Source organism: Mesorhizobium sp. ANAO-SY3R2, from assembly GCF_042466635.1.
GTDB lineage: Bacteria > Pseudomonadota > Alphaproteobacteria > Rhizobiales > Rhizobiaceae > Aminobacter.
The window spans coordinates 167,357-220,537 of the sequence record NZ_CP159955.1 but is presented as its reverse complement, the minus strand read 5'-3'; the positions used below and the strand labels follow the sequence as shown (position 1 = coordinate 220,537).

64 protein-coding genes and 2 tRNA genes (1 of these 66 running past the window's edge) are annotated in these 53,181 nt (G+C 62.3%); 38 read left to right on the top strand and 28 right to left on the bottom strand.

What is annotated here, in order from left to right:
* Nucleotides 1–324 precede the first annotated feature (324 nt).
* Nucleotides 325–1,773: a sensor histidine kinase gene (locus ABSY17_RS05850; protein WP_378947887.1), complete on the top strand. Its 1,449-nt coding sequence runs from the start codon at nucleotides 325–327 to the stop codon at nucleotides 1,771–1,773.
* Between the two features lie 3 nt (nucleotides 1,774–1,776).
* Here ABSY17_RS05850 and ABSY17_RS05845 read toward each other — a convergent pair whose 3' ends face one another.
* Together ABSY17_RS05845 and ABSY17_RS05840 are read right to left on the bottom strand one after the other, a co-directional pair.
* Entirely contained in the window at nucleotides 1,777–2,241 is a 465-nt protein-coding gene (locus tag ABSY17_RS05845) for a hypothetical protein (RefSeq protein WP_378947884.1), read from the bottom strand.
* Between the two features lie 22 nt (nucleotides 2,242–2,263).
* The gene (locus ABSY17_RS05840) at nucleotides 2,264–2,593 is read right to left on the bottom strand and encodes a YqjD family protein (protein WP_378947881.1); all 330 of its coding nucleotides are present in this window, start codon (nucleotides 2,591–2,593) and stop codon (nucleotides 2,264–2,266) included.
* A gap of 25 nt (nucleotides 2,594–2,618) precedes the next feature.
* On the opposite strand from ABSY17_RS05840, the gene ABSY17_RS05835 reads away from it, so the two are divergent.
* Nucleotides 2,619–3,275, top strand: a complete 657-nt coding sequence (locus ABSY17_RS05835; RefSeq protein WP_378947878.1) for a hypothetical protein — start codon at nucleotides 2,619–2,621, stop codon at nucleotides 3,273–3,275.
* Here ABSY17_RS05835 and ABSY17_RS05830 read toward each other — a convergent pair.
* Both ABSY17_RS05830 and ABSY17_RS05825 read right to left on the bottom strand, forming a co-directional pair.
* Entirely contained in the window at nucleotides 3,261–3,809 is a 549-nt protein-coding gene (locus ABSY17_RS05830) for a sigma-70 family RNA polymerase sigma factor (protein ID WP_378947875.1), read from the bottom strand. The two genes, ABSY17_RS05835 and ABSY17_RS05830, sit on opposite strands and share 15 nt — an antisense overlap.
* 6 nt (nucleotides 3,810–3,815) lie before the next feature.
* A complete protein-coding gene (locus tag ABSY17_RS05825) occupies nucleotides 3,816–4,013 on the bottom strand; it encodes a NepR family anti-sigma factor (RefSeq protein ID WP_378947872.1) in 198 nt (65 codons plus the stop codon).
* A gap of 218 nt (nucleotides 4,014–4,231) precedes the next feature.
* Here ABSY17_RS05825 and ABSY17_RS05820 point away from each other — a divergent pair, with 218 nt between their 5' ends.
* The 5 genes from ABSY17_RS05820 (at nucleotide 4,232) to ABSY17_RS05800 (ending at nucleotide 7,291) form a co-directional block, all read left to right on the top strand.
* Nucleotides 4,232–5,026, top strand: coding sequence for a response regulator (locus ABSY17_RS05820; RefSeq protein ID WP_378947870.1), 795 nt, complete (start codon nucleotides 4,232–4,234; stop codon nucleotides 5,024–5,026).
* Between the two features lie 76 nt (nucleotides 5,027–5,102).
* The gene (locus tag ABSY17_RS05815) at nucleotides 5,103–5,270 is read left to right on the top strand and encodes a DUF1328 domain-containing protein (protein ID WP_378947867.1); all 168 of its coding nucleotides are present in this window, start codon (nucleotides 5,103–5,105) and stop codon (nucleotides 5,268–5,270) included.
* 249 nt (nucleotides 5,271–5,519) lie between these two features.
* The gene (locus tag ABSY17_RS05810) at nucleotides 5,520–6,482 is read left to right on the top strand and encodes a sensor histidine kinase (protein ID WP_378947865.1); all 963 of its coding nucleotides are present in this window, start codon (nucleotides 5,520–5,522) and stop codon (nucleotides 6,480–6,482) included.
* 122 nt (nucleotides 6,483–6,604) lie between these two features.
* A complete protein-coding gene (locus tag ABSY17_RS05805; protein ID WP_378947862.1) occupies nucleotides 6,605–6,943 on the top strand; it encodes a hypothetical protein in 339 nt (112 codons plus the stop codon).
* Between the two features lie 102 nt (nucleotides 6,944–7,045).
* Entirely contained in the window at nucleotides 7,046–7,291 is a 246-nt protein-coding gene (locus tag ABSY17_RS05800; protein ID WP_378947859.1) for a YMGG-like glycine zipper-containing protein, read from the top strand.
* 62 nt (nucleotides 7,292–7,353) lie between these two features.
* On the opposite strand, the gene ABSY17_RS05795 is transcribed toward ABSY17_RS05800, so the two are convergent.
* The 4 genes from ABSY17_RS05795 to xylF form a co-directional block, all read right to left on the bottom strand.
* Entirely contained in the window at nucleotides 7,354–8,961 is a 1,608-nt protein-coding gene (locus tag ABSY17_RS05795; protein WP_378947856.1) for a CHASE domain-containing protein, read from the bottom strand.
* A gap of 123 nt (nucleotides 8,962–9,084) precedes the next feature.
* Nucleotides 9,085–9,873 (bottom strand): ATP-binding cassette domain-containing protein, encoded by a 789-nt coding sequence (locus tag ABSY17_RS05790; RefSeq protein WP_378947853.1) that lies wholly within the window; start codon nucleotides 9,871–9,873, stop codon nucleotides 9,085–9,087.
* 20 nt (nucleotides 9,874–9,893) lie between these two features.
* On the bottom strand, nucleotides 9,894–11,210 hold the full coding sequence (locus tag ABSY17_RS05785; RefSeq protein WP_378947850.1) for a sugar ABC transporter permease: 1,317 nt from the start codon (nucleotides 11,208–11,210) through the stop codon (nucleotides 9,894–9,896).
* Between the two features lie 147 nt (nucleotides 11,211–11,357).
* Nucleotides 11,358–12,398: a D-xylose ABC transporter substrate-binding protein gene (gene xylF / locus ABSY17_RS05780; protein ID WP_378947847.1), complete on the bottom strand. Its 1,041-nt coding sequence runs from the start codon at nucleotides 12,396–12,398 to the stop codon at nucleotides 11,358–11,360.
* A 345-nt stretch (nucleotides 12,399–12,743) separates the two neighbouring features.
* Here xylF and ABSY17_RS05775 point away from each other — a divergent pair, with 345 nt between their 5' ends.
* Nucleotides 12,744–13,985, top strand: coding sequence for an ROK family protein (locus tag ABSY17_RS05775; protein ID WP_378947845.1), 1,242 nt, complete (start codon nucleotides 12,744–12,746; stop codon nucleotides 13,983–13,985).
* Here the strand turns inward: ABSY17_RS05775 and phoB are convergent.
* The 8 genes from phoB to ABSY17_RS05735 form a co-directional block, all read right to left on the bottom strand.
* The gene (phoB, locus tag ABSY17_RS05770; RefSeq protein WP_378947842.1) at nucleotides 13,982–14,671 is read right to left on the bottom strand and encodes a phosphate regulon transcriptional regulator PhoB; all 690 of its coding nucleotides are present in this window, start codon (nucleotides 14,669–14,671) and stop codon (nucleotides 13,982–13,984) included. The two genes, ABSY17_RS05775 and phoB, sit on opposite strands and share 4 nt — an antisense overlap.
* Nucleotides 14,672–14,771: 100 nt before the next feature.
* Nucleotides 14,772–15,479: a phosphate signaling complex protein PhoU gene (gene phoU / locus ABSY17_RS05765; RefSeq protein WP_378947839.1), complete on the bottom strand. Its 708-nt coding sequence runs from the start codon at nucleotides 15,477–15,479 to the stop codon at nucleotides 14,772–14,774.
* A 40-nt stretch (nucleotides 15,480–15,519) separates the two neighbouring features.
* A complete protein-coding gene (pstB, locus tag ABSY17_RS05760; RefSeq protein ID WP_378947836.1) occupies nucleotides 15,520–16,341 on the bottom strand; it encodes a phosphate ABC transporter ATP-binding protein PstB in 822 nt (273 codons plus the stop codon).
* Between the two features lie 23 nt (nucleotides 16,342–16,364).
* The gene (gene pstA, locus ABSY17_RS05755) at nucleotides 16,365–17,681 is read right to left on the bottom strand and encodes a phosphate ABC transporter permease PstA (protein WP_378947833.1); all 1,317 of its coding nucleotides are present in this window, start codon (nucleotides 17,679–17,681) and stop codon (nucleotides 16,365–16,367) included.
* Nucleotides 17,678–19,144: a phosphate ABC transporter permease subunit PstC gene (gene pstC, locus ABSY17_RS05750; protein ID WP_378947830.1), complete on the bottom strand. Its 1,467-nt coding sequence runs from the start codon at nucleotides 19,142–19,144 to the stop codon at nucleotides 17,678–17,680. The genes pstA and pstC overlap by 4 nt, the downstream gene beginning before the upstream one ends.
* A gap of 98 nt (nucleotides 19,145–19,242) precedes the next feature.
* Complete coding sequence (locus ABSY17_RS05745; protein WP_378947828.1) at nucleotides 19,243–20,280, bottom strand: PstS family phosphate ABC transporter substrate-binding protein; 1,038 nt, start codon at nucleotides 20,278–20,280, stop codon at nucleotides 19,243–19,245.
* Between the two features lie 267 nt (nucleotides 20,281–20,547).
* Nucleotides 20,548–23,877: a response regulator gene (locus ABSY17_RS05740; RefSeq protein WP_378947825.1), complete on the bottom strand. Its 3,330-nt coding sequence runs from the start codon at nucleotides 23,875–23,877 to the stop codon at nucleotides 20,548–20,550.
* Between the two features lie 115 nt (nucleotides 23,878–23,992).
* Nucleotides 23,993–24,349, bottom strand: coding sequence for a putative quinol monooxygenase (locus tag ABSY17_RS05735; protein WP_378952447.1), 357 nt, complete (start codon nucleotides 24,347–24,349; stop codon nucleotides 23,993–23,995).
* Between the two features lie 683 nt (nucleotides 24,350–25,032).
* On the opposite strand from ABSY17_RS05735, the gene ABSY17_RS05730 reads away from it, so the two are divergent.
* Entirely contained in the window at nucleotides 25,033–25,263 is a 231-nt protein-coding gene (locus ABSY17_RS05730; protein ID WP_378947822.1) for a hypothetical protein, read from the top strand.
* 191 nt (nucleotides 25,264–25,454) lie between these two features.
* Nucleotides 25,455–25,961 (top strand): hypothetical protein, encoded by a 507-nt coding sequence (locus ABSY17_RS05725; protein ID WP_378947820.1) that lies wholly within the window; start codon nucleotides 25,455–25,457, stop codon nucleotides 25,959–25,961.
* A gap of 87 nt (nucleotides 25,962–26,048) precedes the next feature.
* Here ABSY17_RS05725 and ABSY17_RS05720 read toward each other — a convergent pair whose 3' ends face one another.
* The 3 genes from ABSY17_RS05720 to ABSY17_RS05710 all read right to left on the bottom strand — a co-directional run bounded on the left by ABSY17_RS05720 (nucleotide 26,049) and on the right by ABSY17_RS05710 (nucleotide 26,919).
* Nucleotides 26,049–26,180 carry a hypothetical protein gene (locus ABSY17_RS05720; protein ID WP_378947817.1) on the bottom strand — a complete coding sequence of 44 codons (132 nt, stop codon included), beginning with the start codon at nucleotides 26,178–26,180 and terminating at the stop codon, nucleotides 26,049–26,051.
* Between the two features lie 105 nt (nucleotides 26,181–26,285).
* Nucleotides 26,286–26,642: a hypothetical protein gene (locus ABSY17_RS05715; protein ID WP_378947815.1), complete on the bottom strand. Its 357-nt coding sequence runs from the start codon at nucleotides 26,640–26,642 to the stop codon at nucleotides 26,286–26,288.
* Nucleotides 26,643–26,839: 197 nt separating this feature from the next.
* Nucleotides 26,840–26,919, bottom strand: a tRNA-Glu gene (locus ABSY17_RS05710).
* 130 nt (nucleotides 26,920–27,049) lie between these two features.
* Between ABSY17_RS05710 and ABSY17_RS05705 the strand changes: the two genes are divergently transcribed.
* The 6 genes from ABSY17_RS05705 (at nucleotide 27,050) to ABSY17_RS05680 (ending at nucleotide 31,609) form a co-directional block, all read left to right on the top strand.
* Nucleotides 27,050–28,387, top strand: a complete 1,338-nt coding sequence (locus ABSY17_RS05705; protein ID WP_378947812.1) for a tyrosine-type recombinase/integrase — start codon at nucleotides 27,050–27,052, stop codon at nucleotides 28,385–28,387.
* 196 nt (nucleotides 28,388–28,583) lie between these two features.
* Nucleotides 28,584–29,594: a hypothetical protein gene (locus ABSY17_RS05700; RefSeq protein WP_378947809.1), complete on the top strand. Its 1,011-nt coding sequence runs from the start codon at nucleotides 28,584–28,586 to the stop codon at nucleotides 29,592–29,594.
* Between the two features lie 142 nt (nucleotides 29,595–29,736).
* Nucleotides 29,737–29,919, top strand: coding sequence for a helix-turn-helix domain-containing protein (locus ABSY17_RS05695; protein ID WP_378947806.1), 183 nt, complete (start codon nucleotides 29,737–29,739; stop codon nucleotides 29,917–29,919).
* A gap of 212 nt (nucleotides 29,920–30,131) precedes the next feature.
* Nucleotides 30,132–30,425 (top strand): hypothetical protein, encoded by a 294-nt coding sequence (locus ABSY17_RS05690; protein ID WP_378947803.1) that lies wholly within the window; start codon nucleotides 30,132–30,134, stop codon nucleotides 30,423–30,425.
* Nucleotides 30,425–31,117, top strand: a complete 693-nt coding sequence (locus ABSY17_RS05685; RefSeq protein WP_378947800.1) for a hypothetical protein — start codon at nucleotides 30,425–30,427, stop codon at nucleotides 31,115–31,117. The genes ABSY17_RS05690 and ABSY17_RS05685 overlap by 1 nt, the downstream gene beginning before the upstream one ends.
* 6 nt (nucleotides 31,118–31,123) lie before the next feature.
* Nucleotides 31,124–31,609 (top strand): hypothetical protein, encoded by a 486-nt coding sequence (locus ABSY17_RS05680; RefSeq protein ID WP_378947797.1) that lies wholly within the window; start codon nucleotides 31,124–31,126, stop codon nucleotides 31,607–31,609.
* 606 nt (nucleotides 31,610–32,215) lie between these two features.
* Here the strand turns inward: ABSY17_RS05680 and ABSY17_RS05675 are convergent.
* On the bottom strand, nucleotides 32,216–32,374 hold the full coding sequence (locus tag ABSY17_RS05675) for a hypothetical protein (protein WP_378947795.1): 159 nt from the start codon (nucleotides 32,372–32,374) through the stop codon (nucleotides 32,216–32,218).
* A gap of 379 nt (nucleotides 32,375–32,753) precedes the next feature.
* Between ABSY17_RS05675 and ABSY17_RS05670 the strand changes: the two genes are divergently transcribed.
* From ABSY17_RS05670 to ABSY17_RS05600, 15 genes are all read left to right on the top strand, one after another.
* On the top strand, nucleotides 32,754–33,431 hold the full coding sequence (locus ABSY17_RS05670; RefSeq protein WP_378947792.1) for an outer membrane protein: 678 nt from the start codon (nucleotides 32,754–32,756) through the stop codon (nucleotides 33,429–33,431).
* A gap of 94 nt (nucleotides 33,432–33,525) precedes the next feature.
* Complete coding sequence (locus tag ABSY17_RS05665; protein WP_378947789.1) at nucleotides 33,526–34,176, top strand: SOS response-associated peptidase; 651 nt, start codon at nucleotides 33,526–33,528, stop codon at nucleotides 34,174–34,176.
* A complete protein-coding gene (locus tag ABSY17_RS05660) occupies nucleotides 34,173–34,343 on the top strand; it encodes a hypothetical protein (RefSeq protein WP_378947786.1) in 171 nt (56 codons plus the stop codon). The genes ABSY17_RS05665 and ABSY17_RS05660 overlap by 4 nt, the downstream gene beginning before the upstream one ends.
* A 282-nt stretch (nucleotides 34,344–34,625) precedes the next feature.
* A complete protein-coding gene (locus tag ABSY17_RS05655; protein ID WP_378947783.1) occupies nucleotides 34,626–34,820 on the top strand; it encodes a hypothetical protein in 195 nt (64 codons plus the stop codon).
* Nucleotides 34,821–34,877: 57 nt separating this feature from the next.
* Nucleotides 34,878–35,528, top strand: a complete 651-nt coding sequence (locus tag ABSY17_RS05650; RefSeq protein WP_378947781.1) for a Fic family protein — start codon at nucleotides 34,878–34,880, stop codon at nucleotides 35,526–35,528.
* Nucleotides 35,529–35,830: 302 nt separating this feature from the next.
* Entirely contained in the window at nucleotides 35,831–35,986 is a 156-nt protein-coding gene (locus ABSY17_RS05645) for a ribbon-helix-helix protein, CopG family (protein WP_378947778.1), read from the top strand.
* A gap of 192 nt (nucleotides 35,987–36,178) precedes the next feature.
* Nucleotides 36,179–37,393, top strand: coding sequence for a hypothetical protein (locus tag ABSY17_RS05640; RefSeq protein ID WP_378947775.1), 1,215 nt, complete (start codon nucleotides 36,179–36,181; stop codon nucleotides 37,391–37,393).
* Complete coding sequence (locus ABSY17_RS05635) at nucleotides 37,390–39,036, top strand: hypothetical protein (RefSeq protein ID WP_378947772.1); 1,647 nt, start codon at nucleotides 37,390–37,392, stop codon at nucleotides 39,034–39,036. The genes ABSY17_RS05640 and ABSY17_RS05635 overlap by 4 nt, the downstream gene beginning before the upstream one ends.
* Nucleotides 39,037–39,041: 5 nt before the next feature.
* A complete protein-coding gene (locus ABSY17_RS05630; RefSeq protein ID WP_378947769.1) occupies nucleotides 39,042–41,363 on the top strand; it encodes a D-Ala-D-Ala carboxypeptidase family metallohydrolase in 2,322 nt (773 codons plus the stop codon).
* An 18-nt stretch (nucleotides 41,364–41,381) separates the two neighbouring features.
* Complete coding sequence (locus ABSY17_RS05625; RefSeq protein WP_378947767.1) at nucleotides 41,382–41,735, top strand: hypothetical protein; 354 nt, start codon at nucleotides 41,382–41,384, stop codon at nucleotides 41,733–41,735.
* Entirely contained in the window at nucleotides 41,732–42,184 is a 453-nt protein-coding gene (locus ABSY17_RS05620; RefSeq protein WP_378947765.1) for a DUF5681 domain-containing protein, read from the top strand. Before ABSY17_RS05625 ends, ABSY17_RS05620 begins: the two co-directional genes overlap by 4 nt.
* A complete protein-coding gene (locus ABSY17_RS05615; RefSeq protein ID WP_378947762.1) occupies nucleotides 42,181–42,408 on the top strand; it encodes a hypothetical protein in 228 nt (75 codons plus the stop codon). The genes ABSY17_RS05620 and ABSY17_RS05615 overlap by 4 nt, the downstream gene beginning before the upstream one ends.
* On the top strand, nucleotides 42,408–42,668 hold the full coding sequence (locus ABSY17_RS05610) for a hypothetical protein (RefSeq protein WP_378947759.1): 261 nt from the start codon (nucleotides 42,408–42,410) through the stop codon (nucleotides 42,666–42,668). The genes ABSY17_RS05615 and ABSY17_RS05610 overlap by 1 nt, the downstream gene beginning before the upstream one ends.
* A 206-nt stretch (nucleotides 42,669–42,874) precedes the next feature.
* Entirely contained in the window at nucleotides 42,875–43,078 is a 204-nt protein-coding gene (locus tag ABSY17_RS05605; protein WP_378947756.1) for a hypothetical protein, read from the top strand.
* Between the two features lie 334 nt (nucleotides 43,079–43,412).
* Nucleotides 43,413–44,135, top strand: a complete 723-nt coding sequence (locus ABSY17_RS05600) for a nucleotidyltransferase domain-containing protein (RefSeq protein WP_378947753.1) — start codon at nucleotides 43,413–43,415, stop codon at nucleotides 44,133–44,135.
* On the opposite strand, the gene ABSY17_RS05595 is transcribed toward ABSY17_RS05600, so the two are convergent.
* Together ABSY17_RS05595 and ABSY17_RS05590 are read right to left on the bottom strand one after the other, a co-directional pair.
* On the bottom strand, nucleotides 44,119–44,562 hold the full coding sequence (locus ABSY17_RS05595) for a thermonuclease family protein (RefSeq protein WP_378952444.1): 444 nt from the start codon (nucleotides 44,560–44,562) through the stop codon (nucleotides 44,119–44,121). The two genes, ABSY17_RS05600 and ABSY17_RS05595, sit on opposite strands and share 17 nt — an antisense overlap.
* Before the next feature lie 28 nt (nucleotides 44,563–44,590).
* On the bottom strand, nucleotides 44,591–44,827 hold the full coding sequence (locus tag ABSY17_RS05590) for a helix-turn-helix domain-containing protein (RefSeq protein WP_378947751.1): 237 nt from the start codon (nucleotides 44,825–44,827) through the stop codon (nucleotides 44,591–44,593).
* Nucleotides 44,828–44,952: 125 nt separating this feature from the next.
* Between ABSY17_RS05590 and ABSY17_RS05585 the strand changes: the two genes are divergently transcribed.
* Genes ABSY17_RS05585 through ABSY17_RS05570 form a run of 4 tightly spaced genes read left to right on the top strand, consistent with a single transcriptional unit; the run spans nucleotide 44,953 to nucleotide 46,624 of the window.
* Nucleotides 44,953–45,222, top strand: coding sequence for a hypothetical protein (locus tag ABSY17_RS05585; RefSeq protein WP_378947748.1), 270 nt, complete (start codon nucleotides 44,953–44,955; stop codon nucleotides 45,220–45,222).
* A gap of 39 nt (nucleotides 45,223–45,261) precedes the next feature.
* A complete protein-coding gene (locus ABSY17_RS05580; RefSeq protein WP_378947745.1) occupies nucleotides 45,262–46,071 on the top strand; it encodes a hypothetical protein in 810 nt (269 codons plus the stop codon).
* Entirely contained in the window at nucleotides 46,068–46,400 is a 333-nt protein-coding gene (locus tag ABSY17_RS05575) for a hypothetical protein (RefSeq protein ID WP_378947742.1), read from the top strand. The genes ABSY17_RS05580 and ABSY17_RS05575 overlap by 4 nt, the downstream gene beginning before the upstream one ends.
* On the top strand, nucleotides 46,397–46,624 hold the full coding sequence (locus tag ABSY17_RS05570) for a twin-arginine translocation signal domain-containing protein (protein ID WP_378947739.1): 228 nt from the start codon (nucleotides 46,397–46,399) through the stop codon (nucleotides 46,622–46,624). Before ABSY17_RS05575 ends, ABSY17_RS05570 begins: the two co-directional genes overlap by 4 nt.
* 151 nt (nucleotides 46,625–46,775) lie before the next feature.
* Here the strand turns inward: ABSY17_RS05570 and ABSY17_RS05565 are convergent, their stop codons facing one another.
* The 5 genes from ABSY17_RS05565 to ABSY17_RS05545 all read right to left on the bottom strand — a co-directional run bounded on the left by ABSY17_RS05565 (nucleotide 46,776) and on the right by ABSY17_RS05545 (nucleotide 48,811).
* A complete protein-coding gene (locus ABSY17_RS05565; protein WP_378947736.1) occupies nucleotides 46,776–47,126 on the bottom strand; it encodes a hypothetical protein in 351 nt (116 codons plus the stop codon).
* Between the two features lie 87 nt (nucleotides 47,127–47,213).
* Nucleotides 47,214–47,678 carry a hypothetical protein gene (locus ABSY17_RS05560; protein WP_378947733.1) on the bottom strand — a complete coding sequence of 155 codons (465 nt, stop codon included), beginning with the start codon at nucleotides 47,676–47,678 and terminating at the stop codon, nucleotides 47,214–47,216.
* A gap of 190 nt (nucleotides 47,679–47,868) precedes the next feature.
* Nucleotides 47,869–47,943 (bottom strand) — tRNA-Glu (locus tag ABSY17_RS05555).
* A gap of 77 nt (nucleotides 47,944–48,020) precedes the next feature.
* The gene (locus tag ABSY17_RS05550) at nucleotides 48,021–48,431 is read right to left on the bottom strand and encodes a VOC family protein (protein ID WP_378947730.1); all 411 of its coding nucleotides are present in this window, start codon (nucleotides 48,429–48,431) and stop codon (nucleotides 48,021–48,023) included.
* Nucleotides 48,428–48,811, bottom strand: a complete 384-nt coding sequence (locus ABSY17_RS05545) for a fimbrial protein (protein ID WP_378947727.1) — start codon at nucleotides 48,809–48,811, stop codon at nucleotides 48,428–48,430. The genes ABSY17_RS05550 and ABSY17_RS05545 overlap by 4 nt, the downstream gene beginning before the upstream one ends.
* 25 nt (nucleotides 48,812–48,836) lie before the next feature.
* On the opposite strand from ABSY17_RS05545, the gene ABSY17_RS05540 reads away from it, so the two are divergent.
* The 3 genes from ABSY17_RS05540 (at nucleotide 48,837) to ABSY17_RS05530 (ending at nucleotide 52,937) form a co-directional block, all read left to right on the top strand.
* Nucleotides 48,837–49,865, top strand: a complete 1,029-nt coding sequence (locus ABSY17_RS05540) for an RluA family pseudouridine synthase (RefSeq protein WP_378947724.1) — start codon at nucleotides 48,837–48,839, stop codon at nucleotides 49,863–49,865.
* Between the two features lie 186 nt (nucleotides 49,866–50,051).
* On the top strand, nucleotides 50,052–50,951 hold the full coding sequence (gene rpoH, locus ABSY17_RS05535; RefSeq protein WP_378947721.1) for an RNA polymerase sigma factor RpoH: 900 nt from the start codon (nucleotides 50,052–50,054) through the stop codon (nucleotides 50,949–50,951).
* 189 nt (nucleotides 50,952–51,140) lie between these two features.
* Entirely contained in the window at nucleotides 51,141–52,937 is a 1,797-nt protein-coding gene (locus ABSY17_RS05530) for a diguanylate cyclase (protein WP_378947718.1), read from the top strand.
* Between the two features lie 205 nt (nucleotides 52,938–53,142).
* Here ABSY17_RS05530 and ABSY17_RS05525 read toward each other — a convergent pair whose 3' ends face one another.
* Nucleotides 53,143–53,181: the 3' end of a cell division protein ZapA gene (locus tag ABSY17_RS05525; protein ID WP_378947715.1), read on the bottom strand. Its footprint extends 324 nt past the window's final position; only the last 39 of its 363 coding nucleotides appear in the window; its start codon lies beyond the right edge, outside the window; it ends in the stop codon at nucleotides 53,143–53,145.

Below are 53,181 nucleotides of genomic sequence, written 5' to 3'. Positions count from 1 at the left end.
CCGATCTTTCTGATCCTTTGCTTGCCTGCTTTCCGCCCTCGAAGAGATTTCACTACTGCCTGCGTCAAATCGAACTTTCCATATTGTTCAAATACTTGCTGCCAAACGGCAAGCGCTTGGCTGTGAACCAGACCCGTCATCTCGACGTGGAACCAGGCTCCCGCCTACCCCTCTGCGGGAGCCAACATGAGGGCACACACCCGGACAGGCAGGCCGGGGCCTCCGCCATGGCAAACGCTCGTTTGCTCGGGCTAGCGAAAGGACTACGCCATGGCGGCTTTTCAACTTGGCGCAGCGAGGCTAGTCTTGCCCTAGGGGCCGCAAGTGCGCGAACGCGAAGCGAACAGGACGGATATGGTTGGCGATGCAGGGATCGCCAGAGGTGACGTCACGCCTGTCTTGAGGGCGCCCACGTCCAGCGGCCAGGTGGACCCTGATTTCGACCGTCTCGTGCGTCTCGCCGCTGCGGCGACGGACGCGCCGGCAGCAATCCTCGCAATGATCGACGCAAGAGGGCGATGGAGCGTCCAGGCACAATTCGGCATCGATGCCGCGCAAGCAGCCGCTGCACTTTCCGGCAAGGGACTGGCCGCGCTTGCCGTCCGCGCTGATGTGAACATCGCCGTGCATGGCCAGACGCTCGGAACGCTCTCCGTGCTCTACCCCAGCGAAGCTCCTGCGCCAGCCCCGGAACGGATCGCGCGGCTGGAAGACGTCGCCGCACTCGCGGCGACCGTGCTGGCCTTGCGCGACCGCTCGCAGGCCGGCGCCCGCGCCGAAGCCGCCCTTGTGCATGCCGAAACGCGCCGCGCCCTGGCACTTGAGGCGGCTGCGCTGGCGAGCTGGGTCTGGAACCCGCGCAGCGGCGTCATCGAGTGCGATGCCTTCCTGCCTCAGTTGTTCAATCTCCCCCCGGCAACCAGGGTGAGGGCGCGCGACATCGCCGCGGCGATCGACCGACGCGACATCGGCAGGACACGCAGGCTTTTTCAGGAAGCGCTACACGGAAGCGACGACTATTCGGGCGAATACAGGGTCCGCGGTTCCGAACCGCCGCGCTGGCTCGCCGCACGTGGACGCGTCGTCGAACGCGATGCGGCGGGCAGGCCGACACTGGTTTTCGGCGTCAACTACGACATCACCGAGCGCCGCACCGCTGAAGAGAGCCAGCGCTTCCTCCTGCGCGAGCTCAATCACCGCGTCAAGAATACGCTTGCCACCGTTCAGGCGCTGGCCTCCCAGACGGTGCGGCATGCAAGCGACCCCCACCAGTTCCTCGATGCGTTCAGCCAGCGGCTCAGGGCGCTTGGCGTTGCCCACGGACTTTTGTCCGAACATGAGTGGCGCGGCATCGGCATCCGTGAGCTCGCGCGGCAGGAACTGACGCCGTTCGACGAGACTGACGCGCCCCGCATCTCGATCACCGGCCCGGATGTACGGCTCACCCCCGACCAGGCGCTCGGCCTGGCGCTCGTCCTGCACGAACTCGCCAGCAACGCACTCAAATATGGCGCGCTCTCCGTGCCGCAGGGAAAGGTCTCCCTGTCCTGGAGCATCCGAAGCGGCAAGGGCGAGAAGCGGCTCGTGCTGAAGTGGGCGGAAAGCGGCGGCCCCAAGGTCTCGCCGCCCGAGCATCACGGTTTTGGCTCGATCCTCATCCGCCGCAGCCTCGCCAAGGTCATCTCGAGCGAGGTCAGACACGAATATCTGCCTGCTGGCGTGCGCGCCGAGATCTCGATGCCCTTGGAAGGGGCGCCTGATCACAACCCGTAGCGGCTACTCGCCGGAGACGCCGTCGTCGCCATCATCCGGATCATCCGGCCTGCGATTTTCACGATAGATCTGATACGCGACAAGTGCGATCACCGGCCCGAGCAAGGCGCCGATGCCACCCTTGCTGCGAAGCAAAGCCGGCACCGCAGCCATGGCCGCAGCCGTGCCGAGCGTTGCCAGATCGGCCTTGCGCTGCCGTTTCTCCTCGCGCGCCCGCGCCCGTCCGGCCAGCTTGTGGACCAGCAGGATCAGTCCCGCAACGACAAGGAAGCCGCCGCCGAAGCTCAGTGCGGCCTCGACATGACCGAATTTCCGCGCCGCCCACACATAGGCAGCACCGACGAGGAACCCAATCCCGCAAATCCCGAAGATCGTGGCAGCCAGATAGGCGGTTGCAGCCCGCCGGGTTCGCCGAACGGCGAGTCCCGCCTCGCTGGTGGCGATGGAGGCAAACAGTGATGCGAGCATGGGGTCCCCTGGCGTATGTCAGTTACCGGCGCAGCAGCAGCGCAGCGAAGAAGCCCACGCCAGCGGCGATGGCAAGCGAGGTGACCGGCTTTTCCCTGACGGTTGCCAGCAGTTGTTCTTCCATATCTTTGGCATTGGCGCGCATCGCCTCGATGGCGGCTTCGCCCTGGATCTTCAATTGATCGGCGCCCTGGGCCGCCGCCCGCCGCGCGGTGCCGTAGCCGTGCTGGCCAGTCGTCGCCAGCTGCGCCGTAAGCTTTTCCAGGTCCGATTTCAGCTGCTTGATGTCGGCCTCAAGGTCAGTGGCTGTCTTGCTGCCGTTGCCGGTCTTTCCTACCGCGGTTGCCGCCATCTCGATACTCCTTGTCGATTGAGAGGTGACAACGCCCCATTGTCCACTCGGTTCCTTCGATACAACAACCATCGCCGACCATCAGGCGTTTTGCCAGCCCGCCTGCCTGGAAATCTGCAGGCTTGGTGACCAGGCAAGCGAGATGCTTGCTTGTCCAGGGCTGAAAACGATTGTTTTCGCGAGGGCGTACCAGTCGGACGAGATGGTGTTAAGATGTCAATTGTGGCTGCCCTCGATGTGCAGCCTCACTCCCCGCGTCGACCGCATGTTCGCCTCGCTTGTAATGGAGTTTCGAGACGTGCCTGCACCGCTTTCCGGAGTACGAATATTGCTGCTCGAAGACGAGGCGCTGATCGCGCTCGATGTCGAGCAGCTTTGCCGGGACAATGGTGCCGAAGACGTCGTCGTCGCCAGCAGCCTCAGCGAGGTTGGAAGCATCCCCGCCGCATATGACGCGGCCATCCTCGATGTGATGGTCGGAGGCGAACCAACCCTCGATTTCGCCCGCGCCCTTGCCACGCGGCAAATCCCGTTCGTGTTCGCCTCGGGATACGACGACGTGAGCGCGATGTCGGCGGCATTTCCGGAAGTTGCCATCGTCAGGAAGCCCTATGCGGGACCTGATCTGGTCGATGCTGTCGCCGCAAGCCTTGGCAAAGGCGCGCTATCAGGTGATGTTTGATCCCATCACCTGCGCAGCGATCGCATCGGGCCCGTAGTCGGCCTCTCCGGCAATGTCCAGGATTTCCTGCAGCCGGTTGCGGGCACGGCTCACGCGGCTTTTGATCGTGCCCACCGCGCAGCAGCAGATTTCCGCCGCCTCCTCATAGGAGAAGCCGGAAGCGCCGATCAGGATGATCGCCTCGCGCTGATCCTCGGGCAGTTGTTCCAATGCCCGGCGGAAGTCTTCCAGGTCAAGTCGGCCAGGCTGGCTCGGATGCACGGCCAGCCGCGCGGTCATGACGCCGTCGCTGTCCTGCACCTCGCGCCCGCGCTTGCGCATCTGCGAATAGAACTCGTTGCGCAGGATGGTGAACAGCCACGCCTTCAGGTTGGTGCCGGGCTGAAAGCTCGCCTGCTTGTCCCAGGCCTTGACCAGCGTTTCCTGCACCAGATCGTCGGCCCTGTCGGCATTTTGCGACAGCGACATGGCAAATGCGCGCAGCCCGGGAATGGCCGCGAGCAGGTCGCCCTTGAAGCCAGTGGAGGCTGCCATGCGTGTTCAGTCCTTCTGCTGTACAGGTTCGGCTTCTTCCAGCCTGCTAAGCAACTGGGCGAAGCGATCCGGCACCTCGTCGGACACCAGCTCATCATAGTATTGCTTCAGTTTGCGGCCGATTTCAGAATTTGCCCCCAGAGGCTCGCCGTCGTTGAGGCGGCTCTGCTTGGCGCTGACGGCGCCAGTTCTCTGCCTTGTCATATGCTTGTATGCCCTTTTCCCCGTCTCCGGCGTGCTGCCCTCAAGACGACGGCGCGCAACTGCCTCATTCGGTCTCCCGAATTTTGCACAAAACTCGCCAGAAGCGGATAGGTTCCATCGAAAAGGAACTTTTGCACCCGCCAAGCGTTATGAGGGTTCTGCAAGTAGTGCGTGCCGCTTCAAATTCTTGAAATATCGGAAGAGGGAGACGTCAAATCATGACTATTTCCACCAGAATCGCCCCGCACCTGCCTTATCTGCGCCGTTTCTCGCGCGCAGTCTCGGGTTCTCAGGCAAGCGGCGACGCGTTGGTGGCTGCGATGCTTGAGGCGCTCATTGAAAACATCGATGTATTCCCCAAGGCCTCGAGCGACCGCATCGCCCTCTACAAGGTATTTGCACGGCTGTTCACCTCGGTTTCGATCCGCGTGCCCCAGGAAGCGTCGGCGCTGGCCTGGGAAAAGCGTGCTGCGGCCAACCTGTCGGCTGTGGCGCCAAGGGCGCGCCAGGCCTTCCTGCTTGTCGCGGTCGAAGGATTCAGCGACCAGCAGGCCGCCGAAATCCTCGATGCCAGCGACGCGGAATTCGCCGAACTGCTGCAGGAAGCGAGCAACGAAATTTCGCGCCAGGTGGCGACCGACATCCTCATCATCGAGGACGAACCGTTGATTGCCATGGACATCGAGGAGATGGTCGAGAGCCTCGGCCACCGGGTCGTCGGCACTGCGCGCACGCGCGCCGAGGCCACCGCCCTGTTCCAGAAGACGAAGCCCAAGATGATTTTGGCGGACATCCAGTTGGCCGATGGAAGCTCCGGCATCGACGCCGTCAACGAAATGCTGTCGTCGGCGCCACTGCCGGTCATCTTCATCACCGCCTTCCCCGAGCGCCTGCTGACGGGCGAACGCCCCGAGCCGGCATTCCTCGTCACCAAGCCGTTCAACCCCGACATGGTCAAGGCGCTGATAAGTCAGGCCTTGTTCTTTGACAGGCAGGCGAAAGCCGCGGCATAGGTGCCTATCGAAGCCGCCTCACGGAACCAACCGCGGGGCGCCACGTTTTTCATTCGTCATTTGAAGGAGATAGACCATGCTCTACTGGGCGCTCGTATTTCTCGTAGTTGCAATCATTGCAGGTGCGTTGGGCTTCGGCGGCATCGCCGGAACCTCCGCCGGCATCGCGCAGATCCTGTTCTTCATCTTCCTGGCGTTCCTCGTCATCTCGCTCGTCGCGGGCCTGTTCAGGCGCGCGTCATGACGCCGGCAACATGAAGAATGAACCCGAGACTGGAAGCCGGCCCCCTCAGTCGGAATCCAGCGCCGCCGGGTAGCGCTCTCTGATCGGGCGTTGCCCGGCGGTCCCATATCGGAAGGCGCCCGCGGTCGCTGTCCGGTCGCATTGAAGCTAGACGCAACGGCTCCCGGCCGCTGAACAGTGAATGGAGCGAAGGCAGGCTCACGACAAATGGTCCACCCTCACCCCTCCCCCATGGGACAAAGTTCGCGGGTGGACGCTGCACTCTTCCATGCATCGCGCAACGCCGGCATTGCCGTGCTTTACCAGGATCGCAAGCTGCGCACGATCTGGTCGCACAACCTCCAACCTCCCTGGGCCGATCATGTCGACACCAAGACCGGCAACAGCAAGGTGCTGCCGCCGCAGCAGGCCGACCGTCTCGCGGCAGCCAAGAAGAATGTCATTGCCACCGGCATCTCCGGCGGCCTTGAAATCAGCATTGCCGACGGCCCCCACGGGATGCGCTGGTTCGAAGTTTGGATCGACGCCGATACGTCCGAACAGGGCGAGGTCCAGGGCGTCGTCGTCACGGTCATCGAAACCACCGAGCAAAGGCGCCGCGAGCAGACGCTGAAGGCGCTCCTGCGCGAGGTGAGCCACCGTTCCAAGAACCTGCTTGCCATCATCCAGAGCATCGCCAGCCAGACCGGGCATTATTCGGGATCGATCGACGGCTTCCTGGTGAGCTTTCGCGGACGGCTGCAGTCCATCGCCGCCTCGCAGGACCTGATCACCTCGTCGGACTGGCGCGGCGCGGATTTCCGCGAACTGGTGATCAACCAGGTTGGCCGCTACACATTGGACAGCGTGCATGCGATCCGCTTCTCGGGCGAGGATGCCTATCTCAATCCCAACGCGGCGCTGCATGTCGGCCTCGCCATGCATGAGCTTGCCGTCAACTCCATAAGCTACGGCGCGCTTTCGCGCCCCGAGGGCCATGTCGATGTCACCTTGCAGGCTGGCGGACCGGCAGACGCGGCGCACATGACCTTGTGCTGGACCGAGACCATTTCACCGGTCAATGACAAGGCGATCCGCAAGAAGCGGTTCGGCAGCGTGGCGCTTGAACGCGTCGTGCCTGCCGCGCTTGATGGCAGCGCCGAACTCAACATCGGAGACGACATGCTGCAATATCGCCTGGTTATGCCGAGAGCCAACTTCCAGCAGGGTTAGGGTCAGGACCAATCAATCCGCATCAACGAAGTCCTTCGCGTCGACATCTTTTTTGATCGCCAGCCGTCACTGCGAAGGGAACCTTGTGCGCGCGACATCGTTGCGGGGCGGAGGTGTCCGCCATGGAACACATTGCTGCCCTTCTGCTGGTCGTTTCCTGCACCCAAAACCTGTCCGACTGCCGCGAAGTTGCCCCGCCAACGGCGCTCTTCGAGGTATTCGAGGGTTGCCAGTCGGCAATGCCGGAGGCCTTGCGCAGCCTCTCGCCGCAGCATCCACACCTGTTTGCCAAATGCCTGGAAGTGGACCCCGCCCTGGAGGACGACTATGACCAATTGACCTGGCATGTCCTGCCCAATGGTACACTCGAGGCGAAACTTTCAGTCTCCAACGTCATGACTGCATCCGGCACCGCCACCGACGAACGCAGACTTGCCATCGATCCGGCGGCAATGAAGTAGGCTCACAACGGAAATGGAGCGCGACGAAATTTGATTCCGGAATTCGAGCCGATGCGTTATGTGTCGGCGCGGGGACGATATTGAAGTGAGAGGATCTATCACATGAAGAAAGTCATCCTGGCTGTCGCAGCCGTCCTTGCGATTTCCGGCTGCACAACCACTGAGCGCGACGTGGCGACAGGTGCTGGCGTTGGCGCGGTCGCGGGCGCCATCGTAGGCGGCGGCAGGGGCGCGGTCATCGGCACGGCTGTGGGCGCTGCATCCGGCCTGCTGGTGCGCAACCTGCGCAACGGTTACTGCGAGTATCGCAACAGCCGCGGCCAGCTCTATACCGCTCGCTGCCGCTAAGGCCCGGCTATCGGAACCCGGCGCGCGATAATCGGCGCCGGGTTCTTCTCTGCCCATAGCCTTCAGCTGCGATAGGGTATGTCGATCTCGACCCGCAGCCCGTTGTAGCCGAAATGCCGTTCGATCCGGCCTCCGAGCTCGCGCTTGATGTTCATGTCGATCAGCCTGGTGCCAAATCCTATGTCCTTAGGGGCGGAGACGGCCCTGCCGTTGCGCTCGGCCCAGTTGAGCAGCAGCCGTGTCTCCCTGCCTTGCCGCTTCAGCGCCCAATCGACCTTCAGCACATGCACGGAGTTGGCCGCCTCGCCATATTTCAGCGCATTAGTCGCCAATTCATGAAAGGTCAGGCCAAGCGCCTGTGTCGTCGTTTCATCGAGCTCGACCGCTGGGCCTTTCATCATGCCTTCCGGCAGTTCCTTGCCGAAAACCTGTGCCAATTCTATGCGCAACAACTCGCTGAGGTCGGCCTTTTGCCAGCGCGAGCGCGTCAGCATGTCCTGGGAGGCGGCCATCGCCTGGAGCCGAGCCGCAAAGGATGACGAGAACTCGTCGACGTCCTTTGACCGCGCCGCCGTCTGCCGTGCAATGGCGAGAACACGGGCGATCGAATTCTTGATGCGATGCTTCATCTCCTGAAGCATCAGGTCCTTTTCCAGCAGGCTCTTTGCAGTCGATTCGTGAAGTTTGGCCACCGCCTCGTAGGCGCGCTGCTGGTAGCGCGCCACGAGCGCAATGGCGCCGGCCAGCACAAGGCCGAACAGGCCCAGCAGCAGCGGCGCTGCCTGCGGCGACGGCGGCACGAAGGCGGTGCTCGGGCGAAAGTTGACCGTCCACTTTCGCCCCGCGACAATGGTCTCGCGCGTGACGGAAAAATCCTCGCCAAATCGGGGAGCAGGCGGAGCTTCCGAGCGGAACAGCAAGGTGTCGTCACCTCTCGTACCGTCAAACACTTCGACTGAAACCGGCAGCAGCGGTGCCTTGCCGAGCGCGGCCTGGAACAATTCAGCCGTGCGGAAAGCAAAATAGAGAAAGCCCGCCGGGGCCGAACCTTGTCCAGGCCGATGGTCAACTCGCGAAAAGACCAGCACGCCCGGCTGCGGTGCCTGGCCCTCGGCGGCCGGCCCAAGCAACAGGCGGCCGGTTGCCCGCGGCTCGCCTTTTGCCGCCATCGCCTGCTCGATGGCGACGCGCCGAGGTGGATCGGTCGCCATGTCGAAGCCGAGGGCGTCGAGCCCCGTCTGGCTCATCGGCTCGACCAGCACGAGCGGGGCACGCCAGTGATTTTGCGTATCGGGAAATGGCTTCCGGTCGATGCCGTAGCCGTCCTTCAGCTCGCGAGCGATCCCGTCTTCGTTGTCGCTGCCGACGAATCTGAGAAAGCCGATGCTGCTCAGCCCCGGAAAATTCTTGGTCACGCCGAGCGAGTTGAAGAAGTTGCCAAACTGCTCGCGCGAGACCTGGCCCTGCTGGGCCGTGAACATGGCCTGGGTCGCCCGCATCAAGGCCAGGTCGAACTCGATCCCGTTCTCGATCCGCCCAAGCGCGTCATCGGCGACCGACTGGAACTTGATGCGCGCGGCTTCAATAGTCGCGAGATAGACGAGCCCAGCCATAGTCAGGCTGACCAGCGTTACCGCCGCGAATATCAGGCTTGGGATGTGTTTTCTCAAACTGACCGGCTCTTGTCTCCCTCTGGGCCATTAAAGCACGATCCCGAAAAGTAGAAACCGCTTTTAGCGGCGACATACGCAAGTCATCGCCTTGCGCGAGATCCATCCGGTGTTGCCGGGACTTCAGGCGGCATTCTGCATCGCCCCCGGCCCCGGCGCTGCGCCAAGTGGACACTTGCCGAGGATGATCATGCCAAGCACCTCGTCCTTGGTCACGTCCTGGGTCCGCGCGGTGCCGACTACCTGGCCGTTTTTCATCACGCAGACACGGTCGGCAAGGTCGAACACGTCATGGATGTCGTGGCTGATCAGGAAGATGCCGATGCCTTCGGCCTTGAGTTGCTTGACCAGTTCGCCGACCTGCGCCGTCTCCTGCGGCCCAAGCGCGGCGGTCGGCTCATCCATGATCAGGATGCGCGCGTTGAACAGGATGGCGCGGGCGATCGCCACCGACTGGCGCTGGCCACCGGACAGCTTGCTGACCGGATCCTTGAACCGCTGGAAGCGCGGATTGAGCCGGCCCATCACCTTGCGCGCCTCCGCCTCCATGGCGACGTCGTCGAGCGTGCCATAGGCCGTCATGATCTCGCGGCCGAGGAAGAGATTGGCCGCGGCGTCGACATTGTCGGCCAGCGCAAGCGTCTGGTAGATCGTCTCGATGCCGTATTTCTTGGCGTCGCGCGGATTGGCGATCTGCGCCTCCTCGCCATTGACGAAAATGGTGCCACTGTCGCGCTTGTAGGCGCCCGACAGGATCTTGATCAGCGTCGACTTGCCGGCACCGTTGTGGCCGAGCAGGGCAACGACTTCGCCCGGGAAAAGGTCGATCGATGCATCGTCGACCGCACGGATGCCGCCGAAGGCGATCGAGATATTCTGGAGGTCGACAAGGGGAATGCGGGGTTTTTCCATGATCCTGGCTCCCGAAATCGTTAAACGCGCTTGCGATAGAGCGTGTCGAGCCAGACGGCCACGACCAGCACCATGCCGACGACGATGTTTTGCAGCGGCGTATCGAGGCCGAGCAGCACCATGCCCGATTGCAGCGACTGCATCAAAAGCGCGCCCAGCATCGCACCCGCCACCGTGCCCGAGCCGCCGGCCAGCGACGTGCCGCCGATGACGGCGGCCGCGATCACCAGCAGTTCATCCAGCGTGCCCATGACGTTGGTCGAGGCGTTCTGGCGTGCCGACGAAATCGCCGCGCTGACGGCAGTGAGCAGCCCCATGATCATGAAAATCTTCATTGTCACCCAGCGGGTGTTGATGCCGGCGAGTTCAGCCGCCTCCGGGTTGCCGCCGATGGCGAAGACGTAGCGGCCGAAACGGGTGCGGGTGGTGACGAAGGTCATGATCACGCCGATGGCGACCGCCATCAGCACCGGTATGGCGATACCGTGGGCGATGAACAGGCCGCCTTCAGGGAGAGCGATTCCGTTGGCCTCGGCATATTTGCGCACGATGCCGATCGGCCAGGGGTAAGAATTGGCGATCCAGACCGCGCCGATGATCGCGCCGCAGGTGACGACGCCGAGGAACACCTCGGCCCAGACCGGGCGCAGCGGAAACTTGAAGCGCTTGCGCTGTCGGCGGCCATTCATGAGCATCAGCACGACCGCAATGCAGGCGACCGCGGCAATGATCCAGCTCCAGGTCGCACCTATCGAGCCGGCCGGGCCACCGCCCATCAGCTGGAAGGTCGGGTCGAGCGGCGCGACCGTGCGCCCCGAGGTCACCCACCAGGCAGCACCGCGCCAGACAAGCAGTCCGCCCAGCGTGACGATGAAGGCCGGGATGGCGAGATAGGCAATGAGAAAACCCTGGAGGGCGCCGATGACGAGGCCGATCGCGAGGCCGACCGCCAGCGCAATGACCCAAATCCAGGGATCGCCGAGCGGCATGCCGATGACGCGCGGCAGGAACTCTGCCTGGGTGACGCCCATCACCATGCCGATGAAGCCCTGCACCGAACCGACCGACAGGTCGATATTGCGGGTGACGATCACCAGCACCATGCCCGTCGCCATGATGGCCACGGAGGCCGACTGGACCGACAGGTTCCAAAGGTTGCGCGGCGTCAGGAACAGGCCGCCGGAGAGGATGTGCAGCCCGACCCAGATCAGCAGCAGCGCACCGATCATGCCGAGCATGCGGGTGTCGATTTCCGTGTCCCTGAGGAAGCGTCCGACGAGATTGAGCTCAGTCGTTCGCGCACGGTCAGCGGGCGCGTTGGAAGTCGTGTCTGTCATCGTTACCTCCCGACCGGCTGGCCGTCTTGGCAGCAACCGGTGCGCGCATGATAGGAGCAATCCGCTCAGTCATGAAGCGGGCGCTTTTTCCGACAACGCCGCGGCCCTCAAAGGGCCGCGGCGTTGAATCGGTCGGGACCGAAAGTCCTAGTTGCAGGCAGCGACGGAACCCGCCGCAACGCCCTGGCAGACCACGTCCTTGCCAACCCAGCCGGCGTCGATGACGACGTTGAGGTTGTCCTTGGTGATCGGAACCGGGGTGAGGAAGACGGAATTCAATTCGAGGCCACCAGGCGTCTTGAACTTGGTGACGTTGGCGATCTCTTCCATCTTCTTGCCGTCGGCCAGCTGCGAGGCGATTTCGGCTGCGTTCTTGCCGAGTTCGCGCGCATCCTTCCACACCGACACGGTCTGGGTGCCGAGCGCGATGCGGTTCAGCGCGGCATGGTCGCCGTCCTGGCCCGACACCGGCACCGAGCCGGCAAGACCCTGCGCCTGGAGAGCAGCGATGGCACCGCCAGCGGTGCCGTCGTTGGATGCCACCACCGCATCGACCTTGTTGTCGTTGGCGGTCAGGAACTGCTCCATGTTCTTCTGGGCGTTGGCCGGCAGCCAGCCATCGGTATAGGCCTCGCCGACATTCTTGATCTTGCCGGCGTCGATGGCGCCTTTCAGCACTTCCATCTGGCCGGCGAACAGGAAGTCGGCATTCGGGTCGGCGCCATTGCCCTTGATGAAGACGTAGTTGCCTTCCGGCTTGGCAGCAAGGACGCCGCGGGCCTGCATGCGGCCGACTTCCTTGTTGTCGAAGGTGAGGTAGAAGGCATCCTTGTTCTCGATCAGACGGTCGTAGCCGACGACCGGAATGCCTTCCGAGACCGCCTTGTCGACGGCCGGGCCGATGGCCGACGCATCCTGCGCCAGGATGATCAGCGCATTGGCGCCCTGCGAGATCAGGCTCTCGACGTCGGTGAGCTGCTTGGCCGGAGACGACTGCGCGTCAGCCGAGATGTACTTGTCGCCGGCGGCCTCGATGGCGGCCTTCATGGCGGCCTCGTCGGTCTTCCAACGTTCTTCCTGGAAATTGGACCAGGACACGCCAACGACCTTGTCCTTCGCCTCGGCCACTGCCGCAAGCGACAGAGTCATGGCGACGCCCGCCAGAATGGCGGTGGTAAACTTCTTCATGATTTCCTCCCTGCGCCCCTTGGGCGCACTGCTTCTGCGGTAGCCCTTGGAGAAGCCCATTTTTTCGAGCCTCGAAAAAATAGTGACTCAACGTCCAGCCGCTGTCAACACGCTTTCGTCAGCCCGTTTTCGTTTTTTCGGGAGTCGAAATAAATGGAGACAAGGTTCGGCGTCTCTGGCACAATTAACCGTGCATGAGCCCGAAAATAGGTCGATTTTTGGCAAGGATCATGCACACAACTAATATTCTACAGTGCCTCTGCTGGTCCGGGAGGCTGGCGCTGTAGAAGGCGCAAGAGCCTGCCGCAGGATATGGCTGCGCTGCGCCGGGAGGAAGAAGAACACATGTCGGTCGGCATACGCCATGACGATCTGAGGCGGCGCAACCGCGCCATGGTCATCTCGGCGGTCCGCCGCGCGAGCCAGCCGTCGCGCACCGAGATCGCCGCCGCCACCGGCCTCAGCCATTCCACGATTTCGACCATCTCCTCCGACCTCATCGCCGAGGGCATCCTCGCCGAGGCCAAGAGCGGCGAGCCGGCATCGATGAAGCGGGGTCGACCGCAGGTGGCGCTGGCGCTCGACCCGAAGGCCGCGGCCATCGTCGCCGTCGTGCTGTCGCTGAACCATCTCTCCGCAGCCGTCATCGACTATGCCGGCAACACCATCGTCGAGGACAGCGCCAAGCTTTCGACCCAGAAAATGTCGGCCGAGGCGCTGGTCGAGGAGTGCGTCGGCATGGTGCGCCGGCTGGTGCGCCGCGTCGATCCGGCGGAGGGGCGGGTCCTGCGCATCGGGCTGGCCGTCCAGGGCATCACCGATTCCGGCTCACGCAAGCTCCTGTGGTCGCCGATCACGCCGCATGACGACATCCCCTTCGCCGACAGGCTGGAAGAGGAGTTCGGCGTGCCTGTGACGGTCGAGAACGACTGCAACATGATCGCCGAGGCGCTGCGCTGGCGGAATCCCGAACGCTATCGCGACGACTTCATCGCCATCCTGCTGTCGCACGGCATCGGCATGGGGCTCGTTATCAAGGGCGAACTGTTCACCGGCACGCTGTCGTCGGGCGGCGAGTTCGGCCACATGATCCACCGTCCCGATGGCGCGCTGTGCCGCTGCGGCCGGCGCGGCTGCATCGAGGCCTATGCCGGCAACTACGCCATCTGGCGCAATGCCAGGCTGGGCGACGAGAATGCCGAGCCCCTCGCCGACCTCTCCGATGCGGACATCAAGGCCCTCGCCGACGCCGCGCGCGACCATGACGGGCCCGAGCGCCAGGCCTTCCGCAAGGCCGGCGAGGCCATCGGCTTCGGCCTCGGCTCGATGTTCGCCCTGTTCGATCCGGCACCGCTCGCCTTCGTCGGCGTCGGCGCGACCGCCTTCGACCTGATGGAACCGCATCTGCGCGCGGCGCTGGCCAAGACGGCCGGCGGCGTGCATTCCAAGGCGATCTCCTTCGACACCGAGCCGGACGAGGTCCCGCTCATCAAGGAAGGTTGCACCAAGCGCGCCCTGCTCTATGTCGACCAGGAGATCTTCGCGCCCGCAGCGGCTCCGCGCCGCACCGACGTCGCCGAAGCCTAATCCTCGCGGATGGCGTAGCCGGCGCCGCGGATGGTGCGGATGACGTCGGGCATGCGGCCGGTGTTGACCGCCTTGCGCAACCGCCCGACATGCACGTCCACGGTGCGCTCGTCGATATAGATCGTCTCGCCCCAGACATTGTCGAGCAATTGGCCGCGCGAGAACACCCGGCCCGGATGCCGCATCATGAATTCGAGCAGGCGGAATTCGGTCGGCCCGAGCTTGATTTCACTCTTCTTGCGGTAGACCCGGTGCGATTCACGGTCGAGTACGATGTCGCCGACCTTGAGCACCGACGACAGCACCTCAGGCTTGGCCCGGCGCAGCAGCGCCTTGACCCGCGCCATGAACTCCGGCGTCGAGAAGGGCTTGACCAGATAGTCGTCGGCGCCGGTCGACAGCCCGCGCACCCTATCGCTCTCTTCGCCGCGCGCCGTCAGCATGATGATCGGCAGACGTTCCGTCTCGGGCCGCATCCGGAGCCGGCGGCAGAGCTCGATGCCTGATATCGCCGGCACCATCCAGTCGAGTACGAGCAGGTCCGGCACGTTCTCCTGAAGCCGGATTTCGGCCTCGTCGCCACGGGTGACGACTTCGACCTGGTAACCTTCGGACTCGAGATTGTAGCGAAGCAGCACGCCCAGCGGCTCTTCATCCTCGACGACCATGACCTTGGGGGCGATCATCGGCTGTCCTCTTTCTTGGCACATGACCCGGAGCCATGCGCAGCTTCAACGTGCTGCAGCGTCCATTGCACGTCCAGGCGGACGCGCGGCGCTGCCGAATTCAAGCGTTCGGAACCATTGAAGTGGTTTCGTCGACCTTCGGGCGGTTCAACGGCAACTGCGTGCCCGTCACCACGAAATAGGCGTTCTCGGCGATGTTGGTGACATGGTCGCCGATGCGCTCGAGGTTCTTGGCGCAGAACAGCAGATGCGTGCAGGGAGTGATGTTGCGCGGATCCTCCATCATGTAGGTCAGGAGCTCGCGGAACACGGCCGTATATTGGATGTCGATCTTCTGGTCGTCGGCGCGCAGTTCCTTCAGGCCCTCGGCCTGGCGCGCGACATAGAGTTCGACGACGCCGCGCACCTGCGCCATCACCAGTTGCGCCATCGCGTCGATGGAGTGCGAGAATGTCCGCGGCAGCGGCGACTGGCCGACGGCGCCGACGCGCTTGGCGATGTTCTTGGCAAGGTCGCCGATCCGTTCGAGATCGCCGGCCATACGGATGGCGCTGACCACGGTGCGCAGGTCCTGCGCCATCGGCTGGCGCTTAGCGATCAGCGTGATCGCGCTGTTGTCGAGCTCGCGCTGCTTGGCGTCCATGATCGTGTCGTCGGCGACGACGTTCTGCGCCAGCGCCTGGTCGGACGAAAGTAGCGCCCGGATCGAGCCCTCAACCATCGCGCCGGCCAGGTCGCCCATGTCGCGGATGACCTGGTCGACGTGTTTCAATTCTTCGTCGAAGGACCGGACTGTGTGCTCGCCCATGATCGTATCCTCGTCTGCTGCTGTGTCTGGCGGCGATCACTCAGCCGAAGCGGCCGGTGATGTAGTCCTGCGTCCGCTTGTCGTCCGGGTTGGTGAACATCTTGTCGGTCGGGCCCTCCTCGACGAGATAGCCGAGGTGGAACATCGCCGTGCGCTGCGACACGCGCGCCGCCTGCTGCATCGAATGGGTGACGATGACGATGGTGTAGTTCTCGCGCAACTCGTCGATCAGCTCCTCCACCTTGGCGGTGGCGATGGGGTCCAGCGCCGAGCATGGCTCGTCCATCAGGATCACCTCGGGCGAAACGGCAATGGCGCGGGCGATGCACAGGCGCTGCTGCTGGCCGCCCGACAGGCCGGTGCCCGGCTCGTTGAGGCGGTCCTTGGCCTCGTTCCACAGCGCCGCCTTCTGCAGGCTTTTCTCGACGATCTCGTCGAGCTCGGCCTTGTTCTTGGCCAGCCCGTGGATACGCGGACCGTAGGCGACGTTCTCGTAGATCGACTTGGGGAACGGGTTCGGCTTCTGGAACACCATGCCGACGCGGGCGCGCAGTTCCACCACGTCGATCCTGGGATCGTAGATGTCTTCATCGTCGAGCGTGATCATGCCGCCGACGCGGGCGCCATCGATCGTGTCGTTCATGCGGTTGAGGCAGCGCAGGAAGGTCGACTTGCCGCAGCCCGACGGGCCGATCAGCGCCGTCACCTGGTTCTGCCGCACCTGGAGATCGACCCCGAACAGCGCCTGCTTCTCGCCATAGTGCACGGTCACCTTTTCGCCGCGCATCTTGATGATATCGTTCGGTCTGTTCATCTCGGCGTTCACCGCGTCCTCGAGGGTTTTGTCGGTCATGATGTTCATAGCTATGTGCCCCTTGTCCACGCCTACCAGCGCCGCTCGAAACGCCGCCTGAGGACGATGGCGACGATGTTCATGGCCATCAGGAAGACCAGCAGGATGATAATTGCGCCCGACATGCGCTCGACGAAGGCGCGCTCGGCCTCGTTGGCCCACATGTAGATCTGTACAGGCAGCGCGGTTGCCGGATCAAACGGCGTCTTGGGATAGTCCGCGACGAAGGCGACCATGCCGATCAGAAGCAAGGGTGCCGTCTCGCCGAGCGCGCGCGCCAGGCCGATGATCGTGCCGGTCAGGATGCCGGGGGCGGCGAGCGGCAGGATGTGCTGGAACACCATCTGCATCTTGGACGCACCGAGACCCAGCGCTGCCGAGCGGATCGACGGCGGCACCGCGGCAAGGGCCGCACGCGTCGCGATGATGATGGTCGGCAAGGTCATCAGCGTCAGCACCAGGCCGCCGACGACGGAAGCCGAGCGCGGCAGGCCGAGGAAGTTGATGAAGACGGCCAGTCCGAGCAGGCCGAAGACGATCGACGGCACGGCGGCGAGGTTATTGATATTGACCTCGATCAGGTCGGTGAAGCGGCTCTTCTTGGCGAACTCCTCGAGATAGATCGAAGCGGCGACGCCGATCGGCAGCGCCAGCAACAGCACGATCCCCATCATGTAGAACGAACCGATGAGAGCGACGCCGACGCCCGAGGTTTCCGGCCGGCTGGAGGCGCCGAAGCTGAACAGGCCGGTGTTGAAGTGCTCGCTCATGGCGCCTTCGGCCTTGAGCTTGTTCATCCACTCGACCTGCTGGTCGGAGACCTTGCGGCGGCTTTCGGGCACCGAGAGGTCGATCTGGCCCTTGTAGGCGGAGTCGAGATTGGCGGCCGCCAGGATGTCGACTTCCTGTACGGTGCCGATGACCGAGGGATCGGCCATGACGATCGCCCTGAGCTGCACGCGCGAGCCGTCGGACAGGAAACCCTTGAGCTTGCGCACCATGGCCTTGTCGTTCGGGTCGATGCCAAGCTTTTGGATCAGCGCGGTCTCGGCGAGCTTGGGATAGTTCGCCGTGACCAGCACATTCGGATCGGTCGCCCGCTTGTTGTTCGGGTCGATGATCTTTTCGTCGAAGTCGACCTGCAGCGTCACCGTCGTCTGCCAGAAGGCGGTATAGCCCTTGGAGATGATCGAGGTCAGCATGATGGCGAGGAACGTCAGGCCGATCGCGATGGCGAGCACGCCGTAGAGACGGAACCGCCGCTCGGCTGCGTAGCGCTTCTTGAGGCCGATGTCGCGGCGCGGTCGCGCCTGCGCCGTGGTCAGCGTGTCGATCGCAAGTTCGTTCATTCGTACTGCTCCCGGTACTTGCGGACGATGTAGAGCGCGACGATGTTCATCACCAAGGTCAGCGCGAAAAGCGTGATGCCGAGCGCGAAAGCGACGAGCGTCTGCGGCGTGTTGAACTCGAGGTCACCGGTCAGCTGGTTGACGATCTTGACGGTGATGGTCGTCATCGCCTCGAATGGGTTGAGCGTCAGATTGGCCGCGACGCCGGCCGCCAGAACCACGATCATCGTCTCGCCGATGGCGCGCGAGGCGGTGAGCAGGATGGCGCCGACAATGCCAGGCAAGGCGGCGGGCAGGATGACGCGCTTGATCGTCTCGGAGCGCGTGGCCCCCAGGCCGAGCGAGCCGTCGCGCATGGCGCGCGGCACGGCGGTGATGATGTCGTCGGAGAGCGACGAAACGACCGGGATCAGCATCACGCCCATCACCAGGCCGGCGGTCAGGATCGACTGCGCCTGGATGAAGGGCGTTCCGCCAGCAAGGGCAGCACTGATGTCGCGCAGGAATGGCCCCAGCGTGACGAGCGCGAAGATACCGTAGACGATGGTCGGGATGCCGGCGAGCAGTTCCAGCGCCGGCTTGACCACCGCCCGCACCTTGGGCGCGGCGTACTCGGACATGTAAACCGCCGACATCAGGCCGACGGGCACGGCGACCAAAAGAGCGACGAAGGCAATGTAGAGCGTGCCGGCGAGCAGCGGGATCAGGCCGAACTGGCCCTCCGCGCCGCCAGAGCCGGCGGCTGCGAACCGCGGATCCCACACCGTGCCGAAGAAGAAGCTCGTCATCGGCACCTTCTCGAAGAAGGCGATGGTCTGGAACAGCATCGACAGCACGATGCCGATCGTCGTCAGGATGGCGATGGTCGAGGCGCCCAGCAGCCCCCACAGCATCACCTTCTCGACATTGTTGCGGGCGCGAGAGCGCGGGCTGATGCGGCTGAGCCCATAGACGGCGCCCACCAGGGCAAGGCCGATCGACACGATTGCGGCGATCAGATCGAGTCGGTCGGAGACGCGGTTTGCTTCCGCCGCGATCGGGATCATGTAGTCCTTCGTATCGGGCGCAAGAGCCACGCCCTTGGCGGCGAGCTTCGGCTGCAATTCGGCGAAGCTCGAAGGCAGTGCGGCGAGGTCCTTGGCGTCGAGACGGCGCATGCCGCCGGCGAGGCTCTTGACCAGGCCCGCCGCCAGATCTTCATGCGCGACGGTGCCGTCGGCGACATCGGCAGGCAGGGCCGAATGGATATGGCGGTTGAGATAGGCGCTCGCGCCCGTATCCCAGGCGGCGAGGAACAGCACGGCCGGAATGACGGCCGTCAGGAACGCCCACCAGCCATGGTAGTGCGCCCGCGAGTGCGGCTTGACCGTGCCATCGTCCTGCGCGCGCGCCCTCTGCCGGCCGAGCACGAAGGCTGCGAGGCCGATTGCGAGAACGATTGCGAAGACGAGCAGGAATGACATGGGCCGGCCTCGGTGGGTTCAGGTCGAATGCCCGGCAGGATGCCAGGCAGGGTTCCGTGGGGCGCCGGCCTTTCCGGCGCCCCACGGCAGTTCGGTAGTTACATGGTCTTGCCGGTTTCGAAGGCGTCGCGCTGCGCTGCGCGCTCAGCATCGGGAGCAGCAACCAGGCCGTAGTCGGCGAGCGGGCCTTCCGGACCAACCATCTGGTCGTCGAGGAAGAACTCGACATATTCCTTGAGGCCGGGGATCACGCCGAGATGCGCCTTCTTGACGTAGAAGAACAGCGGACGCGAAACCGGATACTCGCCCTTGGCGATGGTCTCGACCGAAGGCGTCACGCCGCCCACGGTGGCGACCTTCAGCTTGTCGGCGTTGTTTTCGTAGAAGGCCAGGCCGAACACGCCGACGCCGGTCTTGTTGCTGTCGATGCGGGCCAGCGTCTCGGAATAGTCGCCGTCGATGTCGACAGCCTTGCCGTCCTTGCGCACCGCCTTGCAGGCGGCTTCGGCGGCCTTGTCGTCGAGGCCCGACGCCTTGCCGGCTTCGACGCCACCAAGCGACTTGCAGCCGGCGATCAGCAGCTTCTCTTCGAAGACCTCACGGGTGCCATGCTTCTCGCCCGGAATGTAGGAGGCGATGTCCCAGTCGGGCAGGCTCGAATTGACCTGGTTCCACTTGGTGTTCGGGTTGTCGACCAGCTTGCCGTCGACGACGATCTTGGCGGCCAGCGCCTTGTAGACGTCTTCCGGCGTCAGCGCCCAGTCCGGACCATTGATGTCGGTGGCGAAGACGATGCCGTCATAGCCGATCTTGACTTCCTGGATGTCCTTGACGCCGGCGTCGACGCAGGACTTGAGCTCGTCCTTCTTCATGGCGCGCGAGGAGTTGGCGATGTCGATGGTGTTTTCGCCGACGCCCTTGCAGAATTCCTTGATGCCGGCGCCCGAACCGCCCGACTCGACGACCGGGGTCTTGAAGTTCGAGAAGGTCTCGCCAAAATGTTCGGCGACGATCTTGGCATAAGGCAGAACGGTCGAAGAACCTGCGACCTGGACCTGATCACGAGCCGAGGCGTAGCCTACCGAGGCGGCAATCGCGAAGGCCGCGGCCGACGCGGTGAGAAGAGCTTTTTTCATTGGGGCCTGCTCCTTTTGGAGTATCTCGTATGACGCCTTTCTTCGGCGCCCGGTGAGCCAATAGCCCCCCTCTATTACAGTTGGATGACAGTTTCATGTCACCCCGGTAACGGTCGCTGTGCATAGCCGCAAAGGGTCTGCGAGGCCGCTGCTTTCCGGCGCGAGGCAAACAACAGAAGGCCCGCGAAAGCAAGCCGCCCGCCTAGCGGGCAACCATAGTTTCGCACGGCTGTCTGTCACATTTCCACAGTATTGGAAGGATTCGGGTTAGCCCGCGCCGCGACGTGCCTCGCCAGTCCACGACCAGCGCTCGATCTTTTCCAGCAGGGCACGCGGGCTGATCGGCTTGGGCAGATAGTCGTCCATGCCCGCTTCGAGACAACGTTCCTTGTCGCCCTTCAGCGCGTGTGCCGTAACCCCGATGATCGGCACGCGGGTGCCGGTGCCGCGCTCGGCTTTGCGGATTTCGCTGGTCGCCTCGAGCCCGTTCATGTCAGGCATCGAGACATCCATCAGGATCATCCGCGGCTGGCGCTCGCCATAGGCGGCGACCGCCTTGCGGCCGTTGGCAACGATCTCGAAGGACAGGTCGGTCTCGGCGAGGATCTGGCTGAACACCATCTGGTTCACCTCATTGTCCTCGGCGACCAGTATGTCCAGCCCCCCCTCGCCCGCTGGACGCTGCCCATTGTGCAGGCGTGTGACGTTGCCGGCATCCTTTACAACAGGGCTAGCCGGCATTTCCGCCTCCGCCGCCTGCGCCGCGGTGAGCTTTGGCGCACGCCGCTTCTGAATCGTAGCCACCAGCGCCTCGAGCAACGCCGACGAACGCGCCGGCTTGATCAGCTGAGCGTCAAGGGCAAGGTCGCCGTGCGACGGCCCCGAAAGCGACTGGTCCACCGAGGTCAGCATGACAACAGGGGTGTCGGCGATACCTGGAGTGCGCCTGAGGATACGCGCCATCTCGGCCCCGGTCATTCCCGGCATCTGGTAGTCGAGGATGACGCAATCGACCTTGACGCCGAGCGCGTCCGCGGCCTTGAGCACCTCAAGCCCCTCCGTGCCGCTGCACGCCGCACAGGAATCGAAGCCCCACGACGTCATCTGCTCGGTCAGGATCGTGCGGTTGACGGCGTTGTCGTCGACGATCAGCACGCGCGCGCCGCTGACATCGACGAGAGCTGCCGGCCGCGTCTCCAGCCTTCCCGCATTAGGCAGCGTCAACGTCACCCAGAAGGTCGACCCCACGCCCTCGGTGCTCTCGACGCCGATCGTGCCGCCCATCAACTCGACGAGGCGCGAGGTGATGGCGAGGCCGAGGCCGGTTCCCTCGTGGCGGCGGGTCGAGGACGCGTCGACCTGGCTGAACTTCTCGAACACCAGCTTGAGCTTGCCTTCGGGGATGCCGATGCCGGTATCGGTGACCTCGAAGCGCAGCTTCGTCACATCGCCTTCGGCCTCGCCGGCCACGTCGATCAGCACATGGCCGGCATCGGTGAACTTGACCGCATTGCCGAGCAGGTTGGTGATGATCTGCCTGATCCGCCCGACATCGCCGACATAGAGATGGCGCAGATCGGCCTGCACCCTCACGATCAGTTCGAGGTCCTTCTCCTTGGCCCTGGTCGACATCAGCGTGGCGACGTCCTCGATCGCCTCCGACAGCTTGAACGGGCTGGGATCGAGTACCAGCTGGCCAGCGTCGATCTTCGAAAAATCGAGGATGTCGTTGATGATCGTCAACAGCGCGTTCCCGGATTTGACGATGATGTCGGTGAAGGTCTTCTGCTTCGGGTTCAGATCCGACTTGGCCAGCAGTTCCGCCATGCCGAGCACGCCGTTCATCGGCGTCCGGATCTCGTGGCTCATGTTGGCCAGGAACTCGGACTTGGCGCGGTCGGCAAGCACGGCCCGGCGCTGCGCCTCTCCCAGTTCCTTCTCGCGCTGCTTGAGTTCGGTGATGTCGGTGGTCGAGCCGATCAGATAATACGAGCCGTCGGAGGCCACCATCGCGCCCTTGCGGGCAAACTGGTGGCGTGTCGAACCGTCGGCTTCCGTTGCGGTTTCCTCGACCTCGATGGTGGCGCCACTGCGCATGACCTCGCGGTCGGTCTCCATGAAAGCTTCGCCTTCGGGGCCGAAGACCTCGGCGTCGGTCTTGCCGATGGCGTCATGCTTGGAATAGCCGGTTAGCTCACACCACCCCTGGTTCACATACATCAGCTTCAGGTCTTCGCGCTTGGCGTAGATCGACACCGGCACGTTGTCGATCAGACTGCGGAACACTTCGTTCTCGCGCATGCTTTCCTGCAATGCGCGCTCGCGCTGCTTGAGCTCGGTGATATCGACCCGCACGCCGACATAGGTTCCGTCGGCCAGCCGTTGGTCATAGACCTGATACCAGCGACCGTCGGGATTGCGCCGCTCGCGCAAGGCCTGCGTAGCATGGTAGCGGGCAGTCATGCCTTCGATCCAGGCTTCTGGGTCGGCGTCGTAGAGCGCATCGAGATCGGCGTCTCCGGTATCCCGATAGTAGCCGGACCGCTGGGCCAGAACGAGGCTGTCCCGGAGCGAACCGCCTTGGGCCAGGACCGGCGCAAGTGCTGGCAGCGCCCCCCTGAGCTTGTCGTTGGCGAACACGAAGCTGTCGTCGCGGTCATAGATGATGACGCCCGCCGGCAACGCCTCCAGCACGGCGGCCAGCCTTCGGCGGGCATCGACGGCTTCGGCCTCGCGGCGCTTCAGTTCGGTCACGTCGAAGATGAAGCCGGCGACGTAGTGCTTGCCGCTGTCGGTCGAAACCCGGTGCTTGCGAATGATCCGCCAGCGCCCGATGCCGGCGACCTCGAAATCCTCCTCGACCTCGTAGCGTTCGCCGGTGCGCAGCACATGCCGCTCGGACTGCTCGAACTGCCGGGCGTCACCTGCGGGATGAAAATCCTCAGCGCGTTTTCCGACCATGAATTCGGGCCGCGTTCCCAAGATCTGGGCGAAGGCCTCGTTGACGATGACGTAGCGCAGCTGGTCGTCCTTGATGAACATCGGGTCGCGGACGCCGTCGATGACGGTTTCCGCCAGCCTGGACCGCTCCAGCGCTTCGGCTGCCTCGTCCTCGCGGCGCTTCATCTCCGAGATGTCGCAATAGCTGACCAGCCGCTTGCCGCCCGAAAGTGCGGTCACCGAGTAGATCAAGGTGTGGCCCTTGACGCGGCCGAATTCGCGCGGCGCCACGTCTCCGCCAAGGATTTCCGCCTCGCGCGAGGCGACGTAGCCAGCCCATTCCGCGTCAGAGATGGCGTACGCGCCATTCGCGCGCTGCAGTTCCATCATGTCCCGAAAGCTGCAGCCAGCCGAAATCTGGTCGGCCTTGATATCATTCCACGTCGCGCAATAGGCCTTGTTGACGAACAGCACCGTGAGGTCGGCATCGACCAGCACGACCCCCATGTTCATGGAGTCAATGGTGCGTTCGAGATCGGCACAGGTAAGGTTGGCCTCGGCGCCAAGCGATGACGCAGCCCTTTCGGCGACATGCCGGCGGCCATCGGCCACGCCCCTGACCGGATCGTTGGCATCCGGCCCCAGATATTTCCGCATCCCGTCCAGCCCTGCGTCAATGGGCAGGCCGTCCCTCCGCAGCCCGCCGCAACGAAGCATGCAGGAGAAGCATTAACGACCCACTAACCTTAATGCGCGGTTGCGCTTCAGGAGCTCAATCGTCGTTGGTGGCGTTGAGTTCCTCTGGCCGCATGCCGCCATTGGGGACCTTCAGGGCAAGCGATGCGGCGAGGATCAGCCGGCGCGATTTGAGCAGCGGTGAAATCGCCGCCTGAACGTCCGGCATGCGCGGACTGCGCTCATGTGCGGCCACCGCCGACAAATCTGCATAGAGTTCGTTGACCATCACCTTGTTGGGGATCGGCGTACCATCGGGCTCGACCGGCTTCACCACCTCGAAACGCAGGCAGCCCGGCTCCTCTTGCAGCGTGGCCCGCGCATGTTCCGAAATCAGCTCGAGGAATTGCGGCTCGGCGCCGTCCAGCGTTTCGAACTCGACGATGATGGTCATTTCAGACACGCGATAAGCCCTCCACTCAGGCCTGGAGCCATGCCGCAGGCTGCCTCGACACGACCTTCGAACCTGCAGCTACGCTAAGTCAAGGCGGGGCGATTGGAAAGGGCGCCGGCAGCGCCGGTGGCGCACCGGCGGGCGGAAATGGCCCGCCGGGCGTTGCCGAAGACGCGCACTCGATACATTGCGCATACGAATGCTGCGGCCCTATCGTGAAAAATTCGTAAAGCTTGGCGGTGTCAGATTCAGCCCTCGCCACCGGCATCAATCGCGTCCTCCGGCACAGGACATACACCGCCTCCACCGCGCCCATACGGCAAGCCTCGCTCTGCCCTTGGTCGGGTTGCCCGCAATCCCGATGCAACCCAGAGTGACTCGACACAGCCAAGGTTGTGGAGCAAGCTTTGCCGAGGCAACGGTAGGGTGGCCTCGTTTTTGTTGTGACAGAGGCCCTTTCAACCCGAAAGACAAGTTCATGCGGGCGCGGGTTCTTATGCAAGACGTGGCAGCATTCGGCGATTTGTCCGGCTGGTCAAAACTTGGCCCGTGCTCTGCCCGGCGAGAGGTATCCCCAATCGGACTTTGACTGGAAGTTTGGCATGCTTGGCTGCTACGCGTGCGGCATCCATCTTTGCGAATTGTGACTGGTCACTAGCAGAGTCACGCCATGGGAGAAGACTATGGAGCACTTGCTTTTCACCCAGCCCAACTCTCCGATTTACCCCAGGGATCTCGCCCTGCTCCAGCGCGTCTTCGACCAGATCTGCGTCGAGCGCGGCGAGGACCCGAGTTCGGTATGGGCGAGCGAGATTGCGAGGACCCTCATTGCCCTTTACCGCTCCGGCGTGCGTGACGAACAGCTGCTGCTGGCAAGCGTGCCCCGGTTCCGGGCAAAGAACGCCGCCGCCTGACCATTGATGGAGGCATCGCTTCGCCTGGTGAATGACGACAAGGAACTCAAAGCCGAAACGATCATGGCACGGACTTGAGGGCTGAAACGACCCGCCGCTTGTCTAGTGCTATGGTCCTGATCGGCAGATGCACAATGCGGCCAAGAGGCATGGTGGCCGTCCGCGTGCATCAATTCAGGGGGAGCAGGGAAATGGGACGGCTTGCCCAGGCGCTTGCCATCAGCCTTGTGGCGCTTGCCGCCTCGCCGATCATGGCGGGCGCAAGTACCTCCGGCCGCTCCTTGCTTGTCGACGCCCGCCAGCATGGCCTCACCACGCTCTACGCCCGATGGCCGGCGATCGCCGCTGACTACGTCACCGCTATGATGCGCTACCGCACGGCGGTCGAGATCGAACGTCTGCCGCCCCGGCTCTATCCCTTTGTCATGTTCGACAGGCCGCCACTCGGCGGACCATGGACCTGGACGGCGGCCAACGGCTCGCATGCGCGCCGCCTGCAAAACGGCCGTCTGCACCTCAGCCTGACCGACCGTCTTGGCAACTGGTTTGCGGAGATTGACTGTCTCGATGCGGGCTGGCCGCTCTTTGTCTGCAACGACGGTATCAAACGTATCGCCGCAGCACCCGCGCCGCAGTTACTCGTCGTCGACGGCGTGGAGTTCTCCCGGTCACTCCCGGCCGGAAAGCTCCCTAGATGAGGAAGTCTGGGGCCTGGTGCATCGGCACCAGCTTGACGCGACCTGAACCCGCCGCCAGGCAACGGGTTCAGGCGCAATTGAGCTGCATCAATGAGTATAGAAATACCCTGCTGCGAGGACTGCGCCGATCATGAGCAGGATCAGAATCCAGCCCTTCGCCGCTTCCTTGCTTCCAGCGAATTCGGCTCCCTTGGGGGGCGTCGTCTGTTTTTCGTTCATTGGATTTTCCCTCTTCGGGCAAGAAGTCTAGCTGCGACGCAAAGGCGCTGCCGGTGGCCATCACCGGTCGTCAGGCGCATATGCGCGGCGTTGATGGAAGTTGCGCTAGACCTGCCGCGGCGGGGCGCGCGCCGAAAAGGCGAGGAAACTCTGCTGCGGTAAACCCGCGTCGTGCGGAATTCGGGAAACCAGGCGGCCGAGTTGCGGCTCGGGCAGCCGCGCCAAGAACCCGAACGTCGCCTTGCCTGCACCGCCCGCCGTCTTGCCGGAGTGCTTGGCCTCGGCGTTGCGCAGGGCAACTTGCGCGGTGTCGTGATTCGACAGGACAAGGACGGGGCTAGCCGCGTCGATACCCGTTTTCTGGCCTTGCCAGTCACCGGTATCGAGATGCTCCGCAATCCCAGCCAGAGGCAGGAGCAGCAGCGCGCATGCCAGGACGAACGCCACCAGACGCGGCAGCATTGCCTCGCGACCGCAAGCTTTCGAAACCTGGATATCTGCGACCTGATGTTGAATGGGCCCGTCCCTCTCTGCCCCCTTGTCGCACTCCAACCCGACGGCTTCAACCGTCGGGTGTCGGGCAGGCCAAGCTAGCCGGACGAAGCGATTGCTGCGCTCTAGACGCTTAGCAAAAATCCAGCAACGTAGAAGAAAAAGCTTGGTACGCCCAAGGGGAATCGAACCCCTGTTTGCGCCGTGAGAGGGCGAAGCCAATATATCAACCACCATGCTATGTCGTCGCCATTGCCCGCCTTTGTTTTTCGTATGTTCTCTGTTAATTCTCTTGTTGGGTTAGCGCTCGTCACCATTGTTCGCCAATGCGCGCGGCTGTATAATTGACGCATATTTGACGATATAGGTCTAAGGCAATGTCCAAGACGCTGCGCGAGGCACCATTGACCACGCCCAACGCCCGCAAGGGATTACCCGAGGGCGTCCATTGGCGTGGCGTCAGTGCTGACGTGCATTTGGGATATCGCAGGGGCAAGCGCGCCGGCCGCTGGCTTGTCCGCTGGCGGCTTCCCGATGGGCGATACAAACAGGATGGTCTTGGGGCTGCGGATGACGGAATTTCAGCCGATGGTGTCGAGACACTCAATTTCGAGCAGGCGAAGACTAAGGCTGCGCGCCACGTCGAGCAGGAACGCCAGAAGCAGCGCGACGCCGGCAAAGAGCCTATCCCAACCGTTCGGCAAGCGATCGAGACATACGCTGCCATCCGGAAAGCCAGGGCGGAAAAGCAGGATGGCGGGCGCCCCGATGACGCGCAAGGCAGGCTCGCCCTTCATGTTCTTTCGCACGCGATAGCGGACCGCCGGCTTGACGTTCTCTCTGACGAGGACTTGAGCGATTGGCGCGAGGGGTTGCCGGGTAAGCTCGCCACCTCCACCGTGCGGCGGATCGTGAATGACTTGAGGGCTGCGCTCAATGGGATTCCGGCCAAGGTCTTGAAGCGCTTGCCGGCCACCTATCTGACAACGGTCAAGCTTGGCCTCAAAGCCGGGGATGCGGAACCGACAGCTGCCCGAGACGGTGCTGCGCTCCCGGACGCCGATGTTCGCCGCATCATCGATGCCGCGAGGGCGATTGACGATACCGAGGAATGGTCAGGCGACTTGTTCCGCCTGGTGGTCGTGCTCGCCGCGACTGGCGCGCGCTTCTCTCAGGTTCGCAGACTCCAGGTTGGGGACGTGCAGCCCGAGCAATCGCGCCTTATGGTCCCCACTTCCCGAAAGGGGCGCGGCCAGAAGCGCGCAACGCATATCGGTATGCGGGTTGGGGCGGATGTCATCGAAGCTCTGAGGCCAGCCATTGCGGGGCGGCGGCCTGCCGATCCGCTGCTTGAGCGCTGGCGTCATCGACAGGAAAGTCAGGGGCGAGGAGAGCCAGCGACATGGGTTCCCGATAGCCGCGCCGCTTGGAAATCATCTGCCGAACTTACACGGCCCTGGGCGGCCATCGTCGAGCGCGCTGGCCTGCCCACGGATACCGTGCCTTATGCGCTGCGCCATTCGTCTATTGTTCGGGGCTTGCGGGCTGCGCTTCCTGTGCGGCTGGTGGCGCAGCTTCACGACACTTCCGACAAGATGATTGAGCGGCACTATGCGTCGGCCATCGTCAATGCGCTGGACGACCTGACCGCCGCCGCCGTGGTACCCCTTGTAGACGCCGAACGCGGGAAGGTTGTGAAGCTGCGAGGGGCATAATCGAACTCGCTGGGATAGGACGGCCATCCGATAAGCCGGGGCAGCACCTCCCGGTTTCCCAGCGGGCCCATTTGGGTGCATCGCGCGAGGTGCAGCGTTGGCATATTCTTGGTCCCAAGACCGACAGCGGATAGAGCTTCAAAAGCTCTGGTCGACCCCGGAGAAATGGCCGTTTGATGCGCCCAGGCATGTTTTTATGGCCCGCGCTGTTGATCTGCTAGGACGCGGACAAGCAGATTGGCCTGCGGAAGCCAAAGACATTCGAGCATCCCCCCATTTTGACGGGGTCGCGGCGCAGATCCGCGAGCACTGTGCGTTTGGCAGGCTGGTAGCCTATTTGCAGCATAGTGACGGGCGTTTTGAGGCCATGCCGGCTGAAGCGTGGAATACCCACGCTTATCAGGGATGGTTCAGTAATTTCTTTCGCGCTCCAGCGAATGTCATCCCACGGCGATGGCATCCTCTCGCCGATATACCGGAGTGGTGGCTTTTCGTGGGGCGTGCCGAATTGGAAGCTTTGGCTACGCCACCAGCAAGCTATTCCGGGCCGGAAAGTAACGCTGCGTCGGACTCGGCACCGAGCATCTACCATGTACACATTGAAGATATTCGGGGGCTCCCATTCCTGTTTCTCGGGCAGGCCATTGAGTGGATCGGGGCGCGGGGCGAACCAATTGAGGACGCGGACTTGGCGGCCAAGTGGGACGCGGATGAACGGGAACTATTCGACTGCCTCGATGCTACTGCCCAAGATGTGCAGGGCTATCCTGCCAACGGCCCGTGCATTTATGAAAGCCTGCCATCTGGCATTTGGGCCAGGATGAATAGGGGGGGCACCAATGACCCAGCTTTCTCACCCGTCGATGACGGCGAGGAACGCGAGGACGGCGGAAGCGTATATGTGGGCGACCTGCGGTGGGACGGGGTGAGGTTGCCGACAGCTTTTGTCTTCGCGCATTGGCCGGCAAATACCGCTCCCGAGTCTGCATTGGAAGGAGAGAGCCCAACCAGTAGGCAGTCAAAGCGCAGTCCACAGCAAGAAAAGGCGAGGAGGGCACTTTTGGAGCTATTTCCTCCGGACGGTCAACCACCGCTTGGGCAGTATTCTGATGGAGAGGTGGTCAAGATAGTACAAGACTCCTTCCCTAAGGGCTCGCCATATCCCAGTCGCGAAAGCATCCTTAGAGCCTGCGGTCGGCGCAAATAGCGCCGCTAGAGGCTGGGCATTTTGGGCATATTGGGCATTTTGGGCATGCCCTAGATGCAAAGTGACCATCCAGCCCTTCGCGTCCACCTTCACTCACGTTCACCGCACCCACTGGTGAACGATGGTGAAAGGAGAACGGCGCATGACAGCGATTTCGCTGACTATCAAAGACGCCTCGGCGGCCAGCGGCCTCGGGCCAACGAAGCTCTACCAGCTTATCAAGGAAAGGAAGATTGAGGCCCGCAAGGAGGGCCGGCGCACGCTCATCATGGCCGACAGCCTGCGCAAGCACATCGAGGGCCTGCCGCCCGTGTCGGAGGTGTAGCCAATGCATCTCCATAACGAAACCGCCGCCCCGAAGGGCTCAATCTTCGGGAACGGCGGGCCGGTAGTCTCTAAAGCTGTAGCGGCTCAGAACTACCTCACCCCCAGCATCAGTGCAACGGAAATCGCCGCCGCGAGGCTGGCGAAACGGTTCGGCTTGAGCCTCGCGCTCTCCCGTACCGTTTGCGAACTTTCCGGCATAGGAGGTCGAGCATGAGCGAGAAACTGCGCGTTATCGCCAAGATTGAACCTGATGGCAGCACCCTTGAAGTGGTCGGTCGTGACGCATGGGCGCTGAAGAACCTGATCGGCGCCGGCAAGCGGGGCTGCACCCCGATCGACCATCCCGGCCCGCGCTGGAGCCACTACGTTTGGAAGCTTCGCGGAATGGGGCTCGTCATAGAAACCGTCCACGAGGACCACGGCGGCCCCTTTGCCGGAACCCACGCGCGTTATGTCCTGCATTCCGTCGTGACGATCCGTCAGGAAATCGGGAGGGCGGCGTAATGAAGTCTATCGGCCAACTCCCTACCCCCTATGGCGTCTCTGTCCCGGTCTACTTTGACCGGGACAGGAGCCCTGTCGAAGACGATTGCTACTTCCACGACATTGACGGCTGCATGACGCTGGCGGGTGTTCATGGCACCGAGAACCGCGGCCGCTGCGCGGCCGAAATCAGGGCCAACATGGGTCGCGGCGGCATCGACTTCGGAATCTTCTTGAAGCACGGCGGGCGCAAGGCGCTCTATTTGCTCTTGGAGAATCCAGTAGCGCCAGTCTATCCGCGCCTCCCTCATGATATGGACATCGACATCCCGATTGAGAACTGGGTGACGCTGGCCATGGACTGTTCCAGGTGGGACAAGCGCGCTGATGTGATGCTCGAAATCATTGCCAGCAACTTGGACCATTCAGCAACTTGGGACCTGCCGCTGGAGCTCCATGCTTTGGCGCTGTCGCAGATGCTCACGGCATCCCTTGAGCACTTGGTAGAGACCGAAATCGATTGTCTCGAAGCAGCGGCCATGTATGCGTTGACGCTCCACTATTCGGAGTGGTCGAAGGTGGGCGTCGAGTGGTTGGCTTCGCTCAGGTCGACCTGGTTTGCCGACTGGCGGGATACCCGTCCCAGCTATAAGCGGTTCGCAAAGCTGATGCGCGTCATCAACCCAGATCTGCCCGGCTGGATTGCGGGGTAGATCATCATGAGCAAGCGCGAATTCTCAAAGGTTTCCCCGGCCGTGTGGCGGTCGGGGAGATTCACCGGATTAGAGTGCAGCACCGCCCAGGTGCTGTATCTCTACTTCCTCACCTGCGAGCATCAGAACAGCGCCGGCTGCTTCCGACTTCCTGATGGCTATGCCTGCTCGGACCTAGGATGGGACACCTCGAAATACGTCGATGCGCGCAGCAAGCTTGTGAAGGCCGAGCTCATCACCTTCGATGTCTCCACTGCGGAAATCTATGTAGACCGCTGGTTTCGGCACAATCCGCCGATGAACGACAAGCATGCAACGGGCACGCGGCGGATCATCGAGGGCATCGAAAGCGGCGATGTCAGGGAGAAGGTGGAAGCCGAATTCCAGGCTGCTGATGATGCCCGCATTCTGAAAATGAACCCGCTCGGGCAGACGTTTAATCATCCATCCTTGGCAAATAGCCGGCTCGTGCGCGGGAGGGCATCACTATGAAACCCTCTCCATACGGTATCGAGACCCTATCGATATATAGAGACAGAGACCTGAGACACAGACGAAGACCTAGACCGAGAAGAGACCAAGACAAAAACAAAAAAAAAGACCTTGAGACCGTCAGCAGCGAATTTGGAGAAGCGCTCTCCGGAAACGGCAGCGGAGTGTCCTTCGTCAGCGCCATTGGGCTTAGGAGGAAAGGGAGCGAACCCCGAAACGGTGGCGCAATTCACGGAGGCGGCCATGAATAGCAACAAGCCTCTCACCCTTCAGCAGGCAGCGGGCATAGCAGGCGTATCCCCGGACACCATAGCCCGGTGGTGCAAACGGTATGGCATCGGAAAGCAGCTACACCCCAAAGCGCCATGGCGGGTCGATCCAGAAGGGCTTGCCATCGTCATGTCCGGCGACGCGCGGGCCCTCGCGGCGCACCAGCACAGGCAGAATGCGCTGACAAGTTGCCGGGCAGCGGGGTAGGAATGGCCATACCCATGAAGGGTGGCATTCTGCCAGAAAAGCCTGGCGGTTCGTGTCCCCTCAAGCCCCGCCTCGTGGCGGGGTTTCTGTTTGCGCCAAACGCATGGCGACACTTTGCTTCTGCCAGGGCTACTCCTCCCGCCAGACCGGAACACGCCGGATCTTGATGGCCACGAGCCGCCGTATCTTCAGCCCAATGGCTTCTTTGCCGGTCGGATAGATCGCTTCGACCCGCATCGTGCCATGGTCGCCAGCCTCGCACTTCATGCGATGCACTAGCGAATCCACGTCCACGTCGCCGAATATCTCAATGAGGTCGGATGGGTAATAGTGGTGCGCCCGCTTGCAATAGGCGCACCTCACACGCACGAGCTGCCGGGCATCGTTCAGGTTTGAGAGTGGGTAAGGTTTGGTCTTGTATGGCTGCGGCATGGAGAACGAAATAGGAACATATGCCTTGCGGAGTCAATTCACATCGCAGCGCGGCAAAGGCCGTTGCGCCCCCCACTGGTTCTGCTGCGAGCACAGGGCCGAGGGCGAGCGGTATGTCACCTGAGGCGAAACGGCCCAATGGCACAAGCGCAACACGCTGACTGGCACACATTAGTTGATTGAAATTGTTCAAGTTGCCGCTAGTGTCGCCCGACTTTTTTAGGGGATTTCGGCGATGAAGGCGATTCTGTTTGCGAGCACCCTGCTCGGAATTTCTGCTGGCCAAGCAGTTGCGGCGGACGCGATAGCAACCACCCCGCCAACATTCGTATGGACTGGCGGGTATATTGGTCTGCAAGCCGGCCATGCATGGGGCGACGCAGGCGTAAGCTACGTCTACCCTGGCGTATCGCTATTTTCGTCTCCTGATCCTGACGGTTTTGTGGGAGGCGTATACGCCGGCTACAATCATCAGTTTACGAACAATGTAGTTTTGGGCGTTGATGCCGATATCGCGTGGACGGAGGCAAAGTCCGGTTTCCAACCCTTCAACATTTTCACTCGCGCGGCAGTGGACGTTGCTTACACGGCCGCTCTACGAGCGCGCATAGGCTATGCGAGTGACCGATGGCTTCCCTATGTCTCGGGCGGCTTGGCAATTTCCAGGGCGGAAATCAGCTATGACATGGTGGTCCAAGACGCGATAGTTAAGGACACTCTGGCTGGTTGGACTTTGGGCGCTGGCGTAGAATATGCCGCTAACGACAAGCTAGTCGTTAGGGCAGAATACCGTTACTCCGACTATGGAAATGGCACAGCCAAGCCGAGTGCATTCCCTTCATTTCCGAACGATCGGGCGGCCTACGATTTGAGGTCCAGTGACATTCGCCTTGGCGTCGCCTACAAATTCTGATCGGAAGCCCGCCTGAACATCACAAGCCCCGGCCGTGCGCCGGGGTTTTCGTTTGCATTGACGCCGACCGCAACCCAAGGCAGGCTCGCGCCCCATGTGCAACCTCTACAACATCACCACCACCCGTGACGCCATTATCCAGTGGACGCGCGCCATGCGCGACACGACCGGTTTCAACGAGCCGTCGCGTGACGTGTATCCGGGCACGCTGGCGCCAATCCTGCGCATCGGCGATGACGGCCAGCGTGAGGTAGTCGCCGCCACCTGGGGGATGCCCTCGCCGCCGGCCTACGTAAAGAACTACGATCCCGGCGTCACCAATATCCGCAACACCGCCTCTCCCCACTGGCGCCGTTGGCTGGGGCGAACAAGCCGCTGTGTCGTGCCATTCACCGCCTTCGCGGAACCAGACCCGGCGCGCAAGGCAGAGGGTGGCAGGACACCGAACGCATGGTTCGCAACATCGGCCGACCGACCGCTCGCCTTTTTTGCCGGGATCTGGACTCCATGGAGGGGCGTGAAGAAGGTTCGCGACGGCGAGCGCGATTTCGAGCTCTACGGCTTCCTGACTACGGCGCCCAACTCTATCGTCGAACCGATCCACCAGAAGGCCATGCCGGTGATCCTCACCGAGCCCGGTGAGGTCGACACCTGGCTGGCCGCACCATGGGACGAGGCAAAAGTCCTGCAGCGCCCCCTTATCGACGACCGGCTCAGCATCGTTGAAAGGCAGGCCGCCCCATGACCTTCGGCGAACAGTTCCTTGACGAAATTGCGCAGTTGCTCGCGAAGGCCGCGGCAAAGGCTGAGGAATTCGGCGACGAGCAACTTTCCGAAAAGGTCAATTTAGCGTTCGCTGAAGCCATGCGCCTATCGCTTAAAGAGCGCACCCCGCAGGCACGGCACCGATGAAACACACCGTATCCGCCGGAAAGTACATTCCGGCGTTCAGCATCGATCGCCTAGACACTGCCGACGTGCCTACGCTCGAGGCGAGCCATCAAAGAAATTTCAATGCTGGATTAAGCCTGAGACAAGATTGCTCGTTTACGTTGTCTTGAAAATTAATGGCGAAGATGCATATTCGGGTTCTTCCCAATGACTTGATAGCGGCGATTCAATGTCGGTCCGGAACGCTTTTGCGTGCCAAGGGTTGGTAGTTGAACAGATAGGGGTCTTAAGGGAGCGACGATTATGGCTGCGATGACATTGAAGCAAATCGAAGAGAAGGTTCGGTCCCACGTGATTACGCCGGCCGAAAAACGGGCCCAGCGCGTCAGTTTGGCAGTCGGCCTGCAGCCATACAAGTCCGCCCTCACCAGGGAGGAGATTTCCTCTCTGATGGGCGAGATTGAAGGGCACGACGGGGCCGCCACCAACCACAGGTAGAGACCTAAAACTAAAGAAGGCGGGCATTGGGGGCCCGCCTTTTGCTTAAGGTGGGGGATGCTGGACGACAATTGGGAGACGGTCAACGGACCGGTTGCGCACCGGATCGAGGTCCTTAACGCAACGAACCAGATCAATGTGCTCGAGGGACTGGTTACGTTCCTGCTTGTCCATCGCGGTCCGACCGCAGATGGCGTAGCGGCAATGCCGGACGAGGCATCATTGAAGCAGCTTCATCGCTCAGGCACGATGTTCCTCCTGGCGAGCCCGGGTGAATACCGAAACCACGAAGTGCACGTCGGCGACGCGGAGGGAAATGTTCGCCATAAGCCACCCCCTTGGCAGTTTATTCCGGGCCAAATGCAACTGTTCTTCAGGCACCTGTCATCATTGTGGGCCTCCGGAGACGCGCTCGATGTGGCTGCTTACACCCTTTGGGGTATAAACTGGGTGCACCCATTCAGGAACGGCAATGGCCGCACTGCACGTGCGTTTTCCTATGCATGCCTGTCGTTGAAAATCGGCGCTATCCTTCCCGGGACCACGACGGTCATTGATCAGATCATGGCCAACCGCCCCAGGTACGAAGACGCACTCCTAAAGGCAGATGAGAGCTTCAAAGCGGCCCCGCATATTCCAGACCTGGCTCCAATGAAGGCGTTTCTGGACGAGCTTTTACAGATCCAGATCGCGAGCATACCCGAGTAGACAGCACCGCAGTTTCTGAGAGCCAAAAGATATGAGGCCCCGCCACCTTTCGGCGACGGGGCCTAGCGCACGACGTTGCATGCCGGGATCAAGTTTCCGGTTTTTGGAAAATAGCCAGCCAGGCGGCGGGCAGAATACGCAAAGATTTTCTGCACTAATTCCCGAGCGCCACGCCAGCAAGCAAACCGAGAATGCCGACGATCAGTCGGGCTGCGGATGATATGGCACATTGCCGATGATGCGGAAGGCCAGCAATAGGCGAGCCTGATAGATTTCCTGTTGCGAACACAGGAAACAGCGCCATGCGCCTCAGCGCAGCGATGATCGAAAACATCCGCCTCCGGGTCTCGCCCGAGGAAAAGCGCCGCTTCGCAGAATTGGCCCGCGAACGCGGCGTCACGCTTAGTGACTTGGTGAGGATCAGCCTCACTGAGGCGGCCAAACGGCTTGCCGCATGATGATAGCGGCTCCCTCACAGACATTGATGAGTTTCTGGAGCCGTCACAAGGGCCAGTGCCGGCCGGTCGGCTGCATCGTGGCGGATGCACGCGCGAACAAGCTTGCTGGTGTGCGACCCCTCTCCAGTGGGTTCGGGTTCGAAGTGGTTGACGAAACTGCGGCGCTGGCCGCCATGCGCAAAGGGTAAGGCAATGACCTCGGGCAACGGCTTCATGGAAATGCTGATGGGGGTCAACGCGCAGCCATATCCGGCCGCACCCCTCCCCCAGTCGCCTGGCATCGGGGGCTTTCTCTCGCGATTGCTGACTGGTCCGCAGAATACTGGGCAGTTCGCGCAGACAGCAGGCAACGGTCCCGCAACGGGCATGAACCAGCCGCCCGTTCCAGATGCCCGTGCGCAGGCTCCAACGCCGTCGCGGGGGCTGTTCGGCAACCTTCTCGACCCTGATGTGGCTTTCCCCACAGCGGCGACGCTAATGGGCCAGGGCGGCAATGCGGCCAATTTCGCCAACGCCTTTGGCGCGATGGGGCAGAGTCTCAAGCGCAACCAGACGATGGATTACATCGCCAAGAAAGACCCGCAGCTTGCGGAGCTGGTCCAGATGGGCCTTGAGCCGAAAGACGCGTTTGGTCTGCTCCTTGAGAAGGAAAAGGCCCAGCTCAGCGGCATGGGCAAGCCGCCCCAGGTCGAAACTTTCTATGATGAGCAGGGCCGTTCCTACAAAGCGCAGTGGGACCCTCAGAAACGCGATTGGGTGCAGGTTGGCGGCGCTAAGGGGGATGAAGGCTTTGAGGTCTCCCTGCCTGACGGGACGACAGTTCGCCAGGGCGCTTTTGGTAATCAGGATCGCAAGAACGTCGCCAACAGGATCAATGACGAACAGGAAGCCTCCAAGACTGCGGCATCCCTCAAGCAGACGGTCGGCATGCTTCGCAAGGCAAACCAGAACACGGGCTATTCTGGGCCGGGGGCTGGGCTCATTGGCGGCATCGACGATGCGGCCGAGCAGTTCGGCATGGGCGATTACATACCTGGCAACGCTGGAGCCCGCGCCACGATGCGCTCAGGCGGCCTCGATGTCGCGCTGGCCCAGGTCCAGAAAACCAAGGGATCGATTTCCAACGCGGAAATGCAGCTGTTCATGGCCGCCGCTCCTGGCATGCAGAACACCCCACAGGGCAACGCGGCCATGCTCGACATCCTCGATGCGGTTGCCGATCGGCAGATCCAGCGCACGGCCGAGGCCGAAAAGTGGCGGCAGCAGTATGGCACGCTGGACGGCTTTGAGCAGCAGTGGGCCGACTACATCCGCCAGAACCCGCTTCTGGCAGAGGATGGCGTTGGTGGCGTTCGCCTTGCCAACCAAGCAGGCGGCGCGGCCGATCCGCTGGGGATTCGCAAATGACCACGATTGCCGAGATCCGCGCGCAGTACCCGCAGTATGACGACCTGAGCGACCAGCAACTGGCAGACGCGCTGCACAGCAAATTCTACTCGGATATGCCCGTCGAGGAGTTCAAATCGAAAATCGGGATGGTGAACCGGGGGCATAGCAACGTGCCCGCATACATCCCTCCGGGGGTCGAGGGCTACAATCCCGAAACAGGCCTGGTCGAACAGAAGGGGCAAGGTGCTCTTGGCACCTTCATGACCGCAGGTGCGGAAGGGGTCCCCATCATTGGCGGTGCGCTCGACAAGGCGGCGCTGAACATCTCGGCAGGCCTCGGTTCGATGATGACCGGGGGTTCATTCGCTGGTGTCCGCGACGAAATGCAGGAGATGCGCGACAAGGGCCGCAAAGAGCACCCGATTGCCCATCTGGGAGGCAACGTGGCTGGCGGCATTGTGTCCATGGCCCCCATCGCCTCAACGGCAGCTGGTGCCCGGGTGCTGGGCATCACAGGCCCGTCCTTCGGGGCTCGCACGGCGGCCGCTGGGCTTTCCAGCGCTGGCATTGCTGGGGCCGATACACTGGCCCGAGGTGGCAGCATCGAGGATGCAGGCAAGAGCGCCCTGTTTGCGGGTGGCGTCGGTATGGCCCTGCCTGCCATCGGTCGCGCATTGAGCCAAAGAGGGTCAGGCGCAGCGCGCGCCGCGGCCCCTACGGTCGAGTCGCTGCGGGACACGGGTTCGCAGCTCTATCGTGAGGCTTTCGACGCAGGTGTCAGCCTGAAGCCGAAGGCATTCGACGGCGCAATCATGAAAATGGCCTCTGAACTCCGCTCCTTCGGGTTCGATGCCGACTTGCATCCTGGCTCTACCGCAGTGCTACGCAGGCTTGCAGAAGCCCGAGGCCGCCCCATCGACCTGCAGGAGCTCGACATCCTGCGCAGGGTCGCCCAGAACGCCACCAAGGGGCAGAACGCATCCGATGCCACTGCGGCTCGCATCATTATCGAGAAGATCGATGATCTGGTGGACGATGCCACGAACTTTGCCCTTGGTAGGGGCAACTCTCTCGCGGCACCAGGTGCGGGAGCCAAGAGCGCCAGCGACGGCCTTGAGGCGCTGACCAAGGCGCGAGCCACCTGGCACACTATGCGGAAATCCGAAACCATCGAGGAACTGTTCCGCAGGGCCGAGATCAAATCCGGGGTTAACACCGGCCCCGAGTTCGCCATGGCGCTACAGCGAGAATTCAAGTCTCTGGCCCTTCGCAAGAATGGCCTTCGCGGCTTCACCAAGGCCGAACGCAGGGCAATCGAGAACGTTGCCAAGAAAGTGGACGCCCGCAATTTCCCTGCCATCCTCGGGCGCTTCATGCAGAGCATGGGCGGATCTGGCGTTGGTGGCGCTGCTGGCTTCGCCCTTGGCGGCGGCCCGGTGGGTGCAGGCTTCGGTTTCGCGGCAACTGGTATGGTGGGCAAAGGGCTGGAGCGCTTCGCGCAGAATGCTCGCGGTCGGGCCAGCATCAATGCAGCCGAACGCGCTGCAGCCATGATCCGAAGTAATGGGGCCCTCAACGGGGCGAATTATGGGCCATCTGCCGTAGCGCCCCTGGAGACCGCCTTGCGCGCCGCCCCCCTTGTCACCCATGACAGGAGATAGCCCGAATGCTTGGCGCACGCAGCATTGAGGATGTTCTACTGGGCGAGGCCGTTAGCGGCTCTCGCTCTCAGCGCTTTGCAGACATGATTGCCATTGCCTCGGCCGTCAAAAATCGCATGGACAGGCTCGGGCAGCCCGTCCACTCGGTAGTCAGCGCGCCAGGGCAGTTTTCCGCCTATGGCAAGCCGCTCCCCGCTGGGGCCGAGCGCCACAGGGCGGCGGCTAAGGCAGCATGGGACTACGTGATGAACAATGGCCCCACGCATCGGGGTATGTTCTATTCCACGCCGAAGGCAGTCGGCAACCTTCCCAGCGGACTCGCGCAGGTCACTAAGACCGCAGGACATGTTTTCTTTGAGGACCCGCACGGCCGCACCATCCAGACGGCAGCGGGCTATGTGCAGCCTGCGGCAGCGCCTGTTGCGCAGGTGGCTCCGACCGCTGCGCAAACCCTTTCTCCGACGCTCGCCAGCGCCAATAGCGCCATGCGGGTGGCTGAGTTTGACCCTGTTTCGGTGAGCACGGGTGCACCACCTGCCCAGATGGACGGGGTGGCGCGAAGCGGGTTGAACTATACCCACGGCAGCACACGCGGCGACGTGATGAACGGGCTAACCGATGAGGCCAGGCGCTCCCTCCAGATGATGGAGGCGAACAGCCGCAGCCCTGTCACGGTCACCAGCGCCCTGCGCACGCCAGTACAGAATGCAGCGGCCGGATCTGGCCGAGGCAGTCAGCACCTTCACGGGAACGCCTACGATATCGATCTGACTGGAATGACCGACGCAGAGAGGGCGAAGACGGTTGAAATGGCCCGCATGTCGGGTGCAACCCGTGTCGGCGCATACTCTGGTAACAACAGCATTCACGTCGATTTTGTGGAGGGCTTCGCGCCGACCTCGGGCTATGCCGTGGATGTGCATCCGATGTTCGACAAGTCGGTGCGCAACATGGCGCAGGCTCCTGACTGGTTTCAGAATGGCCTTTCACAGACAACGGTTCCAACGCCCAGCCCACGGCCAGATCCACAGGCGGCTACGCCTGTCGCCAAAGGGACGGACGCGGCTACGGTTCTGGGGCTTGCCGCCGCTCCTGCGGGCAAGGTAGAGCGGGCCGCCCTTGGCCCCGCAGCGCCTCGTTTGGACACCGTGGCGGCATCCCCCACAGGAGAGGCCCAACGAGCCTCGTTGGCCCCCGCAATGGCCTCTGGGCCTGCCTATTCGTCATGGTGGGACGGGGGAGCGGCAAAGGCCGCGCCAAGGTCCAATGGTCCTGCTCCGTCACTGACGCCTGCGACGCTCGGTCAGGGCGATATGGTTGCGCCGTCCTTTGCCTCTGCCAGGATGACAGCCCCTGCCGTGAGTGCCCCAGCGCAGTCATTCGCGCCGCCCAGCCCGACGATTTCGGCACCGTCCACGCTCCCCGCTCCCAATGCTGGCATGTCGCTTGCGGCTCAGTATGCCAGCTATGGCGCAGGCAAGGTGCCACCCGCAACGCCAGCTATGAACGCGATGCTGTCGCCTATGCCCACCATGGCGCAGTCATTCGTTTCTCAAGGTCCGATGCCTACTTTCGTGTCATCGATCGCGGCCCCTCGGCCGACGATACCTGCCCCGGTTCGCCAGGCGGTGCGCTCGGCGGCGGGACAGTTTCCGCCTGCGCCGCCTGCGCCTCCGCAAATGGTCGCATCGGACATCTACGGCGGGGCGACTGGTTCGGCTCGGGCCACCGGTGGCAACACCGTTTCGAGGTTCAGCAACAGCCAAAACACCTACGTCACCAACGCCTACGGCAAGACAACGGCAATAGACCCGAACGGCCGACAAATGGCGGTCCATGGTGCTCCTGGATCTGGCAAGGCCTCCAAGGGCATTTCTGGGCCTCTAGGCGGGCAAGGGAGCGGCATAGGAAGCATATTCGATGCCGACCCCCAGCTAGGAGGCCGCAGCAAGTTCGGGAACACGGCGCGCACCCTTGGCGGCAGTATGGCGGGATCTGCCGTGGGCAGCCTTGGCGGACCTGTTGGCAGCCTGATCGGTGCGGCCATTGGCGCGGAGCTTTCCAAGCCTGGCGGTGGCCGTCTAGGGGAATGGGCGGCGGGCCTGAAGACCGTCAACACGGCCAATATCCCCTCAATGATGGGCATGACCTTCGGGCCTACGACGCAGTTCTATCGACCAGTAAACGGGCTGCAGTTCCCGACTGCCCCTAGCGGCGTTCGCGGAGCCCTGGGCGGGCGCGAATCCAACCGTTCTTACACGGAAATGCGCGACATCAGCCCAAGGGCGGCGGACGCGATCAGCAAAGGTCAAGGTGGTCTCTACTAGACCTCGAAAGGCAGGCAGATGGCAGAAACGGTATTTGAATGGCTCGACGACCTGGCCCGCGACTTTGAGCAGGGCACCGTGGGAGGCTTTTCGCCCGAGCTCGGCGAAAAGATGGCCGCGTGGGGCGCTGAAGCGAGCAACCCCGAGCACTTCGCCACGTTGGATTCAATCCTGCAGTTTGTGGGTGTGGCCCATGGCCTACATGCTGCGGCAGCGAAGGCCCGCGCCATGAACGAATACAAATGGGCGGGGGAACTCCACAGCATGGGGCAACTGTTCCTCAGCCATGCGGCAGGAGGCATTGAGACCTTTGCATTTGGGGCCGCTGCGGCTGCCACCATCAAGGAAGGCGAGGGAGCGACCAAGCATTGAGCGAGACAGAGAACACCAGCGCGGAAACGGGCAATAGCGGCCAGTTCAAGCCGGGGCAGTCGGGCAACCCGAACGGCCGTCCCAAGGGCTCACGTTCAAAGATGGCCCTGCTGCTCGAGGAGCTTGCCGAGGGCGAGGCCGAAGAAATCGCGCGGGTGATGATCCAGAATGCCAAGAAAGGCGATGCCATCGCCGCTCGGGCAATCCTTGATCGCGTTTGGCCCGCTCGCAAGGGTGCACGGGTGCAGTTCGAACTTCCCGAGGTGGCGAAGGCGGATGACCTCCCTGGAGCCGTCGCAGCGGTCAACAGGCAGGTAGCCGAAGGCGACATCTCGCCCGATGAAGCTGCCTTGATCGTCGGGCTGCTAGAGACGCAGCGAAAGGCCATTGAGACGAGCGAGCTTGCTGCGCGTCTGGCCGCCCTCGAGGAGAGGATGGGCGGGAAATGAACCTGCTGGCACGGGTAGGGCGCATCGAGGCGCAGGCAGGCGCTTTGGTTCAGCGGACATCAATCGTTGCGGACGATGAGGCCGACCTGAACGCGCAACTGGAGGCCCTGCTGTTCAGTTCAGGTCCTGGCCGCCTTGAGGTGTCTGTTTCGATGGATGGGCAAAGGTTCGTCCTGGCTGGGGAACTGAAGTCGCATGAAGAAGGGCTGAAGGGGTTGGCGTGATGGCATTGGCTGCGCGGCTGGAACGACTTGAGCGCCAGAACATGGGCGATCCGTTCGCGGATCTGACGGATGAAGAATTGGAGGCGGCAATCATTGCCGTTCGCCAACAGATAGAGGCTGTGGTGGGCATGCCAGAAGGTGAGTATGCGACTGCCCTGGAACGGCAGATTGAGGCCCAGGAATTGCCTGAAGGGGTCGACTGGCGGACAGCAACCGCGTTCGTCCTGGCGGTCAAGAAGGGGGTCCTTGCCCATGTCTAACCTGCGCGCTCGAATTGACAGGCTGGCCGTAAAGGTGACCCCGAAGGCGGCCCCGCGCCATGTGGTTCGGGTTATCGTTTCCGATCCTAGCGAGGCAGAATGCAAGCTCATCGCGGCGGGCTACGACGCGGGGCGGGGCGATCTGGCGATTGTTCGGCTCCTGGTAGCTGCGCCTACTCGCTCACCCGACAGCGAACGGGTGTTGCATGGCTAACCTGCTTCAACGCCTGAACAAGATCGAACGGAATGCTGCGCCGCAGAGTTCGGCCCCCTTCCTTGCCCGCATCGTGGCTGACGACTGGGAGGAGGCAGAAGCTGAACGCCAGTTGGCCGAGGAAGGCTTTGACATCGCCCGCGACAGCATCGCGATTATCCGCTTGGTGGCACCCCCGCATGTTGAAAAATGTTAAGGTTGCAACGAGCGCCGAAGCGCTCTCTGGTGCTGATCTGAAGGCACGGCGGGCGGCCGCAGGGCGGACGCAGAGAGAGCTTGCCGACCGAACTGAAACGCATGTTCGGACGGCAAAACTCTGGGAGGCCGACCAAGATCGATTACAATCCCGCCTACCCTGTGACTGTGCCGGGCTTAGCCGTGTTGGATGAGACACCGACATTTGTTACGTTGCCGCCTCTGCGATAGCCATTCGCTATTGTTGCGAGTTTCGCCGCGCTATCCTCCGTCTGGGGCCAGATGGCTACGTGCCAAGCGTCGGCGGGCGGCTCGAAAGGGAGGCATGATCAATTTTGAGTGCAGGAACTTTTGATAAGAACGCCAGCATCGCTGGCTCGAGCGCAAAAAGAGTTCGAGACGCACTCCGTCGTGCAGGCTGGGGTTCGTTCGACGCTGCGCTCTTGGCTAAATTCATGCATTCAAAGAAGGATTGGGATCGAATTACGTGGTCACCGATCGAACGCAAGCGGGCAGTCAAACATGCAGACGCCTTGTTGCGGGAGCTTGCAGAACGGGGCTTCATCGAACCCTTTAATGAAAGCCACGAGGAGTTCCAAATCAGTGACGCTGGAAGGGCCTTGTGTCGTGCGAAGTTCATAAAACGCCTGACCAGAGCGCAAGCGCTCGACAAACTCAGGGCCTTCCTAGGTCGCGTATCTGCAGTCAATGATAACGCAGAATTATTATACGCCATAGAGAAGGTCTACCTGTATGGAAGCCTGCTCAATAAAAGCAATGCCGACTATGGCGATATTGATCTTCTGGTCGTTCTGAAGAGAAAGCCCATTGAAGAGAGTTTTGTTGACGCCTCTCGAAGGCGTGCTATTGCGTCCGGAAAGGTTCTAGACTTCAAAGGTCAGATCGACTTCGCAGAAAACGAGGTCTGGCTTATTTTGTCAGGCCGCGACAGTTATATATCGCTTGATGGATATCGCTACCCGGACGATATCAAGGGCGACAAGTGGCTCATCGTCGATGATGGCCTGGTGCTTAGGGACGCTATCCCGACTGATTGACTCGCCTTAGCCTAGCTTTCCATGGCTCGATAAAATTGCCTTGCCATACACCACGCCGGCCTGCCTTGGCCTTTGCCTGCTCGCCAGCGTAGACACCCTTGCTGTATCGCGGCCAGTCCAGGGCGTGCCCATTGCGGACCATCCATCGGGCGACACTCTGCCCGTCTGCCCTGTAGCATTTCCCCACAAAGCGGCCGTAGCGATCCCGCTCGACATATTCGCACCTGGTAGGGCGTGAGGCCGCCAGAAAGCCGTCCAGTGCGTCGGCGGCGGCCTTCCCGCAGCGATATGCGGCCCCAGATCGATCATGGCAAACTTGCCAGCTCTCAGGCGCGTCGATGCCGTGGATCTCGATTGTGTCGGCGTCGATGACGGAGGCGCGGCCTGTCACCGGGTCCTTTGCCGCTGCCGGCGTGCCGGCGAGCATAGCGCATACGATGAGAGCCAGACGCACGCTATTCGCCTTTGCGATCCCTGAGCCGGACACCAGCGCCCCCACCGTTTTCGGGGATGAGCACCACGCCAGCCTGCTCGAATGTCAGTGCCAGCAATTTTCTGTTGGCGTCTCTCATTTCCCCCCCCTTTTCGAATGCACGGATCGAAACGACGCTGATCGAAACGCGCTCACCCAAGTCAGCCTGCGTCCAATTCAAAAGGGCGCGGGCGGCGCGGCATTGCTCAGGGGATATCATAACTTTCCTTTTTAGAAACTATGGGCTTGAAATCGAAAGCCAAGTAGGTTACTTAAAAGGAAAGTTAGCGCCTAAATACGCAAGTTACAAGGGGTGTTCCTAACATGTTCTGCCGCTCCGAAATCATGAAAGCCGCCTGGCGCAAGTGCCGCGCCGCCCGCACGTTCAACGGCAAATTCCTTTTCAGCCGCGCTGCCTTCGCAAAGGCCCTCAAGGAGGCCTGGTTTGAGGCAAAGGAACAGGCCGGAACACTTTCCCAGGAGCAGACACAGAAGGCCAAGCGCGCCGCGACTGTCCGTGCCGAGATCGATGCGCTGCAGTTCAAATCCTTCCGCTATGACACTGTATCAATGCGTCGAGCCCTCGAAACCCAGCTCGCGGCGTTGTCCGCATAGTCCCCAACCCACCACCATAAAACCTACGGAGCTATGATAATGCCGAACACCATCGTTCCGGCAGCCGTTACCGGCTTGCCTCAAATCGACCGCCGCCGCCTCCTGGTTGGCCTTGCCGCTGCTTCCACCGCTGCAGCCACTGCTACGGTGGCGCAAGCCGCACAGGCAGCCGCGCCGGCCAAAACCGGCGAGACGACCCAGCTTGCCGCGCCGCAAGCGAATCCCGAGTTCGTTTCGCTCTTTAGCGACCTCAAGAAAGCCGTGGCCGAAAAGACTGCTGCGAAAGACGCCAGGGAGTGGATCATAGACGAATGGCGGCACAGGTGGCCGCCGGCGCCGGATGAAATCACTCTTCCTGGGGTCGCGTGGGTCATCAATGACGAGGTGGATTTGGCAGGCAGGCCACTCGTAAGGCCAGGAGAGAAACACGCCCGACGCCTCTATAGCCTTGAAGACCTGGCTTGGTCCGCCGAACGCACGGCTGCATTCGTCGGAAAGGCCAGAAACGACAAGTCCCGCGCCGCCCGTTTGGCGAGGGCGGCCAAAGACAAGCGCGCCCTCCACCTCGGGGAGGCGTATTACAGAGAGGTCGAGCGCATCAAGGACGCCTCTGGCATTCGCTTGGCAAACGCGCGCATCAAGGCTGCAGATCATGAAATCGGCCGCCTGAGCACGGAAATCATGGATCTGCCGGCCTCGTCGTTGGCATGCCTGGCCATCAAGGCTGAAGCGGCCGAAATATGGGGCAAGAACGCAGGGTTCAACATGCGAGCAAACATAGGTCCCCTCGGGTGGGCGTGGCGCTTAACAGGCGACATTCTCAATGTGACGAAGGGGGCATCGGCATGACCGAGGCGGCTCTCTTGCGGCTTGAGGCGGAATTCAATGCCGCCAGCGACATCTGGGACCAGGCAACAGGCAAGACGGCCAGAGCCAGCGACCTGGTTGATCGGACCAAGGCTCGCCTTCGCAAGGCGGAAGCCGACGAGGAGCAGGCCGCCACTTCGGTCTCCCTGCTCTTTCATCGGATTATAAACACCCGCGCCACCACGCTTTCCGGTCTTCTGGCAAAGGTGCGGGTACGCGACTGTTGGAACGCCGATGACGAAAGGAGCGAGATAGCCACCCTGCAAAGTCTGGTGGCGGATCTCAAGGCTATCGCGGAGGAACAATCATGAGCATTACCAGACGAATATTTCTCCGCCAGGCGGCCTGTGCTGGAGCCGCAGTCACTGTCTCAGCGCCTGCAGTGGCTGAAGCGGCCGCAAGCATTCACGAGCAGGTTGAGGCGTCGGCCGAGGACTTGCGCCAAAAGCTGGCGTCTATGCATGGCGGGTTGTGGGATATTCATATCGACCACATCACGCACTTCGTCGCCGTTTCGCGCCGAATAATAGTTTAGCCGCGTGGGAATGGGCTTAAGGGGCGGTCTTCGGGCCGCCCTTTTTCATTGGACCTGTTGCCTTCTCGAGGGAGCGATATCGCAGCGAGCCATGACGGCTTTGGAACGCGCTGAACAGGTCGAGGGCACCTTGCGGCAACCTTGGGGTGGTTCAGGCCGGGGGCTTCTGAGCCTGGGGGTCCTCGCACGTTTGGAAATACATATCCATGTCAGCGATCAGGATGCGCTCCCCGTTCCACTCGATGAACCGGAATAGGAACGAAGTCTCGGTACCGGCCGAGTTCACAAAGCGCGCCTTCTTGACGTTCGGTCGCCCCTCCACCGGGAGGACATCGTAGACCAGGGCAATGTTCCCCAAGGATGGGGAGCGCTCCACGAGCGTTTCACCCCTGTCTGTAATCCATGTGTCTTTGCCACCCTCGCGGACATACCACATACAATCCTCAGCAATGGCGCCCGATGGCAACAGCGCCACGGCGGCGGCAATCAGAAACTTCTGCACGGCCATCACCTCACATGCCCCATATGGTCCATATAACGCCCAGTGCCGAAGCCTGTAAAATACAGGAGTGCAACAGGAAGCCCCCTTTTAGTCGGCGGCCATGTCCTGTCGCCGGAAGCCGCTCGCAATCCAACCGATGCCGAAACCAAGTGCGAGCAACATGCCGGGAACAAAGGCGGCCATCTGCAGTGCTTCGCCCAGGTTGCGCCTAAACGTCTGCGCAGAGAGCTTCGTCCGGATGCCGCCGTGGGCATCCTGAATGGCCATCAGCTGATGAACTCTAACGTTGAGTTCTTCCTTCGTGGAGATGAAGGCCCTATCACCGCTGGCGAGAGGCATTGACGTATAGCCCCCGGCCTTCCGCTGAGCCAACAAAGTGGCGTGCTCGGGAGAGCCGGCCTCAATTGCGACTGGGCTGTTTTCCCTAAAGGTGAACGCGAATTCAATCGGAGCAGGGTCCGTGATGCGCTCCCAGTACATCAGGACAGAGAACGCGACCCACAAGGCCGACAGCATCACCCACAACCGGAAGAACCCCCGCCCCCAAGCCATCTTGCGCCCTCCAGTGCTCTACGCGCACGCGCACATCATGCGCCGCAATGAGCGAGGTGGGCAAGTGGCCGCTGATTCGACGTGATGATTTCGGCCATGCTCGAATGGCCGAATTTGAGGCCGCACAGATAGCTTATTCGACCGTTATTCGACGGTCTCGGACAGCTTTTGAGTAAGTGCTTGATTTTGTTGGTACGCCCAAGGGGAATCGAACCCCTGTTTGCGCCGTGAGAGGGCGCCGTCCTAACCGCTAGACGATGGGCGCAGCCGAGAACCGCGATATAGGCGGGCGTTTTTGAAAAAGCAACAGCCCCTCGAATGTTATTTACAGCCTTTGCTATTTTAACGCTTCGGCTCGATCAGATCCCACAGATTGCCGTAGAGATCGGCAAACACCGCAACCGTTCCATAGGGCTCATGGCGCGGCGCCTCCTGGAATGCGACGCCCCGTTCCAGCATCAGCTGATGGTCGCGGGCAAAATCGTCGGTCTCGAGGAACAGGAGCACGCGCCCGCCGGTCTGGTTGCCGACGCTCGCCGCCTGCCTCTCGCCATCCGCCCTGGCAAGCAGCAACCGCGCGCCCTGCCCGCCACCGGGTTCGACGACGAGCCAACGCTTACCATCGCCGAGCGCGACATCCTCGGAGACGGTGAAACCGAGCTTGTCGACATACCAGGCCGCCGCCTCGTCATAACAGGCCACCAGTACCGCAACGGTGGTGACGCGACGGCCGGAGGCGGGAAAGCCGCTCACTGCGCCTTGACCGCGAACTGGCCGACCAGCCGCCCCTCGGCCATGTCGTAAACGAAGATGGTCCGGCTGCCGTCGGCGAGTTCGGCGTCGATCGAGATGCGGTTGCCGGAGAGCGCCTGCGACATGATCCTGGCGCCGGCCGGCAGCACGATGTCGCCGTAAAGCGGCCCGCCCGATGGCGCGGGAATGTCGCTGCCGATCTGCGGCGGCGTGACCGCCGTGGTGCGCGCTTTGTAGACAAGCGCGCCGACGACCGCCATAAGAGCCAGGAAAAGCAGCCCCAGATTGATGGCGACAAAGCGGACGAGTTTCCTGCGCACACGCTCCACCGCTGGATCGAGTGGTTTGTCCTCTTCTTCGTCGACGTGAGGGCCTGTCATGGGCGAGACTTCCGGAACGATTACAATGAGCGCATCAGATAGCGAAGAGGGACGCACTTTGATAGTGCTGGAGGCCGACTCCGATGCCGCAGGCCAGCGGCTCGACCAGTGGCTGGCCGCCCGCCTCGCGCCTGGTCTGTCGCGCAGCCGCGTCCAGGCGCTGATCAAACAGGGCGCCGTCCGCGTCGGCACCAAGGTCGTCGACGAGGCCAAACGCAAGCTCGCGACAGGCGACAAGGTCTCCGTCGACATGCCCGAGCCGGAACCCGCCACGCCGCAGGGCGAAGACATCCCGCTCGACATTCTCTACGAGGACGACGAACTGATCGTCATCAACAAGCCCGCCGGCATCGTTGTCCATCCCGCCGCCGGCAACTGGACCGGCACGCTGGTCAACGCGCTCATCCACCATTGCGGCAAAAGCCTTTCGGGCATCGGCGGCGTCAAGCGGCCGGGCATCGTCCACCGCCTCGACAAGGAAACTTCTGGCGTCATGGTCGTCGCCAAGACCGACCGTGCCCACAAGTCCCTGTCCGAAGCCTTTGCCGACCACGGCCGCACCGGCGACCTCGAGCGCGCCTATGACGCGCTGGTCTGGGGCATCCCGCAGCGCCTCACCGGCACCATCGATGCAGCGCTCGGCCGCCATGCCGACCGCATCCGCCGCGCCGTGGTACCGGAGCATCGCGAAGACGCGCGCCACGCCATCACCCACTACGCCGTTCAGGAGCGCTTTGGCGAGGGCCAGGACCAGTTCGCCACCGCCAGCCTGGTCGAGTGCCGGCTCGAGACCGGCCGCACCCACCAGATCCGCGTCCACATGGCCCATATCGACCACCCGGTTGTCGGCGATCCCGACTACGCCCAGGCCTTTCGCACCAAGTCGAACCGCCTGCCCGAACCGCTGAAATCGGCCGTCCAGGCCTTCCCGCGCCAGGCCTTGCACGCTCGGCTCCTTGCATTCCGCCACCCGGCTTCCCATCTATTGATGCGGTTCGAGGCACCCCTGCCTCGCGACATGGGAGAGTTGGTCGAAGGCTTTCGCAATCTCTGAAGCATCGATCAGAAAACCTGACTCGTATTGTTCACTTAGGCGTGACACTCTGTTTCGCGTCGAACAAACGGTGTCTTTTCCCGTTATGTTCCGCTATAGAACGCATGGCGCGACAGTGCAGTCAGCAACCGCGCCACATGCTCGCCTGGATCAGGGAGCAAGTCTCGTAGAGAGGGAGGGTGCTTTATGGCCCAGTCACTACCCAGTATCGTTTCCGGCGAAGGCGGCCTTAGCCGCTACCTGGAAGAAATCCGCCGCTTTCCGATGCTCCAGCCGCAGGAAGAGTACATGCTCGCCAAGCGGTACCAGGAGCATGAGGACACGGGCGCAGCCCACAAGCTGGTCACCAGCCACCTGCGTCTCGTGGCCAAGATCGCCATGGGCTATCGCGGCTATGGCCTGCCCATCGGCGAGGTCATCTCGGAAGGCAATGTCGGCCTCATGCAGGCCGTGAAGAAATTCGAGCCGGAGCGCGGCTTCCGGCTTGCCACCTATGCCATGTGGTGGATCAAGGCCTCGATCCAGGAATACATCCTGCGCTCGTGGAGCCTGGTCAAGATGGGCACCACCGCCAACCAGAAGCGCCTGTTCTTCAACCTGCGCAAGGTCAAGGGCAAGATCCAGGCGCTCGACGACGGCGACCTCAAGCCCGACCAGATCGCCGAGATTGCCACCCGCCTCAACGTCTCCGAGGCCGAGGTCGTGTCGATGAACCGCCGCCTGTCGGGCGACGCCTCGCTCAACGCGCCAATCCGCGCTACCGAAGGCGAGTCCGGCGAGTGGCAGGATTGGCTTGTCGACGACCACGACAGCCAGGAAGAGACGCTGATCGAGCAGGACGAGCTCGAGAACCGCCGCGGTATGCTGGCCAGCGCCATGTCGGTGCTCAACGACCGCGAAAAGCGCATCTTCGAAGCCCGTCGCCTCGCAGAGGATCCTCTGACGCTCGAAGAGCTCTCAGCCGAGTTCGACATCAGCCGCGAGCGCGTCCGCCAGATCGAGGTCAGGGCCTTCGAGAAGGTACAGGATGCGGTCAAGGCCGCAGCCAAGAAGCAGGCCCAGGCGCTGCGCACCATCGACGCCTGAGATTTTCGCCCGCGGACTGCGTGTCTGAACGCATCTGTAAACGAAAAACGCGATCTGAAGTACCCCTACAGCGCCGTGTGTCATCCGTGACGCACGGCGCTCGCGTTTGTCACATGCCTCGACGGCCGACATTGGGTTCATTTGGCGGTCGGTAACCGCATCTCAATGTTGGGCGTGTAGCGTCAGTCCATGTTCTGGAATGACCTCCGAAAAGCGCTCGTGACGACGGTGCTGAGCTTCGTGATGCTTGCGTCTCTGTACGCCGCCCCTCTTGGCGCGGCTGAATCTGGGGACATTCGCAGCTCCTGCTGGACATCAAGCAGCCTGTCCGACGACTTGGTCACTGTCGTCCAATCGCCCGGGCGCTGGACCTGCGGAGACCGGACCTATTCGCTCGAGGGCGAGCGGACGCTGCTGCGGTTTGGAATCGGTCCACACGATGTCCTTCCCCAATATTTCTTTTCGAGGCGAAGTGCGCTTGCGGCCGTGCATCTGCTGGCGATCGACCGGGATGGCGCAATGCGCCAGACCTCCTTGTCGGCGAATGAGCTGCCTAGCGCTCTGCGTGGCGGGTATTTCAAGGCCTCTCTGCCTGATGTAACCCGCGACACGCTGGAGGTCATTGTCGCGTTCGATTTGCCGAGCCACCAGATGACGCTGGAGAGGGCCTATCTGTCACCGTCTGACGTCGCTCTGGGCCCAGACCTTGTGCGGTCCCTGCTTTTCCTGGCTATGCTTGCCGGAATGCTCTCCATGCCGCTCATCTTCAACGCGGCCTTCTACCGGATCCTGCGCGAGCCATTCTTGCTTTGGCATTCCATGCTCACGATCTCCTTGCTGCTGACTATCCTGGTCTCTTCGGGTCTTGCAGTCGTTCTCTTCGATCCGCCAGCAATGACGTTAAGCTGGATGACGACAGTGATCTTCGGCCTTACGGTCGCTTCCGGGGCGATGTTCACTCACAGCTTCATCGAACCCGACCGCATGCATCCGTTCCTGCGGCGGGCGCTGCTCTGGTGCGCCGCATGGGCGATGTTTCTGAGCACGTCTCATGCGGCGTTCCCGTTCGTGGGGCGCTCGATTCAGTCGACGCTGTACACGGCGGCTTTTGCTCCGGTGATCGTCATTTTCATATTGTCAGTTGCCGACGCACTGCGGCGCGGAAGTCGGGCTGCCAAGTTCCAGGCGATCGGCTATGTGCCTGTGATCATGGCCGGCTTGGTGCGCCTGGTCACGGGCGTGGCTCCCTGGCTGCAGAGCCATGATGCCATGCTCCTTTTCTATGTGGGTTGCGTATGGGAAGTCTTGTTCACCACACTCGGCGTGGCAGACCGCTTCATGACGATCAAGCGCCAGCGAGACAGCGCACGCTTCGAAGCTGACATGCTTGAGCGCGTGTCCGAACGCGACGCACTGACGGGATTGCTCAACCGGCGGGCAATCGAGCAGAATTTCGAGAAGTTCCGTGCCGAGGGCTACCGCGCACTTGCCGTGCTCGACCTGGACCACTTCAAGGCAATCAATGATGTCCACGGCCACGTGGTCGGCGACGCCGTGCTGAAGGCCGTGGCCCAAGCGCTCCAGGCGGACCCGCAGGTTCATGCGTTCCGCCTCGGCGGAGAGGAATTCGTGCTGCTTGTGCGCGGCGACGATGCCCAGGCGCGGGCGGAGCGCCGGCGCCAGGCGATCCCCGCCGCCGTTGCCAATGCCGTTCCAGGCCTCGGGCGACCCGTAACGGCCAGCATGGGTATGACGGATGCGTCGCCAAATGCTGAAGAGCAGTTCGCAGAGCTTTACGAACAAGCCGACGGGCTGCTTTACGACGCCAAGCTTGCCGGCCGCAATCGAACCAAAACAGCATTGGCGCAAGCATCGAAGAATGATGCGGATCCAGCCTTTGATGCTGTAGCTGGCGCAGAGGAAGCTGCTCTCGATCGACAAAACGCCAGTGCCTCTCGTAGAGAGCGAACGCTTCGGAGGGCATGAGGGGACGATGCGGATCGCGGTTCCAGGCGCGCCTGAGCTAATCGGGAAGCATGGCAGGAACGACGCGCACACTCGTCATAGCAACGCATATAAAGACTGAAAGTGTGGGAGTTTCAAGAACATTGACCAGCCCCCCTGCCCGGACCGGGCGACGCTGGCCATCGTGAGCGGCGGCGATCCGCTCGACAGATCGGGCTCGCCCGCCCTATCCCTTCCGCGTCAGGCTCAGCGCCATCTGCTCCAT

Excerpts from the sequence above, each read along its gene's own strand:
- ABSY17_RS05660 (WP_378947786.1), top strand. The coding sequence starts at position 34,173 with ATGACCTTCGGCGAACAGTTCCTTGACGAAATTGCGCAGTTGCTCGCG.
- ABSY17_RS05650 (WP_378947781.1), top strand. The coding sequence starts at position 34,878 with ATGCTGGACGACAATTGGGAGACGGTCAACGGACCGGTTGCGCACCGG.
- ABSY17_RS05785 (WP_378947850.1), bottom strand. The coding sequence starts at position 11,210 with ATGACAGACACGACTTCCAACGCGCCCGCTGACCGTGCGCGAACGACT.
- ABSY17_RS05560 (WP_378947733.1), bottom strand. The coding sequence starts at position 47,678 with ATGGCTTGGGGGCGGGGGTTCTTCCGGTTGTGGGTGATGCTGTCGGCC.
- ABSY17_RS05830 (WP_378947875.1), bottom strand. The coding sequence starts at position 3,809 with ATGGCAGCCTCCACTGGCTTCAAGGGCGACCTGCTCGCGGCCATTCCC.
- ABSY17_RS05740 (WP_378947825.1), bottom strand. The coding sequence starts at position 23,877 with ATGCGGAAATATCTGGGGCCGGATGCCAACGATCCGGTCAGGGGCGTG.
- ABSY17_RS05685 (WP_378947800.1), top strand. The coding sequence starts at position 30,425 with ATGAAGTCTATCGGCCAACTCCCTACCCCCTATGGCGTCTCTGTCCCG.
- ABSY17_RS05790 (WP_378947853.1), bottom strand. The coding sequence starts at position 9,873 with ATGGAAAAACCCCGCATTCCCCTTGTCGACCTCCAGAATATCTCGATC.
- ABSY17_RS05645 (WP_378947778.1), top strand. The coding sequence starts at position 35,831 with ATGCGCCTCAGCGCAGCGATGATCGAAAACATCCGCCTCCGGGTCTCG.
- ABSY17_RS05735 (WP_378952447.1), bottom strand. The coding sequence starts at position 24,349 with ATGACCATCATCGTCGAGTTCGAAACGCTGGACGGCGCCGAGCCGCAA.
- ABSY17_RS05585 (WP_378947748.1), top strand. The coding sequence starts at position 44,953 with ATGAAAGCCGCCTGGCGCAAGTGCCGCGCCGCCCGCACGTTCAACGGC.
- ABSY17_RS05635 (WP_378947772.1), top strand. The coding sequence starts at position 37,390 with ATGACCACGATTGCCGAGATCCGCGCGCAGTACCCGCAGTATGACGAC.
- xylF (WP_378947847.1), bottom strand. The coding sequence starts at position 12,398 with ATGAAGAAGTTTACCACCGCCATTCTGGCGGGCGTCGCCATGACTCTG.
- ABSY17_RS05700 (WP_378947809.1), top strand. The coding sequence starts at position 28,584 with ATGGCCCGCGCTGTTGATCTGCTAGGACGCGGACAAGCAGATTGGCCT.
- ABSY17_RS05610 (WP_378947759.1), top strand. The coding sequence starts at position 42,408 with ATGGCATTGGCTGCGCGGCTGGAACGACTTGAGCGCCAGAACATGGGC.
- ABSY17_RS05725 (WP_378947820.1), top strand. The coding sequence starts at position 25,455 with ATGGGACGGCTTGCCCAGGCGCTTGCCATCAGCCTTGTGGCGCTTGCC.
- phoB (WP_378947842.1), bottom strand. The coding sequence starts at position 14,671 with ATGATCGCCCCCAAGGTCATGGTCGTCGAGGATGAAGAGCCGCTGGGC.
- pstC (WP_378947830.1), bottom strand. The coding sequence starts at position 19,144 with ATGTCATTCCTGCTCGTCTTCGCAATCGTTCTCGCAATCGGCCTCGCA.
- pstB (WP_378947836.1), bottom strand. The coding sequence starts at position 16,341 with ATGAACATCATGACCGACAAAACCCTCGAGGACGCGGTGAACGCCGAG.
- ABSY17_RS05530 (WP_378947718.1), top strand. The coding sequence starts at position 51,141 with ATGTTCTGGAATGACCTCCGAAAAGCGCTCGTGACGACGGTGCTGAGC.
- ABSY17_RS05615 (WP_378947762.1), top strand. The coding sequence starts at position 42,181 with ATGAACCTGCTGGCACGGGTAGGGCGCATCGAGGCGCAGGCAGGCGCT.
- pstA (WP_378947833.1), bottom strand. The coding sequence starts at position 17,681 with ATGAACGAACTTGCGATCGACACGCTGACCACGGCGCAGGCGCGACCG.
- ABSY17_RS05805 (WP_378947862.1), top strand. The coding sequence starts at position 6,605 with ATGGAACACATTGCTGCCCTTCTGCTGGTCGTTTCCTGCACCCAAAAC.
- ABSY17_RS05580 (WP_378947745.1), top strand. The coding sequence starts at position 45,262 with ATGCCGAACACCATCGTTCCGGCAGCCGTTACCGGCTTGCCTCAAATC.
- ABSY17_RS05540 (WP_378947724.1), top strand. The coding sequence starts at position 48,837 with ATGAGCGCATCAGATAGCGAAGAGGGACGCACTTTGATAGTGCTGGAG.
- ABSY17_RS05730 (WP_378947822.1), top strand. The coding sequence starts at position 25,033 with ATGGAGCACTTGCTTTTCACCCAGCCCAACTCTCCGATTTACCCCAGG.
- ABSY17_RS05695 (WP_378947806.1), top strand. The coding sequence starts at position 29,737 with ATGACAGCGATTTCGCTGACTATCAAAGACGCCTCGGCGGCCAGCGGC.
- ABSY17_RS05800 (WP_378947859.1), top strand. The coding sequence starts at position 7,046 with ATGAAGAAAGTCATCCTGGCTGTCGCAGCCGTCCTTGCGATTTCCGGC.
- ABSY17_RS05690 (WP_378947803.1), top strand. The coding sequence starts at position 30,132 with ATGAGCGAGAAACTGCGCGTTATCGCCAAGATTGAACCTGATGGCAGC.
- ABSY17_RS05545 (WP_378947727.1), bottom strand. The coding sequence starts at position 48,811 with ATGACAGGCCCTCACGTCGACGAAGAAGAGGACAAACCACTCGATCCA.
- ABSY17_RS05590 (WP_378947751.1), bottom strand. The coding sequence starts at position 44,827 with ATGATATCCCCTGAGCAATGCCGCGCCGCCCGCGCCCTTTTGAATTGG.
- ABSY17_RS05680 (WP_378947797.1), top strand. The coding sequence starts at position 31,124 with ATGAGCAAGCGCGAATTCTCAAAGGTTTCCCCGGCCGTGTGGCGGTCG.
- ABSY17_RS05745 (WP_378947828.1), bottom strand. The coding sequence starts at position 20,280 with ATGAAAAAAGCTCTTCTCACCGCGTCGGCCGCGGCCTTCGCGATTGCC.
- ABSY17_RS05640 (WP_378947775.1), top strand. The coding sequence starts at position 36,179 with ATGACCTCGGGCAACGGCTTCATGGAAATGCTGATGGGGGTCAACGCG.
- ABSY17_RS05705 (WP_378947812.1), top strand. The coding sequence starts at position 27,050 with ATGTCCAAGACGCTGCGCGAGGCACCATTGACCACGCCCAACGCCCGC.
- rpoH (WP_378947721.1), top strand. The coding sequence starts at position 50,052 with ATGGCCCAGTCACTACCCAGTATCGTTTCCGGCGAAGGCGGCCTTAGC.
- ABSY17_RS05820 (WP_378947870.1), top strand. The coding sequence starts at position 4,232 with ATGACTATTTCCACCAGAATCGCCCCGCACCTGCCTTATCTGCGCCGT.
- phoU (WP_378947839.1), bottom strand. The coding sequence starts at position 15,479 with ATGGGCGAGCACACAGTCCGGTCCTTCGACGAAGAATTGAAACACGTC.
- ABSY17_RS05625 (WP_378947767.1), top strand. The coding sequence starts at position 41,382 with ATGGCAGAAACGGTATTTGAATGGCTCGACGACCTGGCCCGCGACTTT.
- ABSY17_RS05720 (WP_378947817.1), bottom strand. The coding sequence starts at position 26,180 with ATGAACGAAAAACAGACGACGCCCCCCAAGGGAGCCGAATTCGCTGGA.
- ABSY17_RS05630 (WP_378947769.1), top strand. The coding sequence starts at position 39,042 with ATGCTTGGCGCACGCAGCATTGAGGATGTTCTACTGGGCGAGGCCGTT.
- ABSY17_RS05775 (WP_378947845.1), top strand. The coding sequence starts at position 12,744 with ATGTCGGTCGGCATACGCCATGACGATCTGAGGCGGCGCAACCGCGCC.
- ABSY17_RS05815 (WP_378947867.1), top strand. The coding sequence starts at position 5,103 with ATGCTCTACTGGGCGCTCGTATTTCTCGTAGTTGCAATCATTGCAGGT.
- ABSY17_RS05570 (WP_378947739.1), top strand. The coding sequence starts at position 46,397 with ATGAGCATTACCAGACGAATATTTCTCCGCCAGGCGGCCTGTGCTGGA.
- ABSY17_RS05655 (WP_378947783.1), top strand. The coding sequence starts at position 34,626 with ATGGCTGCGATGACATTGAAGCAAATCGAAGAGAAGGTTCGGTCCCAC.
- ABSY17_RS05715 (WP_378947815.1), bottom strand. The coding sequence starts at position 26,642 with ATGCTGCCGCGTCTGGTGGCGTTCGTCCTGGCATGCGCGCTGCTGCTC.
- ABSY17_RS05595 (WP_378952444.1), bottom strand. The coding sequence starts at position 44,562 with ATGCTCGCCGGCACGCCGGCAGCGGCAAAGGACCCGGTGACAGGCCGC.
- ABSY17_RS05840 (WP_378947881.1), bottom strand. The coding sequence starts at position 2,593 with ATGGCGGCAACCGCGGTAGGAAAGACCGGCAACGGCAGCAAGACAGCC.
- ABSY17_RS05575 (WP_378947742.1), top strand. The coding sequence starts at position 46,068 with ATGACCGAGGCGGCTCTCTTGCGGCTTGAGGCGGAATTCAATGCCGCC.
- ABSY17_RS05825 (WP_378947872.1), bottom strand. The coding sequence starts at position 4,013 with ATGACAAGGCAGAGAACTGGCGCCGTCAGCGCCAAGCAGAGCCGCCTC.
- ABSY17_RS05670 (WP_378947792.1), top strand. The coding sequence starts at position 32,754 with ATGAAGGCGATTCTGTTTGCGAGCACCCTGCTCGGAATTTCTGCTGGC.
- ABSY17_RS05605 (WP_378947756.1), top strand. The coding sequence starts at position 42,875 with ATGGCTAACCTGCTTCAACGCCTGAACAAGATCGAACGGAATGCTGCG.
- ABSY17_RS05845 (WP_378947884.1), bottom strand. The coding sequence starts at position 2,241 with ATGCTCGCATCACTGTTTGCCTCCATCGCCACCAGCGAGGCGGGACTC.
- ABSY17_RS05665 (WP_378947789.1), top strand. The coding sequence starts at position 33,526 with ATGTGCAACCTCTACAACATCACCACCACCCGTGACGCCATTATCCAG.